Below are 57,671 nucleotides of genomic sequence, written 5' to 3'. Positions count from 1 at the left end.
CGCTGACCTCTTTGTCGAATTTTTATACATCGCTGTATTCAGTGATTGCACACAATGATGGCGAAGCTCAACGTAGCGATATACAAGCATTAATCGCTATGATGGCGTCAGAAAAACCACGCTGGGACGTAATCAATTTCCATCCTATGGATCCGCTAACTTCTGATTTTGACGCGCTAGAAGCTGCGCTGAAACGTGTCAACATGGCGATACAAACATATTTTTGTTTCGGCAATTGGTATCTCGATATCAGGGGACGCTCATATCAAGAATACTTTGAACAACTCCCGTCAAAATTAAAAAATACCATACTCAGAAAATCCAAGCAGTTGATTAAAGCCGAGCGCCTAGAGATGACTATTTTTCAGCAAGGCGAGTCGCTAGATAAGGCGCTTCAGGATTACCAAACTGTGTATGCGGCAAGTTGGAAAAATTCAGAAACTTATCCTGCATTTATCCCGCAATTGATCGCATTATCGGCGGACGAAGGCTGGCTGCGTCTGGGTATTGCCTACATTGACGGGCGGGCAGCGGCAGCGCAAATCTGGCTAGTTCATCACCAAGTCGCATCCATCTACAAACTCGCTTACGATGAGCAATATGTCAAATTATCAGTCGGCTCTATCTTGACTGCGCATGTGATGCGACATGTGATTGATATCGACAAAGTGACTGAGGTGGATTACCTGACCGGAGACGAACCGTACAAGCAGGAGTGGATGTCGCATAGACGAGAACGTTGGGGCATTACGGCCTTCAATCGCGGTACGCTTGTGGGAGTTGCTCTGGCTGGTCGGCATATCCTTGGGCGACGTATAAAAATTGGACTGCAATCTTTAGCTGGATTCCTGAATAAGTCCGTCTCAAAAAACGACATAAAGTAAAGAGTAGCTCGTCTTTATTACCTGAGAGCATATTTCGTTTTATCGCTGTGGGAATCAGTTTAAAAATAGTGTAATCTCGGCAAAATAACTTTAAATAAAAAACAGAATGGGAAGACAACATAAGATTGCGAAAAATAACGCTGCGTTCCGAGATTCATGTTGGCTGGCCCTACCAGGCAAGTCAACTGCAACGCCAAACGCGGGAGCAGCAAATGTCGGTCTATCCGCTCCGAGGTACATCCATCATTATAAAATATACTCTTAGCGAGTATATTTTCAGTGTCCATATAGTTACTGGACAACTGAGCATTAATTAATATTTTTATGGGGAGTATATAGAAATCGATCTAGAAATCGATCGGTTTTAGACTATCGCAATTGAGGTATATCGAAGTTGCGCCAAGATCCATCGGTTATTGCTACTCCATACATCACCAACCCGCATTCATTTGAGTTATAGGATAAACATATGTCACGCAATCGCAACAAACAAGCATCAGTCGCCATGCTGTCAGCAACCGTCGTACTCATAGCAAGTTTGGGTGCCTGCAGTAAGACACAAAGTTCAGAAAAACTGCTCGCCGAAGCTAAGCAATATCAACAAAAAGGCGACACCAAAGCAGCGATCATCCAGCTCAAAAATGTTCTCCAAAAAGATCCTGACAATAAAGACGCCCGCTTCTTACTCGGCGCTATTTATAATCAGACCGGTGATGCAGTATCCGCAGAAAAAGAAATTCGTAAAGCGATCAGTTTAGGTGCTGATCAAAACGCCTTAATGCCGGATTTAGCGAAAGCCTTACTAGCCCAGGGTCAGTTTCAAAAAGTCATAGACGAAACAGACAAAGATCCTAAATCAAAAACAGACCCCGATTTATTGACGCTACGCGGTAATGCGTTTTTGTCGCTCGACAAGTCACCAGAAGCAAAGGACGCGTTTGAGCAGGCATTAAAAGCCAAGCCAGATTTTCCAGATGCGTTAATCGGTATGGCTAAATATTCGTATGCCACCAAGAACATGGAAGAGACCGTTCGCTATACAGATCAGGCGGTCACAAAAAATCCTGCGAGTATCTCGTCATGGTTATTTAAAGGTGATTTGATGCGCGCTCAAGGCAAGTTGGACGAAGCCTTGGTTGCCTACACCGGAACACTGAAATTGCAGCCAGAAAACGCGTCAGCGCTGCTCGTCAGAGCTAATCTGGAAATTGGCATGAAAAAATTCGCCGAAGCCAAACTAGACATTGATGCTGCAAAAAAAGCGTCCAGCGGTAATTTGCTAGCGATGTACACACAGGCACTGCTGGACTTCAGCCAAGGCAAAAATTCTGCGGCAAAAGAATCGCTGCAACAAGTCTTGCGTGTTGCCCCTGAATATATGCCTGCCGTTTTGTTATCTGGCGCAGTGCAGTATGCGTTGGGTGCGACACAACAAGCTGAGCAAGATTTAAAAAAATATCTGGAAAAAGTACCAAGTAGTATCTACGCACAGAAATTACTGGCTGCCACAGTACTTAAAAATGGTGAGCCGCAAAAAGCGATTGCCTTAGTCGAAGCTGCACTCAAATCTAGTCCAGATGACGTTCAGTTGCTAGGCTTAGCCGGTGAAGCGTATATGCAGGCAAAAGACTATACCAAAGCAGCAGAGGTGTTTGACAAGGCAAGTACATTGGCACCCAAAACGGCGGAGTATCATACTGCGCTAGGTATGAGTAAGCTGGGACAAGGCGACAGTACTCAAGCGATTGCAGAATTAGAAAAAGCCGCCGCGATGGATGACAAGTCACCTAAAGCTGACGTCTTGTTAATCATGACTCATCTCAAACTAAAAGAATACGATAAGGCGCTTGCTGCAGCAAAAGCGGCAGAGAAAGAACAACCTGAGAATCCGGTAATACAAAATCTAAAAGGCGGCATTTATCTGAGCAAGAAAGATCCTGCCAATGCACGTGCCAGTTTTGAGCGTGCAGTGAGTTTGCAAGCAAACTTTTTCCCTGCGATCGCCAATTTAGCCAGACTCGATGTTGACGAGAAAAAACCTGACGCTGCAAAAAAACGCCTCGAAGCCGTCCTGGAAAAAGATAAAAAAAATCTTGCGGCAATGACTGCTTTAGCAGGACTCGCTTTATCTAAAGGTGATAATGAAACTGCAAAAACCTGGTTGGAACGTGCCAACGCAGATCACCCGGAGAATGCACAAATAACGCAATTGCTAGCAACGCAGTATCTGCGTATGAACGACAAACAAAAAGCGATTACGTTTGTGAAAAATGCGCAAGCGACTAATCCAAAGAGTCCCGACTTGATTGCCCTGCTCGGGCAAATTCAGACAGCAACGGGTGATAAAGCCGCTGCGCTGGATAGTTTTACCAAGCTTGCCGCTCTATTGCCAGAATCCGCGCCAGCACAATTCCAAGTCGCCGCCACGCAGATGTCTATGGGGAATGAGGCAGCAGCGATGGAGTCACTGAAAAAGACTTTGCGTCTGGATGCTAAATTTTTGCAAGGTCAACTCGCAATGGCTAGCCTGCAAATTAAGAATAATAATTTTGATGAAGCTCTCGCTATTGCTCGACAAATACAAAAGCAAGATCAAAAAGTACCAACAGGATTCCTGCTTGAAGGCGATACATTAACGCTGCAAAAAAAATCCGCTTTAGCGATCAAAGCCTACGAGCAGGCATTCAAAATCAATGCGAACGGGCAAACTGTCGTCAAATTGCACAATGTCATGATCCAGGATGGCAAAACTAAAGAAGCAGATGCCCGTGTAGTCCAATGGCTTAAAGATCACCCAGACGATAATGCAGTACACATGTATTGGGGCACGTACAACCTGACTGCCCCTAAAGGCAAACAGATAGCGATAGAACAATTCCAGATTATTTTAAAAAGCGATCCTAATAATATTGCCGCGCTAAATAATATTGCCTGGGCTTATTCTGAAGAAAAAGATAAACGTGCCGTTGAATATGCGGAACGGGCCAGCAAACTAGCACCCGATAATCCAGCGATTATGGATACGCTAGGATGGATATTGCTTGATCAGGGCAATACCGCACGCGCTTTGCAATTGCTGCAAAAAGCGAGTGAGTTACAGCCAGATGCCTTGGATATTCATTACCATTTCGCGGTTGCGTTAGCTAAATCCGGCGACAAAGTCAAAGCAAAAAAAGAGCTGGAAATGATTACCGCACCAGGTAAAAACTTTGCAAAAACAGATGAGGCAAAGACGTTACTAAAACAACTGTAAGCTGATCTGATTTGGTGATGTAAAGTGATCAAACTAAAAGCAGAGCTGAGGTAAAGCTCTGCTTTTTGATATGCAGCCTTAATGTCGGGCAATCATTACCAGTTCCCACATTGATGGCTTTTAGATTTTCCACTAGAGCAGCAACCAGTAGGCATATGGCGAACTAAGCCACCAGATGCGAGGACGATACAAACAATATTTTCTGTATCTTGCCCAGATAATTGTCGCTGTAACGCTTGCAGTCAAATGGGAAGTCTGGATGCGATATACTACCGGCAAGTATATTTTGATTGTCCAGAGAATCATTGGACAATGAAGCATAATTGAAAAAATATTGGGGGAGTATAAGCAATATGCTTTTACCCAATAAGAAAGCCACTTCTAAAAAATCAGAAGTGGCTTTCTTGTAAGGAAATTTGATTTTCTTAAGTTTGATCCACTTAAATCAAATGAAACCTTGATGTAATTTCTTTTCGAAGATTTCGCAACACTTAAAAAAAGCTTTGCGGAATTACCAGAATATCGCCAGGACGCACTGGTACGTTAGCAGAGATATCGCCATCTTTGATCAGGTCATTAAGACGTACATTCAAAGATTGTTGCTTTCCATCGATGGTGCGAATAATGTTTGCTTTATTGCCGGAAGCGAATTCTGTCATGCCACCTACGGCGATAATCACATCCATCACAGACATCCCTTTGCGGTAAGCCAGTGCTTGTGGTTTAGCTGCCTGGCCGATGACGCGAATCTGTTCTTCGTAAGGACCGGCAAAATTAGTCACGATCACTGTCACAACTGGCTGCTGAATAAATTTAGCGAGGGCCTTTTCAATATCTCGCGCTAGTTCGGTCGATGTTTTGCCGATAGCGACGACGTCCTCTACCAACGGCGTAGTAATTTTACCGTCCGGTCTGACTGACACAACCATTGATACCTCTGGATTGCGCCAGACAATGATGTTGACCGTATCGCCAGCACCGATCAAATAATCGTGAGTAGGCGCTTGCGATTCCGCCGTCGGCGCCGGGGTTAAGTTGCTCGCGCATCCGCTAATCGCCAGCATGAGCAATGATGCTGAGATAAATGAAAGCCATCTTAATGTTTTGGTATGTAGCTTTTTCACGCGAGTCCCCTATTCCTATTTACGATGATTGAGTGTCCTGCCGCATCAAGCCGCGTATATACGACTCAACAGAAGTTAACAACATGATGGTACCACCAACAGGCTTAAAAACAAGACAATAAATTGCTATTAAAGCATAACTTTATTGACATTTTTAGTCGGATTGTGGGAAAAAATAGACAGTAACTTTCTACAAAAACGAAAGCTTATGTCAAATATGTTATTCATAGAATGAACAGAATTCAGTTTAAAAATAGGACTTATTTCAAAAAGTATTGGCAGAGATGCAAAGTATGCACAACTCTCGAAAGAAAACTCGTTTTAAGGTCATACTTTCATTGTATTTAGCGCGCATCGCATCAAGAATATACTTGTTTTTTTTATATTTACATAATATTATGAGGCACAAAATAATCGTGCTTTTATATCCGCGCCGATAACTGATTGCAACTACAAATTGCTACTGAAAATAGCTCATATGGAGACTTTAAGAAGATGGAGGAACTGGTAACGCAGCTACAATCCCTGTTGAGGGGTGGGTGGAAATATCGCTGGTATGCAGTAACGATAGCCTGGCTCGTTTCTCTATTGGGTTTTGTGGTTGTTTACACGCTTCCAGATAATTACCAGTCCTCTGCACGTGTTTTTGTAGATACCCAAAGCATTTTAAAGCCGCTGCTATCAAGCATGACCAGCGTCCCCAATGTAGAACAACAAGTCTCTATCATGAGTCGTACCTTACTCAGTCGACCTAACGTTGAGAGAGTCATGCGTATGGTCGATTTGGATATCAAAGCCAACACTGGTAAAGATCGGGAACGTCTGATCGAAAACCTGATCGCTCAAATAAAAATTGGCGGCACGGTACAAAACGATATTTATACAATTACTTACAACGACGAAAATCCGAAATTAGCAAAAGATGTAGTTCAGGCGCTGTTGACGATTTTCGTTGAAGGAAGTTTCGGCGATAAAAAACAAGACTCTAGCAAAGCCGTCGTGTTTATTGACGGACAAATCAAAATATACGAAGAAAAATTAGTCACTGCAGAGAATGCTCTGAAAGATTTCAAACTAAAAAACATGAGCCTGCTGCCTGGGCCAGGTAGTGACTCTGGCACCAAGCTGTCGGCAATGACAGAAAGTTTGAACCAGGCTCGGTTAGAACTAGTAGAAGCTGAACAAGCTAGAGATGCAATTAAACGGCAAGTTTTAACCACTGAAAATACGCTTAAACCAGGTCAAACCTCCTCTGCGCCAAATCCAGAGATTGATACGCGCATTCAAACCCTTAACAAAAATCTGGATGCACTACGCTTACAGTTCACAGAAGAGCATCCAGATATTGTCTCCACAAAACGACTGATCGCACAACTTGAAGCGCGAAAAATTGAAGAGGCAAAAGTAAGGAAGCCTGACGCAGAAATCGTTTCAGCGAATCCTTTGTTGCAACAATTGAAGATTTCTTTGTCTGGAGCAGAAGCTCGGGTGGCGTCAATGCGAGCCCGCGTAGATGAGTATGCAAATCGTAGTACAAAACTAAAAGCGCTGAGTATTGCTGCGCCGGAAATAGAGTCTCAGTTATCGCAATTAAACCGCGACTACCAAATTAATAAAGAAAATTACGAAAAATTAGTGGCCAGCAGAGAATCGGCAAAATTGTCAGGTGATTTGAGTACCACGACAGAAATGATGACTTTCCGCGTTGTTGATCCACCTACAGCGCCGCTTACTCCGATAGGTCCAAACAGAATAAGACTGTTATCACTGGTGTTTCTCGCAGCGATTGCAATAGGTTTGGCGGGCGCTGTTTTGATGAGTAAAATCAGACCAACTTTTCTATCTCATACCGACTTACTGGAAGTTACAGGATTACCAATTCTTGGTACGGTATCAATGAATTGGACAGACAATGAAAAGAAACGCCAGAAACAAAGCCTGTATGGTTTTGCGGCATCTTCATTCGTTCTATTCGCTTTTTTTGCGGCAATCATGGGCATGGTTTATCTAAAATAATAATCAGCCCTTAAGTACCATTACAATGAGCCGATTCAAATCAGGATCCGGCCGTAAAAGAAGTAAATTTATTTGGAGTTAGCGTGAGCATTATTGAAAAAGCGGCGAGTAGATTAGAGCAAGGAAAAGCCATTGCTGCGCATCCAATCGAAGCGCCAGTAGAAGCTACGCCGCCACAAGCAGTCACAAATAAACCTGCCATTAATGACATCGTAATTAATCCACAGCAGGCTCCTGGTAAAAATAGCACCAGAAAAGTTGAAATAGACATCGCTCAATTGCATCGCTTAGGCATGGTAACGCCTGATGCAGAGCGCACTGCCATCGCTGAAGAGTTTAGATTAATTAAGCGTCCTCTTATCGAGAAAGCGTTTAATCAAAAAAATGGTCCGATTCACCATGGCAATTTAATTATGGTGACCAGCTCATTACCTGGAGAAGGTAAGACCTTTTGCGCTGTCAATCTAGCGATAAGTATCGCGATGGAATTGGATCACACAGTTTTATTGGTTGATGCGGATGTAGCCCGCCCGTCAGTTCCAAGATATTTAAATCTACAAACAACCGGTGACACCACAGAAATCGGACTATTGGATGTTTTACTCGATGACAAACTTGATCTGGCAGACGCAATGCTCAGAACTAATATCGATACTTTAAGTATTCTGAGAGCAGGGAATAGTCATAAACGATCAACAGAATTATTAGCCAGCCAAGGTATGAGTAATTTGCTCAATGAGATCGCAAGCCGGTATCCAGATCGTATTGTGATTTTTGATTCACCACCTTTATTGCTGACGACAGAAGCGAGAGTATTAGCAAATCAGATGGGGCAAATTGTCTTGGTGGTTGAAGCAGAGTCAACAACTCAACACGTAGTGAAAGAAGTATTAGGCCAATTAAAATCTCGCTCCAATGTGAACTTAATTTATAACAAAGCTAAAGCGTTCTCAAATGGGGATTACTATGGCCATTATTACGGTTAAGAAATTACCCGTTTCGGCGCTCATGGCGATTCCATCTCGCGTGGTGTCGAGCATACCTTTGATCGGCTTATTATTTGCGCAACCTGTTCTGGCAGCAGAATGGAAGTTTGTGCCAAGTGTCAATTTGAGTGAAACTTATACTGACAATGTGCGCCTGTTACCAAAAGGCAATGATGAGAGCTCTTTCATTACACAGGCATCTCCGGGATTCTCGCTGACAGCAACCGGTTCGCAATTAAAGTTGCATGCAGACTATGCCATGCAAAATCTTTATTACTCGTCAGATAGTGCTGGAGTAAGGACTAACCATATACTGAACGCTACGGCCAATAGCGAACTTATTCGCGGTCTTTTTTTTTTAGACGGTAGTTCAAATATTAGTCAGCAAAATTCATCGCCATTTCAAAGTGCTGCCGCTGACAATCTTAATTTATCAAATAATCGTGTCGAGGTAAGAACCTATAGCGTTTCTCCGTATTTCCGCAAAAATTTTGATAACGAATTTTCAAGCGAACTACGCTATACCAGAAGCAGTGTCGCTACCAGCGTGCAAAATGGCTTAGATAGTAAGGCTGACCAGTTACAGCTCAGCGCAAACAGCGGCTCCGCATTTAAAACAGTCACTTGGGGACTGCAATATAACGACCAAAAAATCCATTATCCTCAGCAAAGCGATGTCACTTTTCAAACGACAACGGCTAATGCCAGTTATTTCATCTCGCCTCTATTCGCTATTACCGCAACTGCTGGTTATGAGGATAATAACTATAAAACTACGGGTGAAAAACCATCTGGATATTTTTGGTCAGGCGGCTTTGCTTGGACGCCGACAGAGAGAACTAAACTGGCCGTCAGTGCGGGGAAAAGATTTTATGGCTCGACTTATTCGTTGACTGCAAATCAAAGAACACGAGGCAGCATCTGGAGCCTAGGATATAACGAAGACATTACGACAACACGTGGACAATATTTAGTCGCGGCAAGCGTGAATACATCCGATTTCCTTAATCAGCTATGGAAAGCAAGCGTTCCTGACAATGCAGCCAGACAGCAATTAATTGATAACTTCATTAAAGATACCAACCTGCCGGCTAGCCTCTCTCAACCAGTAAACACAATAACCAATCGCGTTTTTCTGCAAAAGAGTCTGCAGGGATCGGTAGCGCTCAACGGCGCAAGAAATACTGTTATTTTTAATGTGTTCAGAATCGGACGTGAAGCGCAATCGATCAGTGATGTTGATGTGGCTTTATTGGGCGCCAATGATCCAAGCCTGCTCGACAACACCAGACAGACTGGCGCTAATGTAGTCTGGAATTGGCAATTGTCTTCCAGAACAAATGCCAATGTCAGTGCGACTTTTACCAGAGTCAATTCGCTTGCTACCGATATTAAAGACAATAACAAATCGCTACGCGCCTCTATTTCCAGGCAATTACAAGCGAAACTCCGAGCCACGCTTGAAGTACGCCGAGTCGAAAAACAATCGACATTAAGCAGTAACAGCTTCACAGAAAATGCAGTCACACTATTTTTATTGCTAGGTTTCTAGCGGAGTCAGGTATCAGATGTATGAGTCACATTACGGTTTTAGCGCAAAACCTTTTCAATTAAAACCAGATCCACGCTTTTTCTTTGGTAGCAAAGGACATAAGCGTGCGATGGCATATCTGGAATATGGTATTTCACAAGGCGAGGGCTTTATTGTCATCACGGGTGAAGTTGGTGCGGGCAAAACAACCCTGATGCGCAATCTATTTTGCGAACTGGAATCTGAAAATATTCTTGCCGCACAAATTGTCAATACGCATGTGGGTTCCGATGACATTCTGCGCCTGGTTGCTTCAGCATTCGGCGTTGAATATGAAAACGCATCAAAAGCAACTCTGCTGACGCGTTTGGAGCAATTTCTTAAGCAATGTGATCAGCAAGGTAAACGTGCGCTATTGGTAGTTGATGAAGCGCAAAACCTGACACCAAGAGCTGTAGAAGAACTACGAATGCTATCCAACTTTCAGACAGCGGACAAATCATTGCTACAGACCTTTTTGCTTGGTCAGCCTGAGTTTAGGCGAACCCTACTGAGCGACGATATGCAGCAACTATTGCAGCGGGTGATTGCCAGCTATCACCTCGGGCCACTCGACTTAGCTGAAACGCAGTCTTATATCGAGCATCGCTTACACACCGTCGGCTGGAAAAATGATCCTAGTATTGATGCAGGAGCATTTGCGGCTATTTACAACTATAGCGGTGGCATCCCAAGAAAAATTAACTCTTTATGCGACCGTCTGTTCTTGATGGGTTATCTGGAAGAATTACATGCATTCGGAGAGGCTGAAGTCAATCAAGTGATTGCCGATATCAGACAAGAGTTTCAATTACCCGCTAAGGATGCCGATCAAGGTAATAACGTGTTGAATGCAAGAGATTCGTCAAATACCAGTTTGGAAAATATAGACGACAGAATGGCAAAAATGGAACGCTCTATCCTTTCAGTAATTGATGCCTTAAAAAAAATGCTTCCACCGACACGAATTAATCAATATTCTGAGAAGGACAATTAATGCAGGTTTTAAATCCAAGTTCAAGCGGCACGAGCAGCATTATCTGCGTCGTCGGTGCGCGCCCAAATTTTATGAAAATAGCGCCTATCATGGCCGCTCTGAATGCATTAAAACCTCATCTAAAAGTGACCTTATTACATACAGGTCAGCACTATGACGTCGCAATGAACGAACAGTACTTTGACGCGTTGGGCATCCCCTCCCCTGATATCAACTTAGAGGTAGGTTCTGGCAGCCATGCAGTACAAACGGCCGAAGTCATGTGTCGCTTTGAAACTGCGATGGGCGATGATTTGCCGTCCGCCGTTCTGGTTGTCGGTGATGTCAACTCAACTATTGCATGTGCCTTGGTCGCCAGTAAAAAAGGGATTCCTGTGATCCACGTGGAGGCAGGCTTACGTAGTTTTGACCGGGCAATGCCAGAAGAAATTAATCGCGTATTGACGGATCAAATCTCCGATTTATTGTTCACGACGGAGCCAAGTGCTAAAGATAATTTAGCGCGTGAGGGTATTGCAGCTGGTCGCATACACTTTGTCGGTAATGTCATGATCGATACGCTCAGAAATAATCTGAGCCGGACAATTGCTCCAAGCACGATCGCCGCAGATGCTGGACGTGCTGGTTTTCTAGAAGGACGAAAAGACTTTGTGGTTGTAACAATGCATCGTCCATCAAATGTCGATGATCAAGCGATTTTGACCGCTTTGATGGAAACCATCGTCAAAATCAGTACGGAAGTACCGGTCATTTTTCCAGTACATCCTCGTACGAAATCCATGTTGGAAAAATTTGGTCTGATGAAGTTATTGGACTCATCAAACATTTTATTACTGCCCCCGATGGGTTACCTTGAAATGCTAGGTTTGATGAAAGATGCGAAGTTGGTACTCACAGATTCCGGCGGCATACAAGAAGAAACAACGGCTCTTGGTGTGCCATGTATCACACTCAGAAATAACACTGAGAGACCAATTACGGTTGAAGAAGGTAGTAATACTATCGCCGGACAAGATCCCGAAAAAATTATGGCAATTTTTAAAGATGTGATGCAAACCGGCGGCAAAGCCGGGCGCATCCCAGAATATTGGGATGGTCATGCATCTGACAGAATTGCCGCCGTAATCGGTGCGCAGCTTGGTATCGCCATTAAACCCCAACAATAAGCATCGGTACGGATATCATCATGTCACTTTCAAGCAAATCTCCTTCTTCATCTGGCATACGTAATGCTATGACGATTGACGTAGAAGATTATTTCCAGGTGTCGGCGTTTGCTGGACACATATCACGCGATAGCTGGTCAGATTTGCCTTGCCGCGTGGAGAGAAATATGGATTGCATACTCGCGCTGCTCAGTCAGGCGCAAGTTAAGGCAACCTTCTTCACACTAGGCTGGCTCGCAGAGCGTTATCCTTCTATGGTAAAACGTATCGTTGAAGAAGGTCATGAACTGGCAAGCCATGGTTATGGCCATTTGAGGGCGTCGGATCAAAGTCAGGCGCAATTTCTGGAAGACATCAGTAGTAGCAAAAAGATTTTAGAAGATATCGGTGGCCAAGCGGTACTAGGCTATCGAGCTCCCAGCTTTTCTATCGGGACAAATAATTTATGGGCGCTCGATTTGCTGCTCCAGGCAGGATATCGATACAGCTCCAGCATCTATCCAATTCAGCACGATCACTATGGGATGCCGGATGCGCCTCGCTTCAGTTTTTACCCGAACGGCAAAGATGGTTTATTAGAACTGCCGATCACGACCGTACGTTTTTTCCAAAAAAACTTCCCCGCAGGCGGTGGTGGTTTTTTCCGTCTATTTCCCTACCAGCTTTCCCGCTGGCTACTGGAAAGAGTCAACCAACAAGATAAGCAATCCGGCATATTCTATTTCCATCCGTGGGAAATAGATCCAGGGCAACCACGTCAACATCAGATCAATTTAAAAACCCGCTTCCGTCATTACGTCAATCTTGATCGTACTGAAAATCGCCTCAAGGCGCTGACCCGCGATTTTCAATGGGGTCGTATGGACGAAATTTTTCTGGTGCCCAATTGAACGCTGTCGTCAATTCCTTGCCGACGCAACCGACATCCATCCAATCAACTCCTGTTATTCGCTTAATGCAGGCAAGTGATTTAGCCAGATGGGATGCGTTTGTACTATCCAACCCTGAAGCTAGTTTTTTTCATCGGGCTGGCTGGCAAACCGTTATTGAAAAAGCCTTTGGTCATAAAACCTGGTTTTTCTATGCAGAACTCAATGGAGAAATCATCGGCGTCTTGCCATTGGCTCAAATAAAAAGTTTTTTGTTCGGGCACTCTCTCATTGCTTTACCTTTTTGTGTTTATGGTGGCATAGCAACCAGTTCCGATATCGCAAGAGAAGCACTCAATCAAGAGGCACAAAAACTAGCTGCGTCTCTCAAAGTCGGTCACTTGGAATATCGCAATTATCGCGAGCAAGCATCACATCCTGATTGGGTCACCAAAGATTTATATGTCACTTTTCGGAAAGAGATTTTTGCCGACGAAGAGCAAAACATGTTGGCTATCCCGCGCAAGCAACGTGCGATGGTGCGCAAAGGTATTAAGGCTGGCCTACAAAGTGAAATTGATCAAGATATTGAACGATTCTTCTCGGCCTATGCTGATAGCGTACATCGCTTAGGTACGCCGGTATTTTCCAAAAAGTTTTTTACTTTGCTAAAGCAGACCTTTGGTACCGACTGTGAAGTATTAACCATCACCAAAGACGGTCGGACTGTGAGCAGCGTGATGAGTTTTTATTTCCGTGATGAAGTATTGCCATACTACGGCGGCGGCAAAAGCGAGGCTCGCGAAGTCGCGGGCAATGATTTCATGTATTGGGAATTAATGCGTCGCGCCTGTGAACGTGGACTTAAAATTTTTGACTTCGGTCGTAGCAAACTGGGAACTGGTGCGTTTGACTTCAAAAAAAATTGGGGCTTTGAAGCTCAGGCACTACATTACACTTATCAGCTGCATCAATCATTAGCAGTACCCGATACCAACCCATTAAATCCCAAATATCAGCTATTTATCAAAATGTGGCAACGGATGCCTTTGGCTTTGGCGAATGTAATAGGTCCACACCTTGTAAAAAATCTGGGATAACAGTGGAACATATACTGCTTTTGGTGCATCGCATCCCCTACCCTCCCAATAAGGGAGACAAGATACGCTCCTATCATCTGCTGAAGCATTTGACTAAGCGCTATCAAGTTCACTTGGGTACTTTTGTGGATGATCCCGATGATTGGCAGTATGTTGATATCGTCAAACAATGGTGTGGCGAAACCTATTTCGGCAAGTTAAATCCGGTCAAGGCTAAACTGCGCAGCCTGGGTGCACTGATCAGTAACCGTGCGCTCAGTCTCGACTATTATCGCGACGCTGATTTATCTGCATGGGTCGCTCAATTGATGGCAGAGAAATCGATAGGACGAGTACTAATATTTTCATCAGCGATGGCGCAATATGTTGAATATGCATCGGAGGCGCGTCGCGTGATTGACTTTGTCGATATTGATTCAGATAAGTGGCTGCAATATGCAGAGAAGAAATTGTGGCCTATGAACTGGATATACCGCCGAGAAGGTCGACAACTCTTACGATATGAAAAAAAAATCGCGCAAAATTTCGATGCCTCACTGTTCGTCTCCGCTGCGGAGGCAAGTTTATTCAAGCAATTAGCACCGGAGAGTAAACATAAAATCGGCTTCTTCAGTAACGGTGTCGATACTGAATATTTTTCGCCAGCACCAGACTATCTCAATCCCTATCCACAGGGTCAAGCGGTCATCGTATTTACCGGAGCCATGGATTATTGGCCGAATATCGACGCCGTGCAGTGGTTTGCCGAAGATATATTGCCATCAATCCGCGCAAAAAATCCTGCTGCCTGTTTTTATATCGTTGGCTCACGACCCAGCGACCAAGTACAACTCCTGGCCAGGCTTCCCGGTGTCTATGTCACGGGTACTGTTGCGGATGTACGCCCGTATATCGCGCATGCAGGTGTCTCTGTTGCCCCTTTGCGTATTGCACGTGGTATTCAAAATAAAGTGCTAGAGGCAATGGCAATGGCAAAAACCGTTGTCGTATCACCTCAAGCTTTAGAGGGTATTCATGCCATACCAAATCAAGAACTCATTGTTGCTGAAATAAGCGAGCAATTTATCTCTGCCATCTCGGCTTTATTAGCCAAGCCCGATGGATTACTTGGTCCTGCAGCCCGTCATAAAGTAGAACAAGAATATGGCTGGAGTAGCAATCTGGCGATGTTGGATACCTTACTTGACGCCACACCTTCCGTTTTATCGGAAATCGCCACAAAGGAAGCATCTTGAGTACCCTGTCCGTCAAGTCAAACGCAGGATTGTTTAATGCATCAATAGTGCTGATACTGATCGCTGCTTTACTTACACCATTCCTGATTTATTTTGGGACTGCACAATCTATTGTTGCGATCTGGAATAGTTCGGAAACGTTCGCTCATGGTTACATTATTTTGCCCATCAGTTTATGGCTGATATGGAAGCGACGCCAAGTATTAAGCACCCTTTCACCAGCGCCTTATTGGCCTGGATTACTACTTATAGCAGCTTGCGGATTTGGCTGGCTATTGGCGGATTTAGGTGATGTCCAGGTAGTACGGCAATATACCTTCGTAGCGATGTTGCCAGCAATTGTGATTTCAATGCTGGGGCTGCGCATTTCATGGAAAATGGCATTCCCATTATTCTTTTTATTGCTTGCTGTACCTTTTGGCGATGTCTTCATCGAACCGCTCATTAATTTCACGGCAGATTTTACAGTCGCTGCGCTGCAAGCCACCGGCATACCTGTATTACGTAACGGAGCTAGTTTTGAAATTCCATCAGGAAGCTGGTCGGTCGTTGAAGCCTGCAGTGGCGTACGTTATTTAATATCGTCGATCACGCTTGGTTTTTTATACGCATATCTCACTTATGTGTCACGTATCCGCCAATTAATGTTTGTACTGCTCTCCATCATCGTACCCATCATTGCCAATGGCATGCGGGCATATATGATCGTGATGATTGGTCATTTGAGTGGGATGCAATTGGCAGTTGGTGTTGATCATCTGATCTACGGTTGGTTATTTTTCGGTTTGGTCATGTTCTTGATGTTTTGGATTGGTAGTTTTTGGCATGAAAATAAAAAAGAAGTATTGCCAGTAACTACCGCAAATCAAGAGTCTGAGCAGGTAAAAGCCGTACCTGTATCACGATTGTTCATCGCACTCATTGGCGTAGTTATCAGCTTAGGTATTTGGCCGCTGTATGGAAATTATCTTGCGCGAACCAGCTTCAATCCTGCCACTCCGATCCTTAACAGTTTTCATCCAGATTGGCAGCCGACTACCGCATTCACCGATTGGAAACCGTATTTCGCTCCTGCTAAAACGGAGCTTTATCAATTCTTCTCGCAAGACAAGCAGGCTTTAGGTATATCTGTACTGTACTACCGCAACCAAAGTCGCGGCGCAGGATTGATCAGCTCTTCGAATAAATTAGTGCCAGAAAAAGATCCGGTCTGGTTCAACGTCGGCAGCTCTGTTCGTCAAGAGACCATCGGCAAGCAATCCCTGTCCCTTAGAGAAAGCAGACTGCAAAGCGCAGCCGGGCCGCTTCTCGTCTGGCATTGGTATTGGGTGGGCGGGCAATTTACCAGCAATGATTACTTAGGAAAAGTTTTACAAACAAAAGAAGAGATTCTGATGCGCGGAGATGATGGTGCGGCACTGGCTGTGTTTGCGCCTTACACTGCAAATCCTGATGAGGCTCGCGTGGTAATGCGTCATTTTCTGGACAGTAATATGACGACGCTTGAAAAAACGCTGGCGGCCAATAAGAAGCAATGACATTCATTAGCAAAATGACCCAAGAGCCCATTCCTCTCGTCGTGCATTTAATCTACCGCTTAGATTTCGGTGGATTAGAAACATTGTTAGTGGAGTGTGTGAACGGCATGCCAGCAGATCAATATCGCCATGCGATTGTCTGTCTTACTGGCTATACCGATTTTGCACAAAAAATTACACAAGCCAATGTTCAGCTTTTCTCTTTAGATAAAGCGCCGGGACTCGGCTTAGGTACACATCTTAAACTTTGGAAGTTATTACGGCAGTTGCGTCCAACAATTCTGCATACGTATAACCTATCTGCAATTGAGTACGCACTCACTGCAAGCTTGGCTGGGGTTCCTGTTCGCATTCATGCTGAACACGGACGTGACGCCGGTGATCCCGACGGTAAAAATAAAAAACATAACTTACTGCGCAAGTTGTTAGTCCCATTTGTGGATTGTTATGTGCCGGTTTCGGGCGACCTGCAACGCTGGCTCAAGAGCGTGGTTGGTATACCCGATGCTAAAAACCGACTCATCAACAATGGTGTTGACACTAACAAATTCAGCGCGCATCAAAGTTCTAACCCTCAGCCTGAGGTGGATAAAGCAACTTCATTAACGCCACTGAATTTACCGACGATATTCCCTCCTGACAGCTTTGTGATTGGCACGGTTGGACGAGTTCAGGATGTAAAAAATCATGCCACGCTGGTGGATGCTTTTATTCAATTGCAAGCGCAATTGCCAGCCGATAAATCCCGTATGCGTTTAGTCATCATCGGCGATGGTCCACTGCGACCTGCACTGATTAACAAAATCAACGAGGCCGGTATCTCTGATGTAGTCTGGCTACCCGGGGCACGTAGTGATATTGCAGAAATCATGCAGACATTTTCTGTGTTTGTATTACCCTCTATCGCCGAAGGCACTCCCGTCACGATGTTGGAGGCAATGTCCTGCGGATTACCCATCGTTGCCACCCGTGTTGGTGGTATTCCAGAATTAGTGGTGGATCATGTCACAGGGACGCTGGTTGCGCCCAATGACACTAATGCATTAACGAATGCCATCGCAGTCTATCTACAACAACCCGAATTGATTAGCTTACACGGCACTGCTGGTCGTAAGCGTATAAAGCAGTATTACAGTATCAATGCGATGTTGGCTGCGTACACCGATCTATACAATCACTTTTGCCATACAAAATTAAAGTCCATATAAAACTGAAATGACCTTGAAAGAAATAATCATAATATGTGCGGAATAGTCGGCATTTTTGACATGCGAGGAGAGCGCGCCATCGACAGAGATGTGCTGCACCGCATGAACGAAACTCAACATCATCGAGGCCCTGTCGAAGGTGGCTTACATATCGAGCATGGCCTGGGTTTTGGTCACCGTCGTCTTTCCATCATTGATCTGTCATCAGGCCAGCAACCGCTGTTCAACGAAGACCATAGCGTCGTTGTCGTGTTTAACGGAGAGATATATAACTTTCAAGCTTTAATGGCAGAGCTAATCACGCTTGGTCACAGCTTCCGCACGCATTGTGATACGGAAGTCATCGTGCACGCATGGGAACAGTGGGGTGAAGCTTGTGTAGATCGCTTGCGCGGCATGTTTGGATTTACGATCTGGGATAGAAATAAAAAAATATTATTTCTGGCGCGGGACAGGCTGGGAATCAAACCGATGCATTATGCTTTTCTGCCGGATGGCATGTTTGCATTCGGCTCAGAATTAAAATCCTTACTATCGTTACCGACTTTGGTGCGCGAGATTGATCCTTGTGCGGTAGAAGATTATTTTGCTTACGGCTATGTACCGGAACCAAGAACTATTTTCAAAGGTGCGCTCAAGCTGGCGCCGGGACACACGCTGACGCTGCATGCAGGCGCAATGAGCAGCGTAGTACAACCTAAAAAATATTGGGATGCACCATTCAAAGCGCATGCGCCCATGACCGAACCGGAGATGGAACAAGAGCTGATCGTCCGTCTGCGGGAGACCGTCCAAAGCCATATGATTGCCGACGTTCCACTGGGTGCTTTTTTATCCGGCGGTGTCGACTCCAGCGCAATCGTTGCCATGATGGCGGGGCTGACAAATGAGCCTGTTAATACCTGCTCTATCGCATTCAATGATCCGGCATTTGATGAGTCCGCCTACGCTACACAAGTCGCTAATCAATACCATACACGGCACCACACCGAGACCGTGGATAAAGACGACTATGGCCTGATTGATACGCTGGCGGCATTGTATGACGAGCCCTACGCCGATAGCTCTGCCATTCCCACTTATCGCGTTTGCCAATTAGCGCGTAAGCGTGTGACAGTCGCATTGTCGGGCGACGGCGGTGACGAAAATTTTGCAGGCTACCGTCGCTATCGTTATGCCATGGCCGAGCAAAGAGTACGTTCTGCATTGCCACTGGCGCTGCGCAAACCACTGTTTGGCTTTCTTGGGTCGTATTATCCTAAAGCCGATTGGGCACCTCGTATGTTCCGCGCTAAGACCACGTTTGAAGCCTTAGCTCGTGATCTGGTTGAGGGTTACTTTCACGGTGTTTCGATTCTGCCAGATCGGGTACGCGACCAATTATTTAGCGATAAATTCCGTCGTGAGCTACAAGGCTATCGGGCGATTGAAGTAATGCGTGGTCACGCCAATAACTCACCGACAGATGATCCTTTATCGATGGTGCAATATATTGACCTGAAAACGTATTTGCCTGGTGACATCCTGACCAAAGTCGATCGTGCCAGTATGGCGCACGCATTGGAAGTCCGTGTCCCTTTGCTGGATCATCAGTTTGTAGAATGGGTTTCAGGCTTGCCATCCTCGGTCAAACTCAAGGGCGGCGAAGGTAAACATATTTTTAAAGAATCTCTGAAGCCACATTTATCCGATGATATTTTGTACCGGAAGAAGATGGGTTTCTCTATTCCGCTCGGGACTTGGTTACGTGGTCCCTTGCGCGAAAAAGTGCGGGCGGCTGTACTCAATCCCGCCTTACTAGATACGGGCTTTTTTAATCAAAGTTATCTGGAACAAATGGTCGATCAGCACCAGTCTGGCTTAAAAGACCATAGTGTCTCTTTGTGGTCCGTCTTGATGTTTGATGCTTTTTTACGTACGAATGGCGTGTCCGCTGCCAGCACGTCGACGACTAACACTGCGGGGAAACATTAATCATGCGTGTTCTGCATATTCTGGATCATTCAATCCCCCTGCATAGTGGTTATACCTTCCGTACCCGTTCCATTCTGCGCGAGCAACAAGCACTCGGCTGGGACACCTTTCATGTCACTGGTTCCAAACAAGGCGTTTGTGCGGATCTGGAGGAAGATGTCGACGGCTTACATTTCTATCGGACGCCCGCAATCAACGGGCCACTCGCCAAATTACCCGTACTAAATCAAAAGGCCGTCATTGATGGATTGACGCGTCGCTTGTCCGAGATCATTCCGCTTATCAAGCCTGATGTCTTGCATGCACACTCCCCTTGCCTGAACGCGATTGCGGCACTCCGCGCCGGCAAAAAATTTGGTATTCCTGTGGTGTATGAAGTGCGTGCTTTTTGGGAAGATGCCGCAGTCGATCACGGCACGGCCAAAGAGTTCGGCTTGCGCTACCGTGTGACGCGTGGGCTGGAAACATATGCTTTAAAACGTGTGAACGCAATCACCACGATTTGTGAAGGCCTGCGTAAAGATATCGTACAACGCGGCATCGCTGCAGACAAAGTCACTGTGATTCCCAATGCAGTCGATATCGATAAATTCTCTGTCGGTGGGATTGCTGACCTCGCACTGAAAGCAAAATTAGGGTTGCAAGATAAACGCCTGATCGGATTTATCGGTTCGTTTTACGCCTACGAAGGCCTGGACGTCCTGCTGCGTGCATTTCCGTTGATGTTGACGCACGCACCAGATTTGCGGGTACTGCTGGTGGGTGGCGGGCCACAAGATGGCGCATTACGGCAACTGGCAAAAGAACTCCGGATTGACGACAAAGTGATCTTTACCGGACGGGTGCCACATGAGCAGGTTCAGCAATATTACGACTTGCTGGATGTACTGGTCTACCCGCGGCTGTCCATGCGCTTGACTGATTTGGTCACACCACTCAAACCTTTAGAGGCCATGGCGCAAGGACGCTTGTTAGCCGCGTCCGATGTCGGCGGGCATTTAGAATTGATTGAAGACGGTAAAACCGGCGTGCTGTTTAAAGCAGATGACCCGCAATCGCTGGCTCAAAAAGTCGGTACGCTGATGGATGCGCCACAACAATGGCCAGCCCTGCGTGAAGCTGGGCGTCGCTATGTAGAAACCGAGAGAAACTGGCCGATTAGCGTTGCACGTTATAAGCAGATATACAGCCGGCTGACTGGCTTACGCGGTTTATAAATTGACCGTCTGAGCTTACCCACCTAGAGAGAAATAAATACTCCCAATAGGTATATTTTAATTATCCATATAATCATTGGACAATCAAGCATATTTCTTAAATTTAATGGGGAGTATATTCAAATTCACTCTAATCTGACGCATGCTGACAGATGCAATCAGCACTAACCAGATACACCAATCTGGACACAAGCAAGAGTCAGTCTGAAATTTGATCAACCATTATGAACAAGCAATATTCCCTCTACCTCGACATTGTTCGTTTTCTGGCATCGCTATTTGTGGTGTTAGATCACTTCAGTTCGCAAAAAATTGTCGGCGGCAGTGCCCGGCAATTTATTCCAGAACTAGGTCGGGAAGCGGTGATTATTTTCTTCGTCTTATCAGGCTACGTGATTGCCTATACGACGCAGACCAAGCAGCAGTCCTTGCGTGAATATGCCGTTGCTCGCTGTGCCAGGATTTACTCGGTTGCATTGCCGCTTTTATTGCTGGCATTTTTATTGAACTACGTATGCAACACTTATTTCCCGAACGGCGATGGGGCTGCGCCTTACTACGAAGTTTCTAAAGCGTATTTTTATATTCCGTTTCATCTTCTGTTTTTGGGAGAGTTATGGAATTTTTCTGAGATCCCGCCGTGGCTCATCCCCTATTGGTCTTTGGGATATGAAGTCTGGTATTACGTATTTTTTGCAACCCTCTATTATTTTTCCTCATACAAACGCATCCTGTTGGGTGGCATCGTTTTTTTAATCCTGGGACACAAACTTTGGCTATTGTTACCCGTATGGATGAGTGGCGTATTTCTATACCATCACCAAAACAAAATCCCTCTCAGCGTCAACATGGCAAGACTCGGTTGGTGTATGAGTCTAATTGCGCTTGGCGTTTACGAATATTCTGACTTTGATCAATCCTTGCTAGCCTGGGGTGCGCAGATCTGGCCTTTCAAATCACTGACATTGGGCAGTGCCAGTCGTTATCTGGAGGACTACCTAGTCTGCCTGATGATTCTGATGAATTTTTATTGTGCGCGCTATGCAGAATTCTCCTTACTGGAAAAATGTAGTCATAGCATACGCGCCATCTCGTCTTACACTTTTACACTGTACCTGGCACACATGCTGGTGGTATCGATGTGGCTGCGCTTCTACCCGCACGATGCGACTAGCTTGATGGATATTCTCTGTATCTCAGTTTTGATCGCCTTATTTACTTATGTGATCGGGCAATTTACGGAACATAAGAAAAATTGGTTTGCCATGATATTTGATCGCAGCTTTGGTGCGATTGCGGATCAGATCCGCCGCATCTCTAAACCACATCAAGGTAAAGCCTGAGCCGGCTGCGGCCTTCAAAGTCACACCGCATTTTTTAGTGATCTAACAAGCTGATGCTGATAATTTTTACCTATTTTTAAGAATGATTCTAAGCGATGCTTTTTAATTCTTTCAGTTTTTTACTGCTGTTTTTGCCAGTCACTGCCATCGTATTTTTTGCGTTGGCGAAACGTAGCCATCAGTTAGCAGCAGGATGGCTAGGATTGGCTTCGCTGTTTTTTTATGGCTGGTGGGATTATCGCTATCTACCTTTGTTACTAGGCTCTATCGCATTCAATTATTGGGCTGGCTGGCGCATAGGCCATATGGATCGCAATCATCCCAATGATCACTCTAAGGCCAAGCCGTGGCTAATTTTTGCCGTCGTTACCAATCTCGCGCTGCTCGCTTATTTTAAATATGCGGATTTTTATATTTCCAGTGTCAATTATCTGACTGGATCTAAACTCGATGCGCTGCATATCATTTTACCGATCGGAATTTCGTTTTTTACTTTTACTCAAATAGCTTTTCTGGTCGATACCTATCAAGGCAAGGTCAAAGAATATCGCTTTGTACATTACCTTTTATTTGTCACTTACTTCCCTCATTTGATCGCTGGACCGGTGTTACACCATAAAGAAATGATGCCGCAGTTTGGTAATGCCGCAACCTATCAATGGTCCCCCAAAAACATGGCAGTTGGCTTATCGATTTTTGCTATGGGTCTCGCCAAAAAGGTATTGATCGCCGATAGTCTGGCGCCGCATGCCAGCTTCTTTTTCGATAAAACAGATACCCCATCGCTACTGATTGCCTGGGGCGGAGTGCTGGCGTATACCTTCCAGCTGTATTTTGATTTTTCTGGCTATTCCGATATGGCGATTGGACTATCGCGTATGTTCGGTATCAAGCTGCCGCTGAATTTTAATTCGCCTTATAAGTCGGTGAATATTATTGAATTTTGGCGTCGCTGGCACATGACCTTGTCGCGGTTTTTGCGCGACTATTTATATATCGCTTTAGGTGGCAATAAGAAAGGTTCCGTGCGACGTTATTGCAACTTGTTTATCACTATGGTGCTGGGTGGACTGTGGCATGGCGCAGGCTGGAATTTTGTAATTTGGGGCACGCTACATGGCGTCTATCTGATGTTAAATCATGCCTGGGTTGGTATCGCTAGTGCCTCACGTTTACCTCGTAATTCTTTGGTCTGGAAGTTGTTTAGCATTGCCTTAACTTTTGCCGCGGTCTGTATCGCTTGGGTTTTTTTCAGGGCATCCGATTTCAATCGCGCCAGCTCGATTATTCAAGGCATGTTCAACGTCTATGGTATCGGCTTGCCAGAAACCATCGGCTCCCATCTTGGCGGATTAAAAATAGTATTAGAAAAAATGGGAATCACGTTTTATCTCGGTGGCGGGACGCGCTTTGTACAAACCTATACCTGGGTTTTGATCGCGGCCGGCATCGCGTTCCTGCTGCCAAATACGCAGCAGATCATGGATAAATTCGATCCGGCGCTGGACTATCAAAGCGGCAAAGATAACGCACCGGCCTTCATCCAACGTTATATGAGCTGGACACCAGGCTGGAAATGGGCAGTGTGGGTGGGGATGATTATGGTCGCCAGTCTGCTACTCATCAATCGGCCTGCAGAATTTTTATATTTTCAGTTTTAAGGAAACGACATGTCTGATCAAACATCATTTGTCCGTTTTCTACGTTCGACCTGCATCGTCATATTATTGGGTATTGCTGCAGCGATTGCACTGGTAGTGGTAGTGGACCCTTATCGTCTGTATAGAGTCGTCGATGTGCCTGGGTTCAATGCGGTCAAACCACAACCAGATCGCTATCAGGAACAGATCAAACTGAGCAATGCGCGCCGCACTAACGCAAGCGCGCTGATCTTCGGCAATTCTCGTGCTGAGTATGGTCTCAATCCGGAATATCAAGGCTTTCATCAGGCCGGTCTGTCGGCTTACAACATGGCTTTATCTGGTACCAAAATTGGTGCCTCAAGGCGTGACTTAAGCTACTTCAAAACCTCGGGACAAAAGCCTGCATTTGTCTTGCTAGGCGTCGATTTTCTGGATTATCTGGTTGATGCCACCAAGCCTATACCGCCAGCCGTAATCACACCTGTCAGCCAATATGATGTGAACGGGATTAAATGGCAATTTGATGCACTGTTTTCATTGACCTCGGTCAACGATGCGCTCAAGACTTTAGAAATTCAAAAAAATCCAGAGGCAGAAACGATTAGTCCACGTGGTATGAATCCCCTGCTGGAATATAAAAAATTCGCACGGGAAGAAGGCTATTACGCCATATTCCAGCAACGAGCGCTGGAATATGCAAAAACCTTCAGTCAAAAACCACATGACTTGGTATTTCCGGCCAGCGGCAGCTCGCCAGAATTGGATGGCTTACGTGCGACTTTAAGCATGATCGCTGAAGATAAAACGGACGCCAATATCATCATCTATCCTTACCACGCGCAAATACTGGCGATGTTTGAAGAAACGGGTCTGTGGCCAGCGTTTGAGCAGTGGAAAGAACTGTTAATCAAAGAAATTGCAGCAACCAATGCCAAGTATCCAAATGTACATATCAAGCTATGGGATTTCAGCGGATATGGCACTCAGCAGTGTGAGCGGATTCCTGAAAAAAATGACCTAAAAACAGCGACCCAATGGTATTGGGAGGCTGGGCATTTTAAACAGAGTTTAGGCAACCTGATCTTGGCACGCATACTGTCCGATAAAATCGGACAGAGTCGTGCGATGATCTTTGGTACTGAGCTTGTGGCTAGTAACGCAGTAGAGAATCAGCGCCGGATTCAACAAGAAAAAGCCAGTTGTATAACGGATTATCCAGCTTTGTTTCAGCAGGTAGCATCATTGGTTGCAGCAGAAAAAAAGGAGAAATAGCTGTCGAATTGTTTTACACATCTATTAAAAAACCGATGCAATTTAACGATTTTTAACAAAACAAGCTTATTTTTCAATGGCCTGCGTAATAAGGTATGATTTTTGCTTGAAATACAAAATCGTTTCTTGTTGAGGGTTATTGTCATGAAAAATAAATTCATTCGCGCGGCGCTCGTATCTACCGCGTTAGCACTGTCCGTTGAGTCCCATGCAACCACGATCGGGTTTGATTCATTAACTACCGACGGTACAGGCTTCGTAAGTCCTAAGACATATACAGAAAGCGGTTTCCTGTTCCAGACACAAGATCCAAGCGGTGGCTTTGATTCTGCACGTACAGGCGATGTAAACTTCCTCTACAACGGCCAAATCATGACCTGGTATTACGGCTCCGCCAGCTTGTTTAATGACAATTTGGGCTCGGGTGTAACGGTATTGAGTAAAGTTGATGGCAACACTTTTGCACTGAATTCGATAGATTTAGCGGCATTGAATAACTATTACTCCTTTGACGGTGGTGAGAACATCACCTTCACAGGTAATGTCCATGGCGGCGGTACCGTTACCCAGTCATTCCAATTCACAGACCAATTCAGTTTCCATACATTTGACTTCGTTAACTTTAGCGACCTGGATTCAGTTACCTGGGGTCAAGGCTTCCCATACCATCAATTCGACAACTTAGTTCTGGATGCGAGCGTAGTGACGCCACCTCCGCCACCTCCAAACGGTGTTCCGGAACCAGCTTCGGTTGCTTTATTAGGTTTAGGGCTGGCGGGCTTGGGTATGGCACGTCGCAAACAAGCTAAGTAATTAATGCAAAGTAACGAGTTCAACTGAGCTCGTCAAGTATCAAAAAAGATTGCTCTGGCAATCTTTTTTACTTTCAGCGCGACCTGTCGCTAGAAGTGACGCAGCAGTCCGGGATCAGCAATCAGAATTTTTAATGTTACGGCTAAGATTTTTCGTGGCATTTTAAACATACTCTTGATTAGTATATTTTAATCATCCAATCAATCTATGGACAATCAGGCTATTTGTCATATTAAAATGGGGAGTATCTGATATTTGTCGAAATAAGCGTATTCCAACAACCGTATGACAACTCGCTATCTATGCGTGATGCTCATCTTAATCTGCCGTAACGCTAACCAGTCAAACCAAGTGTCGATTCCACGAAAACGTAATCGTAATTCGGCTGGATATTCGACATAAAGCTGATCGATATGCTGAGGCAAGCCCTGTAATCCTTTGGACTTCAGCGGATATTTGATCAATTTATTTTGGAAGTAGCGCAAGCTATAGCGGATTTTTCTACGGTAATACAAGCGCAGATCGCGCCAAGATAATAGTGACAAAGCTTCGTAGTAAAAACGCGCAGGTTCACAAATATAGATACGGCGCATATCCCAGCTCTGGGTGGGATTTAAATCCCAATAAGCCAGCGCACCGATCAAGGAATCATCACCGATCAAACCGATGGGAAGACGCACATTGCCAGCGCGAAGCTGCGTAACAAAAGTACCTGACAAAGCATATAGATTGCCGCACAAGCCACCGTCCCGCAGTAACAATTCTTTATCTGCTACACCGATACCTTCTGCGGGTAAGGCCGCCGCAACATGTGCCTCTGGGTGATCCGTCAAAGCTTGCTCTAACATGTCCAGGGAATCAGGCAACAATTCGCAATCACCATCCAAAAAATAGTAATGCGTTGCTTGTGCATCTAGCTCGTGGATGAAGACATTCCAGGCATTGGATTTATCACCGACGTGGATCTCCTGCAAAGAACAGAATGGATTGTCCAACATGAATGCGCGAACCAGATCGCCCGTGTTGTCACTACTACCGTTATTCAAGACGATGCATCGATCGTCATTAGAGATGGCGCGCTTAACACTCGCCAGACAGGCAAGAATTTTTTGTGACTCATTATGTGCAAAGATCGCAATCATCTTTGTCTTTTTATTGTGTTCAATGAACATGTTAGGCCTTTGTCAGATAGTAAGCAATGCACAAAGCCAGGTCGGCCTTTTGAATACATCCAACCATAAGATCATTCAGATTTGGTCCATCGCTTATTCAGAAAATGGCGCATAGGATTTTCAATCAAATAATATGAAGCGATACCGCAGAATATGGCCAGGCACACTGCAAGCCAAGTAGCTAAGCCATCTCTGTGATGTGCCAGATAAAAAACCTGTTGCCATAAATAGATTGAAAAAGACCACAAACCGATTTGCTTAAGTAAGGTCCATGACAGGATTTTTTTTACAATCGCCGGCGCAGTCGAAAGTGCGTTCAATGTGAATGCAAACAAGCCAACGCCGATAAAACCCCGGACAGGCAACGGTACTGACCACCAGTAACATGCCAAGCCAAGCAATATCAAAGCGGGATAGACAAACACGGGTAAGGTCGGGATACGGACTCTCTGCAAACACAGCAGCAGCAAACCAGAGAATAAAATACCGAAAGCAGAAATTTCAGAATGCGCCCAGAGCTCGTACTCCAATTGACCGGGAGGGAAATGCTGCCAGTAGAGCACACCTAAAACAACTGATAGCAAGCTAACGCTGCCAATAGCGTAACGTACATCAATATATTTCTGACGCACTGCCACAGCAATGAGCGTCAGCAGAATATAAGTATGCTCTTCTACACTCAATGACCAGATATGCCCGAAAGGCATGATGGCATGGCCGACCTCTCCTGGAAAGTAATTATTGATGAAGAGACTCGCCATCAGCGTCTCGCTCCAGTTGATATTTTTTCCAGTCAAGAAAAAGTACAGCAAGACCAGAGCAAGAAATGCAAAGTGCGCTGGAAATATCCTTGAAATACGACGCTGATAAAAGGTTTTGATCGGTACATTTTTGATAAACAAAAGACGACACATCAAAAAACCAGAGAGGACAAAAAAGAAGTCGACGCCAACACGACCAAAATTGATACCGGGGATAGGAAAAAAATGACCGATCAGAAGAAATATAATCGCAAGGCCACGCCAACCATCCAGGTAATCCACATGCTGATCTGCCATTTGTCTTACCTTAGGTTGAAAGAACTAGTATCTGCGACGCAGGACTTGTTCAGCTATGCGGTGCAAGGTTTTCCAACGTGGAGAATGCAAGGCCTGAGCAGATGACTCAGAAATCACTGGTGATAAGCCACGAAAACCACGCATATTGAAGCTGCTTTTATTATTGGCCATAAACTCGCAATAACGGCGAAAACGCTTAATCATGATAGGGTCGGCATTATCACGATTGGCGTTCAATAACTCAAAATTATGCGACAAGATGACGAAGCTTTTACGCTGATAGTCGTAAGCCTGTTGCAATAAACCCTCCAGTTCCAGATTAGAACAGGCACCGAGTTGTGCATGTCTTGGTGCGCCAGTACCGTCGTTAAAGATCGTCATCGGATATTCAATCACACCAGCACATTCGACTGGATCGTTAAGGGTTTGTCCTGGCAAAACACCACTTTCAAGACCCATCATGCTGGCGTTATAGCTGCTATCAAATGGGATTTGATTCGCGGCTAGCGCGTGCAAGGTGTTCAGATCAAAACCAAAACTTCCTGCGCGGAACGCATTCACTCGTCCGCCGCCAGCCTGCTGGATTAACTCTATCCCTTTAGCAATCAGGGTCGTCTGCTCCTCCAGCGAGAACTGACGCATGAACTGGCGTTTATGTTCACTATTAATGAGTAAGACTTGCTTGGCCTCATCGACCCATTCTGGATGCATATGCAATTGCACTTCTTGCCCATGCTCCTGAATCAGTCCGATGATCTCTGCTAGCGGCTCTAATCCAAAACGAGTAGCAAACAGAGGCTCTACAAAGAACACTCCATACAAACCGTGATCGCGCAACTGTTGCAGCTTATAGCGCAGACCGTACTCGCCTTTGGCAGTACGACCGTACACATATTGCTGAAAGGCATGTGGAAACTTGGCGTCGATATTCTTCCAACCACCGCACCAGATTTCTACATCAACAGTAAAAAAAACATCTAACATAAATTGATCAGAGTAAATACAACGCCTTGCTTCAAACATCCGTTAATAATAGTTAACAGCGGCTAATAGTGACTAGATAAAAATCTACCATCACCGGCATAAACCTAATGCGATACTACTGGTGACTGATTCACTAACTTGTAAGAAAGTGTTACCCGATGTTCTTCACCTTATCGAACAATTGCTCCAACATCAATCCATCCATAAAGAACTTGGTCGCCCAATTAGGGTAACGATACGTCATATATCCACCGTTAATCGGATGAGAGCCCTTCATCGCGCCGCGCACATGCAGATCGTCAGTAATCAAATTTTGTATGTTCATATTGAAGCGATTAGCTTTTTTTGCATGTGCGATCAACGATGTCTCACCTGTGAGTTGCGCCAGGCGCAGCCAATTGATCGCCATTTGTGAATTACCGGTGACGCAGCTCCAAGTAACTGCCGTTTTCCATTCGGGCGTATAAAACGCATTCAACGCGCCATCTTCACGCTGCTGTACGGCGACTGCTTTTGCCATCTTCAGCGCACGGTCAATATAGTCAGGTCGCTCTGCCGCAACACCAACTTCCAAAATGCCGCGAATAGAATACGCGATCGTGTGCGTCAGTGCAGTCAAATCCGCATTGTCGGACAAACAGTTATCTGGCAACCAGCCATTGGCCTGAGCGCGTGCCAGCGTCCATTCGACGTTCGCAATTGCAGCTTCTAGATATCGGGTATTTCCAACTGCCTCATACGCACGCACCAGACCGAAAGCAGAGCGTGTGTTATAGCTATTCAATTTGGAAGTAGTAAAAGGCGATGGAAAACGACGCCATGCACCGTCCTCATCTTGTGCTGCAACCAGCCAATCAGCAGCGCGGTTCAATGCAATTCTATAACGGTCGTCACGAGTTTCCAGATACGCTTTTGCCCAACCGAATAAGGCTTGCCCGGTATTAAAAATCGTTGGCGCCACAATCTCTGCATCCATAGTACCTGCGCGGACACCACCATCAGGTAGTTGAATATCGCATTCCCATTCCGTCATCCGCCTGGCGGCCTCGGCGTAAATCGGCGCATTATAATATTTTGCGTAATCGTACAAAGTAGGAATAACATAGCCAGTCGTCTCGGGATAAGAAGCTAGCCATTTTTGCGCACGGATATCAAAACTATGAGCAACACCGTCATCCGCCGTCCCCAGTTGTGCTTGCAATAGCCAGTCGGCAGCTGCTTTTAAATGGGTTTCTATCGATTGGGTTGGAAATACACTCATGCCCAATTTATCTTTAACTAATTGCTTAATGTGATTCATTTTTCTTGTTTCTCTCTTTATTTCTTTGACTGATCCTAGTGCTCAACAACCGGCTGTCTTATCGAATCTGGCTCCGCCTCTGCTAATCAACGTCGTAGTCGCTGCAGAACCCGATCCAACATAAAATCGATCCAGGGCAAAGGGTCATCCCAGCGCCAATACGCATCGTAAATAGCCGAAGTACTAGAGCGTTCATCCGCTAACTTGCCGCCCTCTTCAAATGCCCAGCGATCAGATTGGGGATCGCGCCAGACTATCGGTGATGGCGGCTTGTTGATCTGCTGCGCCGGCAATCCGTTTTCATATAAAAATGCTGCAAGCGGTAAATTCACTCCATTCAGGGTAGCGACCTCCTCCTGAAAATCAGTGCGGGCAACCGTCGGCTCTATCATGTAGAACTTACCGTCACGCTCATCGCGCTTATATTCCATACTACCCATGCCGGTAAAACTGACCTGATCAAAAAAAGCTTTGGTCATTGCGGTCAACTCTTGATCGTATTCCCAGGCTGCTGTACAACTTGCGGTGCCACCAATTTTGACAGGCCATGAGCGTATTTTCCGGCCAGTGAATGAGGCGACTAACTCGCCATCTTTTCCCAGATACTGCAGACAAAAATAGATTTCGGAATCCTGTCCCTCGATCCATTCCTGCACCACCATATCCGCCAGAACCGGATGTATTTCAAGATACTGTTTTTTTAGTTCGTCCATAGAAAGCATCTTGTATGCTTTCTTAAACCGTGCACCATATTCGTAATTTTTCTCACTTGGCTTTAACACGCAAGGAAATTGTAATTTTTCTACCTGGATTAAATCATCTGGTCCCTCCAGACGAACGGTCTTGGGAATAGGTGCGTGATACGCTTCAGCGAGATCCTGAAAACCCTGCTTGTGCATCAATTGCATCAGACAGTCGTGTTCCGGCAAGCGGATGCGATAAGCAGCATCAATCTGACTGCGTAATTCTGATACTGTTTTGACGGTTTTTTCTTCCGTCAAAAATAGGGTCAACGGACTAGAAAAATTAACTGCAAACGCTATTAGTTGATCAATAAAATCTTGCCCTTCCAATACCGGAACAACGATTTTTTTTGCATATTTGGAGCGCATTGCCGGTGCTTTGGCGTCGGTATCCATTACCACCACAGGAATACCAGCAGCACCCAGGCTGCGCACAATGCCCAGCGCATTGACGCCACCGCCGATCACCACTGCTGGCATATCTGATTTGTACTTTAGAGGCATATTAGGATGAGGTTGAATGGCGAATAAACGGCCAGCGGTTCAATCGGTTTTCTGCGATGCCCAGATCCAGCATGGTCTGACGGATTTGCTCCAGACCTTTCCGGTCCAGATACACAATCCAGAAAAAATAGGTCAGCATACCGACCATGACTTCTACCGCCAATAAAACCGGAATGGAATGGATCAACGGCAAGGCAATCGTTCTGGCTAATAAAACCGTTATACCCATCACCGTTGTTCCCAACAATACTGGCCATAAATTACGGTAATAAGACAGCATGGACATGCCAGTGATTTTGCTCACGTCGCTCAGCAGTTTGATGGACAGCAGCGGGTACAGCACGACCCAGACGATTGACACGCCACGTAATCCATCCAGCAATGCGCCGACGATTACACCCGACAACATCACCACGCTGCACATCGCGGTATAGGCAGAGAGTTTTTTCGCATGTCCGGTACTTGTCAGCACTTGTGATAACAAGGGATCGACCGATTTGATCAGTCCCATTAAACACAGGGCACTAAATGGGATAAGTACATCTATCCAATCTGGGCCTAGTAATACCAAGATTAATTCACGCGAACAAACCAACATGCCGATCAGAGCAGGGTAAGTAAGATAAGCAACCCCCCGTGTCAATTTGAGAACCACTGATGATAATTCTGATAAATTATTTTGAAGTTTAGAAAATAAAGGCGAAGCAACGTTAATAACTAGTGTCATGACTTGCGCAGTAGGCAAGGTTGCAATTGAAAAAGCAACATCGTAAATACCTAGTGCTTTTGCTCCCAGCATTTTTCCTATAATTGCTTTATCGGCGTTAGTATATAAATACCAAAATATACGTGTGCTAGTGACATGTAAGCCGTAAATAACTAAATTACTTGCTTCTCGTATCCCATACTTACCTTTCGGTCTCCATGATGAAAGTATAAAAAATCCTAAACTAGTAACGATGCTGGAAAAAACACTAGCCCAGACTAGTGACCAAGCGCCTTGTCCCAGAAACGCAAGCACCAGACTGACGATACTTTGTATTAGTGTCGCAAGAATATTCACGCCTGCGATTGCTTTAAATTGCATCTCTTTGCGCAAAAAAGCCATCGGTACTGTGCTAAATGCACCGAAGATAAAACTACTCGCCAGCACGGAGATCATGGCTTGTAATTCCGGATGTGCATAAAACTGTGCAATGGGTCCACTGGCAGCCAGTGTGATCAAAAATAAAACGATACTCACTAAGATCGCGATAACGAAACAGCCATTGACTTCTGTTGTAGACAGCTTGGTTTTTTGAACGATGGCAGAACCGATTCCAACTTCATTTAAAAATCCGATGAAGCTAACTACGATCATCGCAATTGCCATCAAGCCATAATCAGCCGGACTTAGGATGCGTGCCAGTATCAAGGTCGTACTTAGCGAAATAACTTTCCCCAAAGCGCTGCCAAGGCCAAGGTGACCCATCGCTCTGATTGTTTTTGATCGCATTTCACTACTCATACGCAGATTCTTTTACTTTCATTGGTAACTGATTTCTGTTGATAATCAGATTGATTTTATTGACCTGGATAGCAACGTACAGACTGGCTAATGGTGCTCGGAAATAATGAAAGCAGAGTTACCGCTAGGCTCACTCGCCTCTGCAAAAATTTGCGCCAATTGCCGCGCACGGTGCTTACGAGAAGACGCCTGCACCACGCTATCATCTGCAAGATGCGCTTGTCCCAAACGAAGTTTTTTGATGAACGCTCTAAGTGCAAGCGTAATCGCCTCAGCCGAATTCATCTCGGCTAAATCATGGAATCCTGCTACCTTGAGTGCACTAGCTGTATCGCCTGCGGGATCAAGTAATCCAAAAATCGGTTTGCGTGCTCGGAAGTATTCGTAAATTTTTGCGGGAATCTGTCGATTAAAGGGCGTTCCCTGAAACAGCAATAAACCCTGTACCTGCAACATTTCCGCCAACGCTTCACGATAAGGAACTGGTGCCGCGACATGGACAATTCCTTCCAGACCGTATTGTTGTATTAAGTCCTGAAAATACGCATCATCGCCAGGCGCACGCAGAATCACCTGAAAATGCTCTGGGTCTATCTCGCCCTGTGATTTTAAGCTAGAGATTGCCGCAAAGAATGCGCTAGGATCACGTCCCTCCGTGTATAAAACACCACTGTGCAACAGGGTAATTTTATTATCAGGTATTAAAGTGACGCTCTTTGCTGCCTGCTTTGCTGCCAGCTCTGCTGCAGCAAAACCATCCTCGTCATAACCATTCTCAATCACCACAAACTTCCCTTTGGCAACATCAGGAAATCGCTGTTGGTACGACTGCATTGCGCTGCGGGTAGTGAACATCGCTTTGGTGCAATGGCGTATGGTTTGACGTTCTATCCATTGGTACATTTTTCTTTGTAATTTACTCTTAGGATATTCTGGCTGTAACATCGGATCACGGAAATCGGCAATCCATGGCAAACCCGTTAATCTCTGCAAACAAAGACCAATTAAGTGCGCAGTAGAAATGGGAAACGTAGACCAGATCACTTCTGGCCGGTAGCGTCGGATCAGCATCAATCCCACCGGAACTGCGGAAAATAACCACGAGATCCAGCGATCAGGCAGTGCTATGATTTCGGGATAACGTCCGGCAATACCAAGGTGCCGTTTAGCGTCCAGGGCGTAAGACCGTTTCACAATCGTGCCGGCTGGAAGCTGATTCACCTGAGAGGAATTTTTTTGTTCGTAGGCCATGGGATGGGCGGACAACACCATCGGTTCCCAGCCCCACTCAGGTAAATTGCGGGTAAAACTCAAGGTACGTTGTATGCCACTACTGGCCGATTGCGGCGGAAAATGAAAAGCGATCAGCAAAGCGCGTTTTTTTAATTCTTCAATATTGGTGTTACCGTGAGATCCAAAGCCAGCGAGCCAGCGTAACAGGCGCAACTGAAACATAAAAGGCGTCGTGTCCCAAGGACGGCTACGCGGAATCTGAAAAAAATTGTCGGTCTTGACCGCGGCACCCATCGCGGTACTGAACGCGGCGACATAACCGGCCTCTCTTACCATAGTCATATGACGACCATCGAAGTCTTTACCGACTTTGCCGTTGGGATACGCAAACAAGCGTAATGGCTTACCGATGATCTCCTCCAAAACCTTTTTGTTTTGAACAATTTCGTATCGGGCTACGTCATCTTCTAATTTAGTCAGGATGGGATGCGTGATCGTGTGACCACCAATTTCTACTCCGGAGTTAGAAAGATTGACTAGCATCTCGCGTGTCAACATCAATCCGGCACCGAGGTTATCACCCGCTAATTTTTCTAGCTTGCGAATGACATTGAGGCGTCCATCGGCTGACAAATATTTGGAATCATCGTTAATCTTTTTAACCAGTTGATGCCTGTCCTGCATCGTATGTACTTGATGGACGCCCATCGCAATATCACGTAAATCCAGCTCACCGTTTGGCACCCGGCGGATCGCCTCAATGATTCTGTCGTTCCACATATTGCCCTCACCCAAATAGGCGGTGGTGACAAAGATGGTGGCGGGCAAATTGAATTCCTGCAAGATCGGCAATGCCAAATCATGTGTCGACCGATAACCATCGTCAAAGCTGATACAAACTGCGCGCGGTGGAACACGGCCTTCCTTCAACGCGGTGATTGCATCGAATAAAGGCAGTACATTGAAATTTCTCGCCAATGCTTTCATCTGCCAATAAAACGTGCTGACATCCGGCTCGGATTCCAGCAAGGGATCAGCGTGTTCCAGTATCCGGTGGTAAGTAATGATGCACACTCGTCCCTCTGAACTGAGTTGTGCAATACGATTGCCGATGCTGCGAATAAATTGCGATGAGAGTAGGGCGTTCTGTTTGTGTGCAGCCATATAATTGCAGCCCCGTTATTCGAGCATATCGAGCATGGATCGTATTCTTGAAGCGAAAAGCCACATGTCAAACTGATGCGGCGTTCTCATTTTTGGACGATGATATAAAACCGTAATGTTACAATAAATGCATGAAAATTAATATTCAAGATTGTGTTTTATTAGGGCTTAGCTGGGATAATTTGCTGTTTTTGTTGAAGTAAAAGTTCTTGCTCTCTTTTTTCCTGATCTTTAATGACGGAGGGCAATATTTTGTATTCAAGGACGATCACGATGGCAAACAAAGCGTAAATCATATCGAAGTACGCAAAACTCAAAGCAGCGCCACCGACAGCGTAAGCAAAAATAGAGAGCCTCACCATTGTCGCCAGATTGAATAGCCAATCAGGCCCATTCGCCTCGCGGGTTTTTTTAGCGACTTTGCCTGCGTTGACAAAAGACAGTCCCAGAATCGACACAAAAATCAGCAAGCCGACAAATCCATGATCGCCTAGTACCTGAAAATAAATACTGTGTGCGGCACGAGATAAGAAGGGATTCGGTACCGCTGTTCCGGTATAAAAGAAGGGATAAAGATTGAAATCCTGGCTGAGTGAATACCAGACAATACCGTTCTCCAACGCTTTAAATCCGCCGCCAAACAGAGGATGCTGAGTAGCAAGAATAAACGAGAGCTTCCAGGCAATCACCCGCCCCATAAACGAGCCGTCTTCACTCGCATTACTGATGGTATCCATACGAGAGAACCATTCGGCAGGAATCAAACCTATCATCGCACTACCGATGCAGACAAATAAAATTGCGAATAAGACTTTGCGCTTGCTCTTGATGAACAGATAGCCACCAACAGATGCCAGCGCCACCATGCCGCCGCGCGAGCTGGTGCCAATAATCGCAGTAACGACTAGTACGATCAAACCTAGCAGACCGAACTTCAATATCCAAGATTTCTTGCCGTACTCACCTAGCAAATAAAAACAAATGGGAAGCAACATCGCCATCGCTAGTGCCAGCTCATTGCGGTCACCAAGTACGTGTCCAGCCATACCTTCGATATTGTGCGCGCCGCCGCTAGAAATGTATTTGAGCCCTTCAATACCGGCATAGAAACCGACTGAAAAAATCAGGCACCACAGAAAAAAATCCAGGTGAAGTTTTTTCTCCATGACCAGTATCACGAACAAGAACAGCGCCAATACTTTAGTCAGGCGTCCCCAGAAATCCCAGGTCACATCAGCGATGCCAATGCCAAACAAACTACTCAGCGTGGTCCAGATAAAAAATAAAATGACTAGTACGCCGACATTACCTAGTTTTACTTTGGGTTTTCGTTTAGAGACTAAATACACGCCGATAGTAGCGGCAGCAAATAGGAGGTTATAACGTAGCGTCGCAGCCATGCCGTAGACCCAGCCGTTGGGATTGAACAAGGCAGTCCAGATCCACAGGCCAAGACCGATAAAAGGTCGCTGCAAGATGACGTAAATGAGCAGCGGTAATACTGCGAGCAAAACAATATCACGCATGCGGTTCTCTATTCCTTGATATCAGTGACGGCAGCCTGTTCGGCTTGTTCGCGCGCTTGTTCTTGCTTATCTTGTCGGATTGCCCAAAAGCACAGATAAACCACAGCCACTAAATTCATAGCCCAAAGTGCACTTTCCACGACGTCTCCTGATGAATGGATGTTTGCTTTAATTCCTTGGTGCTGAATCACTTAGCACCGGATGGACGGGCAAACAACCGTAATTTAGTTCGAGGGGATTATGCCGATAAACACATACTCCCCCTATTTTTTATAAAATAAGTCTAATTGTCCAAATAATCTCTGGACGATTAAAATATACTCATTATGAGTATATTATTTAACTACCTAAACTTGACTGCTTTCTAGCCTGCAGAAGCACGTTCTAAAATCTGCCTGAATAATGTCAGTTGTCCTTGGGTAGTCGCTTCCCAACTAAAATGCTCAGCATAACGACGCGTCGCTGCCCGATCTGGATAATCGGACCGCAAGCGCTGGACGGCTTGCACCAAAGCAGTGGGCGTCCGCTCAGCCATCAACACTCCAGCTTCTGGCGCGGCGACTACTTCCGGCGTACCCCACACTGTGCTGGCCACAACTGGCGTACCGCATGCCATGGATTCCAGCAATACATTCGCCCAACCTTCGCGTTCAGACGCTAAGATCATAGCATCGGCAGCACCGTAGTATGTCCTTAACTCGTCTTGTTTTAAGGCGCCTAAAAATGTCACCCGGTCGGCAACTTTTAAATCGATTGCCTGTTGCTCCAGTGCCTGCCTGAGCATGCCATGGCCGGCGATCAACAAGCGCATATCTGGCAACAAAGGCATCGCACGGAGGATCAGCTCATGTCCTTTAACAGGTACAAGATGCCCAACTGTAAGCAAAGTGAAATGGTCTAAGCCTAGCGCCTTACGCGCCACGATCCTGTCGACAGGGCGGAACAATTGCAAATCAACACCATTGCGCAGAGAGACGATCTTCTTAGCATTGACACCCAAACGTACCAGCTCGTCTTTTAATGCATTGCAAACGGTAATGATGCCACCGACCTCTGCTGCGGCCTGCAAAATCATGTTGCGCGGCTTGGTAAAGCTAGGTAATAAAGTGATGTCAGATCCGCGTGCGGTAATCACAACTGGCTTATTAAAGTATTGACCTAACTTGCTGGCGGCTACGCCATCAGGATAAAAATAATGTGCGTCTATCAAATCAAAATCGTAGCCTTCATCGATCATCTTTGCGATACAAGGTTTTGCCGCGCGCACCAACATCTGAGGTGCGATGTTCATACCGATTTTTGGTGGCAAAAAGTAGCGAGGATGATCTACCGACATACCAAAACGGTTCTCATGCAGCGGCACTTTGGCAAAACTCGCATAGTCACCAAAATAGGCATTGGTACTTGGAAACCAAGGTACAGGTGCGACTACCCTGGTACTGACTTGACCGCTGGCAATCAAATGACGCAAACGAGTCTCGACAAAAATGCCGTGACCAGGGCGCTGTGCATTGGGAAATAAGGTACTAAAAGTCAATAACTGCATGCGTTTTCTGTCTTGCTCAAGCGGAGGCAGCCGACGCCTGCTGGAAATTATTTTGAAATGGGAGCTGATCCTGCGTTACCAAATTTGCCTGTTGCGAGTGATAGATATAGCGCATTACTTGATCTATTACTTGATCTATTACTTGATCTATTACTTGATCTATTACTTGATCTATTTCTTCCCTCAGCCAGACGGTTTGCTAAGTTTGCTGCGTTTACTTAGCTTTAATTTTAGTAGCAAATTATAAAGATATTTTCCGGTTCAGGTGCAATTATCTTGAGCCCATTTTTGTATCCCGCATGGTGCGAGTACAAGATAATTACACCAGAACGAACATATTTTTAATTATCGAGGTACCACCGCAAATTGGGGATTGGTGGAGTAATCAGGTTTGACCGAGCGATTCATAAAAATTTGCCAGGCGTTAGCGCCGCCTGTCACGCCAGAATCTACGCTGTATGCCAGCGCCGGTTGCATATTTGATGGAAAACCTTCTGTTCCGTTGGAGTACCCAGTCATCTCACCGACCTTTAATCCCAGGTTAGCCGCCATCGCAGCACTGCCGCAGGCCAAGGAGGTCAAAGTGCTTGGGCTGCTGGCTAAATAAGCCTGCCCGATCGTCGTGTAGTAACTACTGGTCGCGGTATCTCTGACATTCATCGAATAAATCGCGCCTAAAATCCAGCAATAGCTAGGGTCAGCCATACGACTGATAGGGAATTTCGCCTTCCATTGCAGTAACGGCGCTGCTTGTGTAAAGCCTAGTTCAGTTGCATGCCCTGCTGCCGAGGTGAAGAAATCATCCATCCAAGGCGCAATACCACGGTTGGCAACGCCTTGCGCATCGGGATACGCGGTTGAATAAGCGTCGAAAATTGCGCCCAGTGTATTTTTGGGATCACGGTTGTTGCTGTAACTGGCGTTATACCAATCTAGATTATTAGATAAAAATTGTGCGAATTGCGCTTTGAACGCATCTTTATCAGGCGTGATGTAAGCAGCCTCGGCAAGGGTACGTAAAATCCATGCCTGTCCGCGGACTGGCGTGCGGTTAAACAAACCTTTGATATTGTCGCGGTAACCGGGATTACTCTGAAACAGATTCCACATCGTCCAGAATTGCAATTCTTCCAGATGATAAAAATCACCTGTCACCAGATATGGCAAGTAAGAAAAAGAAGGTTCGTGATTAGAATCAGCAACATTCGGATTGGTGCAAACCCCGCCACAGATAGGAAATGCCTCTAGCTTCTTGGTAACTGGATTCATGGTGTCGCCTGAATTTCCCAGTACCGTCATGTAGGGATAATCCATCAAACTGATCGGCCTGTCGGTATTTTTATCGCGGTAATGCATGGACCAGCTACCTGCCAGATCAGCCGTACCTAAGGTCACGTTTTTTGCATCTTTATCCATGCTCAACAAATAATTTGCAGCCCAGCCGGGCACCAAACCGATATCAGGTCGCCCTCCCGGTCCTGGCATATAAGGTTGCGCAATGCCACTGCCCATAGGCTCAGTGACCACCCCAACAAATCGGCTACGCAACGTTGCAAAAGAGGCCGTGGAAAACACGATACTCTGATCATAGTTAGGTATCGCTTTGGTTTTAATTAAATACGCGGTGTTATGCTGCAGATGCACTTGCGGCTCTGCGCCCCACCAAACGACTTTGCGCCAGCGGGCATGGTGGTAATGCGTCAACGCGGACTTGGAATACACTGTCTGACCAGACACAAGAATTTGCGCATCATAGGTCAAATTTTGTGGTGCTGGCTCATAAGCCCAATTGTTTTCAATAGTGATATCGACCTTCGCCTTGCTCAAGCCGGTAAATGATCTGATGGCAAAACGTGCTGTGAGGTGCGGATGTGCGACGCCTTGCGCCGTTGTTAAAGGTGCAGAGACCACCCATTCATTGGCGATAGGTCCGGCTAGCCAAGTGATGTATTTACCACCGCGTAATAGCGCGTCGGCCGAGGCGGTATAGGTTTGCCCAGCTAAATTGACACTCACACTAGAAGTAAAGCCAGCATTAACTAAGCCAATCGGGTTGACGGCTACCGGAGCAGTTACAGCACCGCTTGTTTTGACTAAGCTCAATGCTTGTAATTGAGTAGGATTTTGCGCAGGCAATTTGGGGATAAGGACCGAGATAATCGCATGACGCAAAGAACCATCGGGGTGCGTCGCTTTTGCATCAACTTGGATAGGAACAGCAGTACCGTCACTCAACTTACCGGCAAGGATAGATGACGAAGGTACGTCACCGGGAGCAAACACCTGACCAAAAGTGACTGGCGTATTCGTCTGGTCTGTGCTGCCAGTATTTTGGAATTTAATATCCGTAATTATTTGCGACGAGGTGGTTGCCGTTGAACCAGTTTGGGAACCACTAGTCGTGTTGGAGGGGGCCGTTGTTGAGGCTGCTGCGTTGGCGCTATCTGCGGATGTGGATGGAGCGGACGAGGAGCCACCACATGCGGACAATAGCAGGCTGAAAAATGTGCAATGAAAGAGATAAATCTTTGACGCGAAGTTCGGTGATTTCATGATAATTCCAATGCACATGTTGAATAGCCTCCACAAGCAAGACTATTTATTAACCCATGTTAATGTATTTTAAGACGGATGTTTGATGAAAAAATGTAAGCGCGAGAAGAATGTGTTTTAGTAAATTGACGCAATTACACTAATACTTCTATCGCTTTAGGATGTCCCAAAAAATCGTAAGGACTTGCAGACAGACCATAAGCACCCGACTGGAACACGACAATATAATCGCCGATTTGCGTTTGTGGCAACATCATCTCGTCAGCAATGAGATCTAAAGGAGTACAAAGCGGACCCACTACCGACACTGTCTCTACTATCGTTGATGGTGAAAAATTTACCGTCGTAACGGGATAATTTTTGCGAATGACCTGGCCGAAATTTCCTGATGCGGCTAAATGATGGTTAAGGCCGCCATCAATCACCAGAAATATCTTACCGCGTGACAATTTACGATCAATCACTTTAGCGACATAGATGCCCGCCTCACCAACCAGATAACGTCCGAATTCCAATGCCACTCGAATATCGGGGAAAACCGAGCGTATTCTTTCCATGCAGCTGACTAAATGAACACCAATCGGCGCTATATCGAGCGGCAACTCTCCAGGGAAATAGGGAATACCAAATCCGCCGCCAAGATTGAGATGTCTTAGTGGTTTGCTGGCATCCTGCGCCAGAGCGATCGCTAGTTCAATGCTCTTGGTCTGCGCCTCCATGATGGCATCCGCTTTTAAGCTTTGTGAACCACTAAAAATATGGAAGCCAAACCAGTCTACGCAGTCTATATTTAGCGCTGCTATCCGCTGTAAAACTTGTGGCACTTGCTCGGCATCAATCCCGAACTGCTTGGCGCCCCCGCCCATTCTCATGCCAGAGGATTTAAGCTCAAAATCAGGATTGACCCGTATCATTACTTTGGCTTGTATCGTCAGGCGTTGTGCGAGCTGATGCAAACGCTCCAGCTCCCCCTCTGATTCAAGAATAATCATTGCGCCGGAGGCCAAGGCTTGACTTAGTTCGGCATCGGTCTTACCAGGACCCGCAAAACTAATATTGCCTCGTGATGTGCTGGTATCGAGAGCGCATTTCAGCTCACCGGCAGAAGCGACATCCAGACCATCGACTAAACCTGCCATATGTTGCACAACTGCTGGCATAGGATTGGCCTTGATGGAGTAATGCAGATAAATGTCTTTGGGCAAGGACTGGCGCAAATGCTGCACTCTTGCCGTTAGCAAGTCTCTGTCATACGCAAAAAATGGCGAGCTACCGATCCGCTGCGCCAGTCTTGGCAATGCGATCCCGCCAATTTGAAGACAACCATCTTTGGTAGCAAATTGAGTTTGGGATGCGTGCACAGGTTTCTTCATTTTATACAAGGCTTAGCGAAATCTAATTGGGGGCACAGAAGTAACAGAGAAAACTCTTATGTTGAATCATCTTGAGACAGCAAATATCCATATACTCCCCCTACTTTTTAAAGAATATGCCGTATAGACTAGGTTTATTATGGACACTCTATATATACTCATAGAGAGTATTTTTAAACCATACTATAAGTCAGGGCTGAAACCGATCTGCGAATCGCAATTGCAATGCCTTACGATCAATTTTCCCATTGGGATTTCTTGGCAACGCGGACGACTGAATTTCTATATGCGCTGGCACCATGTAGGAAGGCAAACGTCGTTGACACTCTTTGCGCAACACATCAGGATGCAAATCTACTCCCTCAGTATGGCTGGCAACCAGAATAATCGCTTGCCCGGTGACTGGGTGCGGCACGGCAAATACGGCAATCTCTGCCACTCCCTCGACCACATGCACGATGTCCTCGACTTCGGTAGGACTAATCCGGTAGCCAGAGACTTTGATCATCTCGTCCTGACGCCCGATAAAATACAGATAACCCTCCTTATCACGCCGCACTGTATCACCGGACCAGACTGCAATCTCGGGGAGAGGCAAGCCCGTAAGCTGCGCACTACTATGTTTGCCAAGCGGCTTAAAACGTTCAGCCGTTTTTTCCGGATCATTCCAATACCCCAGCGATACTAAGGGACCACGGTGTACCAACTCGCCCTCCTCTTCGGGCTGGCAATGCTGTCCGTCTTTGTTAATCACTAAAATCTCAGCATTAGGAATTGCGCGGCCAATAGAGTCAGGCCGATGATCAACCTCGGACGGTGGTAAATAAGTAGAGCGAAATGCCTCCGTTAAACCGTACATCAGATAAATCTTGATATCTGGCAGATGCGTACGCAAAGCATTCAGCGTCATTTTCGGCATCGCTCCGCCAGAATTGGTGAGATACCGCAAGGAGGTTTTTGCTGGCCATTTTTGTTGGCTGAGCTGGATCCATAGCGGTGGAACACCCGCCAAACCAGTAATTTTTTCTTCCTCAATCATATTGATAATATCGCGAGGAAAAAGATAATTCATTAAAACTACAGTAGCGCCGACAGCAAAACCCGTCGTGAGTTGACTCAATCCATAATCGAAACTCAGCGGCAAAGCAGCCAAAATTCTATCTTGCGGATGATTCTCTAAATAGCTGGTAACGCTGTTAGCGCCAACCAAGAGATTGCGATGAGACAACACCACGCCTTTGGGCTTACCTGTGCTACCGGAGGTGTAAAGAATCGCTGCCATATCACTGTCGATACAGCGATGCGGTAACAATGGTTGATTAGGTAGTTTTTGCGACTGCGATTTTGTCGGTGGCGTTTTCTCTGTCTGCTGTTGTGCTTTGGCGTTTTCTAATCCGATGTCCCAAGAAGCGATTTTAACTTGCGCAACATTCAAGGTAGATTCGCTCGCGCCAACAAGAAAGATCGTATGCAAATCAGGACATTGCACCAAAACCTGAGCAAGCGTGCTTAAGCGCTCCGCCGAAGTCACCAGGATTTTGACATTGCAATCACCCAGGATATGAGCGACTTGGTCGGGTTTCAGTAAAGGATTGATTGGCACAAAGGTCGCGCCAGCTGCAGATGCGCCGAATAAAGCTGGCACGACTTCCAAGCGCTTTTCCAGATAGACCGCCACACGCTCGCTGCGCTGTAAATCTGCTGATAAATATAGCTGAGCCGCGAGTTTTGTATAGTCTTCCAAATCAGCATAAGTCCAGCGCTGACCTTGATAGCACAACGCCTCTGCCATCGGCAACCGATGAGCGCTATGTTCAATTAACTCGTGAACGAGATCGACCATTGATAAATCATCTGTATATGCATTGGCATGTAGGGGTTTAAATACGTCAGTTGTACATGCTACTGGCATCTATTTAATCGCATGGCGATTCATTAAGTCATACAGAGTAGGTCGACTGATCCCCAACAATTCTGATGCTTTTGCGATGTTGCCATCGACTCGGGCGAGTGCTTTAACAACTGCTTTATGCTCGGCTTCTTCACGTATTTGACGCAAATTAATCGGCGCTTCCTCTACCGGCTCTGAAGATAATCCTAAATCGTCTGCAGTAATTTGAGGACCATCCGCCATAATAATCGCGCGTTTGATGCAGTTCTCCATCTCACGCACATTACCAGGCCAGGTGTGCGCCTCTATCATCGCTAACGCATCCTGACTAAAACTCAGACCCGGACGACCTTCTTTAGCATTAAATTTATTCTTGAAGTGATGCGCCAATAATGCGGCGTCACCGGCACGTGCAGCCAGAGGCGGAATATTGATCACGATTTCACTCAGACGATAATACAAATCTTCCCTAAACCGCCCAGTTGTTGTGAGCTCTTTTAAGTTCTGATGGGTCGCACAGACAATGCGTACATCTACCGGAATTTCTTTGTGCCCGCCGATACGTTCAACTACTCTCTCTTGTAAAAACCGTAGCAGCTTCGCCTGCAATGCCATCGGTAAATCACCAACTTCATCCAGAAAAAAAGTGCCTTCATTCGCCAGCTCAATTTTGCCTAGATTCTGCTTCACGGCACCAGTAAACGCGCCTTTTTCGTAACCGAATAATTCACTCTCCAGCAAATTCTCTGGAATTGCGGCGCAGTTGATCGCCATAAAACGCTTGTCTTGACGCGGACTCAGTTGATGCAATGCGCGCGCCAATACTTCTTTCCCGGTACCGCTGTCACCCAACAACATGACGGAAGCCGAGGATGGTGCTACTTTTTCTATACTACGACAAACCTTCATCATGCCTGGGTCACGGCTAATCACGCCAGACATCGGTGAGCTTGACTGCATTTGCAACATGCGGCGGTTATCTTGCTGAAGCGCATGTAAGTAGAATGCACGCTCGATCACTAAGCCAAGCATTTCTGGATCAAATGGTTTTTGATGAAAATCATAGGCACCCATCGCAATCGCCTTAACAGCGTTATCACGCTCCTGATTACCGGATAAAACAATTACTTTGGTATCTGGTGCCATCGATAAAATTTGCTGCAAAATGGCAAGACCTTCTGTTGCTCCATCTGGGTCTGGTGGCAATCCGAGGTCCATCGTAACAACGGCAGGCTCGTGGCGCCGCACCTGCGCTAATGCGCTTTCTCTATCACCTGCAACTACCACCTCATACGCATCAAAACTCCAGCGTAATTGTTTTTGTAGCCCAAGGTCATCTTCAATAATGAGCAGTTTTCTTTTCTCTTGGCTCACATTATTACCTTTTGTGTTTTAACATTTTGCGAAGCATTCGCTTGATCTGAAAAATGGCAAGGTAAGATCACTTTGAAACTGCTGCCGACCGATACACGGCTACTAATTTCAACTCGTCCGCCGAGCTCATCAATATATTCTTTGGTCTCGAAAACACCGATACCCATACCAGCTACTTTAGTTGACACAAATGGGCTGAAGAGTTTTTCACGGATAAATTCTTCCGACATCCCGACCCCTGTATCTTTTATCTCAATTACGGCAAAGTTGTTCTGTTTGCTTAGTACGATTGTTACTTCGCCGTCATTAGGTGTAGCCTCAATCGCATTTTGGATCAGGTGACCAATGACTCTTTCTAAACGCTCCCAATTAGCAAACACTTTTATTGCGCCACTACGTATATCTAATTTCGGCTTGGGCTGATATGGTGATTTAGATTCCACAGCCTTTTGTAATAAGTCATCCAAAACAACTACCGTTGCCTGATCTGCCGACGCCCCTCGACTTAACTTTTGCAGCAAGACTTTCATCTTCTGGACTGAGTGATCTATCGTATCAATCATGTCTTTTTGAAATTCGGGATTGTCCTTATGTTTTTCCGCATTCGATAACAATAGCGACAATTGCGCTACCAGATTTTTCAAGTCATGCACCATGAAGGTAGACATACGATTAAAAGACTCGAACTGTCTTGCAATCATTAAACCATTGGCCGATTCTTGCTGCGCCAGATAACTGGCGGCCTGAATCCCCGCAATTTTTAATAAATCCAATACTTCCCAATTCAACTTGATCTTACTGCGGGATTGGGCAAGAACAATAAAACCAAATAATTTACTATTGAAGATCAGCGGTAAAACTAGCCAAGCTCTCGGGTATTCTCGCAACCAGGTTGGAATAACGGTATCGTCATACGGATTGATGTGTTCGTCCGTACTTTGTAAGTCAATTACCCACTGCTTCTCTTCTAATAAACGGCAAAAAGCACTATCCAAAGGTTCGATAGACTCTCTTAAAGGCATATTCCAATGGCTGACCGGCTCACAATTTCCCGACTCTCGCCTGACGTATAAGGCACCGGCAGGACTCTCCACTAATTCCGCCAAAGCGCGAATCACCCGCTCATCCAAGTCTGTGCCACCAACAGAAAGCGTGCGGGTAAAACGCATCCACTCTTCTCGATAGTCGTAATTATAGTTGTAAAAATGCTTACTTATAAAAACTTTAAGCCAAGAACGTACAGATCCGGAAAAAAGTAAGACGACCAGCAAAATGACGGCCCCAAAAAGAAAGGCCACTTGCATGACCGTCCCCCAATTGCCACCAAAAAATCGGAGGTAATATCCTGCAGCAGCCATCGCTAACAAATAAAATGCCGCACCGAATAGCGTTGCAGAGTGAAACAACATTTTCCTGGATACTAATATTCCGAGTGACCATTTTGGATTGCGGGCAACAGAAATTGCAATCAAAGGAACACTAAGCGAGTTGACGATACCTCTGGCAGCCCAAATTTCTGGATTAACCGCGCGAAACAACATCGCATCGCTGTACAGATAAAAATCATAGGCAAACAAGCCGCCTATACCAAGGCAGGCAAATTTAATTCCCCATCGCCCTTGATCAGACATATTTCTAAAAAATTGCTCGACTAACAAAAGACCAATCACGGCCATGGCAACTCGGCCAAAAGTATCACTAGCGAGACGAATCTGTTCACGAAATACGCTCTCCGAGCTAGCGTGCACATAAATAGTGGCAACAAATAGCGTCACCAAAAATACCAAAATAAAACGTGAATAAGTTGTGGCTCGCGACCAGGAAAATACTTTAGGAGGAGCCTGTGGATTGAGTAATACGAGTAAAAATAAGATCCAGCTCGCTCCTCTAGCAACTTCTAAAGACTGCGAGAAAAGTGATAAAGGAATACCCGTTAAAGCATGATAAGCAAGAATGGCAGACGACCACGCAGTCAGCATGCAGGCAATTGTCAAGGACAGCCAATGAAGCCGGCCTCGCCATAAAGTCATCAAAACAATGGATAACAGTAAAAACGCTGATGCAGCGATGGTGTAACTAAGCGAAGCGACACTAATCAGCATCTAATCTACTTTCTTGAAGCGGGCGTGTTACCTAGCACCTTTGCCTAGCAAAACGACCTGTACTGTTTCCAACAAAATCAAAACATCTAAAAAAAGACTATTGTTTTTGACGTAATACAAATCATATTGCAGCTTTTGCAAAGAATCTTCTACCGAGGCTCCGTAGGCATATCTCACCTGAGCCATACCGGTAATACCTGGCTTAATGCTGTGCCGCAAATTATAAAAAGGAACATCTTTGCATAGCTGATCTACAAAGAAAGGCCTTTCAGGGCGAGGGCCAACAAAACTCATTTCGCCTTTCAAGACATTCAGTATTTGAGGTAATTCGTCAATGCGCAACTTGCGGATGATCTTACCGACTCTAGTAACACGTGGATCATTCGTTGTTGCCCATTGCGGATTACCAGCTCGCTCAGCATTCGTACCCATACTACGAAACTTCAAAACCATATAGGTTCTGCCGTCTTTCCCGACTCGCTCTTGCTTATAAAGGATGGGGCCACGATCTTCCAAATAAATAAGACAAGTAGTAATTAACATGACAGGCGACGCCAACAAGAAAATAATCGCACTGACGAATAAATCAAAAATCTGTTTAATAATTCGCCGCAAAAAATTCTGATTAAATCCATCACCAAAGACGAGCCAGCCAGGCTGTAAAGACTCAACGCGAATTTGACATGCCTCGCGCTCAAAAAAGGCCGCAGCATCAATCACTCTCACGCCACTTAATTTGCACTCAAGCAAATCATCAATCGGAAATTGTGAGCCACGTCGATTTTGTACTGCAACCACAATTTCATCTGCATTATATTTTTCAGCAAGGGTACTTAAGCGAGTGTTCGCGGGGAAAAAATTGACATTAACAACCTGGCAATCTTCATCACTAACTGGCATAAAGCCTAATATTTCATATTCATGATGGGCTGAATTACTCAAAGCAAGTTCACAACACTCCTTTGCAATAGCGCCACTTCCAAGAAAGATAATCCTTGACCGTAAAACGCCAGATTGCGATGTCTTAAATATTAAAACTCGCGCCACCAAAATGCCGATAGCGGCAATAACCAACACAATACCCAGCATACCTCTGCCAATATACAAAGTCGGCAGCACATAAAATACTAAGGTAATGAGGATTAATGCCATGGCAAACGAAGGCATCAGACGAAGAAATGTATTACGAATACCCTCTCTAAAATTGATCTGATACATGCCCAATGCACTCATGCTAAATACGACTGCAAAGGCAAATACACAGGCAGTTTGAAAAAAACTATTAGACGAGGATGAAAACGGAAGTTCATGATCAACATCACGAATCATTGCTCCAAAATAAACTGATACCAGCGAAATGCTGAATTCAATCAAGAGCAAAATCGAAGTGATACGTGATACGTGGTGGTTGGCGATTCTAAACATCTATGCTCCACAGCCCAGCAACAAATTAATTGCAAAAAAAACATTATTCATATAGAGATTACTATATTTTTTGCAATTTTTACAGTGATTAATAAAAATGAAATATATTCTGCGCAGAATGCAACAGCCCAGAATATTTTTACCATTACTTAAGTAAAGACTGGTAAATGCAAAAAAGCTGCCTGATTACTATCAGGCAGCTTCCAACAAAAAAACTTGTTTTATATTATTTTGCTTTACGGCGCAGACTAGCCAGACCTGCCAAACCCAATCCCAACAAAGCGATAGATGCTGGCTCTGGAATTTTATTGGATCTGATTGGATCATTGATCAAACCGGTGAAGCATTGACCTGCGCTGATCTGTGCGCTTGTGCAAACACCCGAACCAGCATCAGCACCGTTGTCACTCAAAGTATATTTACCGTCAAAATCGTGTCCGAATTGAGCGTTTGTATTCCATGAGCTGTAAGCAGTTCCGCCAACAACATCACCGAAAAACGAACCCTTGCCGTCAGCTGGCAAGTTTGTAGAAGTCGCTTGCTGTACCAACGTTGATTGAGTTTCATCAGCTGTTGGATCAAATCCGCCAGCAACATTAACCAATTGCTTTCCTGCACCAAACACTACTTGCAAATAAGCTGGGCCGAGACCTGCAAACGCTGAATAGCTATTGAATCCTGTACGATCGTTTGGATTTGCGTTGAAATCGGAATCCAAAGCATTAATCTTTGTTGCAGAGCGATATACATCCAAATGGATCAATCCATCTGAAGTGCCGCCAGTCGCACCAATGTTGTAGATATTAAAACCGGATGCAGTTGAGACGATATTCAAATCTGCAATGCCGTAAATCATGTAATACAAATAACTACCATCAGACAAACCAGCAGCCCAGGATTTGCCGCCTGTACCCAAGATCTGAGTAATTGAGCCTACACCCCAAGTTGTTTCGTTGCTGCCAGCTGTTGTATTTGTTTCAGTTGTTAAACCGACCAATTTGATATTCAAATTGCCAGTAAGATCATCCAAAGTTGTTGCACCGGCTGACAATGATGCCAAGCCCAAGGATGTTGCTGCTATCCATTTTTTCATGTTCATATTAGTTCTCCACATTTGTTTAGGGCGCGGTTAATTGAGCGTCGACGTCATATAAGCAAATGCTGTGCCACTATTTACCGTTAATATATTCTCATAGGAGAACCCAGTACAAATATCGGTTTTAATGAAAAAAATCATCCTATATTTAGATCTGCTGTAAGAAAAATCGACAGCTTTAAAATGTAAATAAACAGGCTATTTGTCTATGGAGATGCCGCATGGAAATAGCTGTTATCTCTATTAATTACCTACCGGAACGTTAACTAAATTTCACCACTTATGCTTTGACATGTTATATGCTTGTGTGAGCTTAAAACAGTCAATTTTGCAAACATATTCGAGGACATTATTATGACTACCAGTTTTAATTATGATTATTTTGTAACTCGGAATAATGGCTATGTGGATCTGACGACCCAAAAAAAAATCAGCGAAACCACGATCTTGATTGCAGGTTGCGGCATTGGCAGTAGCGTCGCCGTTTGTGCCACGCGGATGGGGTTTTGCAACTTCGTCTTAGTCGATGGCGACGTCGTCGATGCGCATAATCTAAACCGACAATTTTATGATTTTGACGATATCGGCAAACCCAAAGTTGAGGCCTTGAAACGTCAAATTTTACGCATCAACCCTGAGGCTAAGGTTGAGGCGATTTATGCCTACTTAAATAAAGATAACACTGCAGATATCGTCAAAAAAGCTAATATCGTTTTTGATACTGTCGATTTTCTTGATCTCGAAGCAATCCTGAGTCTACATACGGCAGCCAAAGCATTTCACACAGAATTGTTCACGGCCCTGTCTATCGGATATGGCGCTGGAGTTCTTTATTTCCCCTCAGATTCTGGTATTTCATTGACCGATTTAATTGCGAATGACATTCAAGACAGTCAGGGTGAAGGGGATGCGAGTTATGCCAATGTTTTTGCGAAAATAATGAATCGAATTGGCGCTCATTTAGACAAACAAGTCGTGGAGCAGGTGGCAAAAGCGTTAACCATTATGGAAGATGGCAGACCTTGCCCGGCATCACAAATAGCGGTTGGTAGTTTTACGATTGCGGCGATGGCGGTATCGATGATGCATGACGTTATTGCTGGATTAAAAGTGCCAAGCGCACCGCAAATGGTGGTACACAGCTTTAGAAATAATCAAACTAAACTCATCAACATTACCGAGTAATTATTTTCGATTCTGGTCTATCGATAAGCTTAAAAATTAATCTGATTACTAAAATTAATCCGACTCAGATCACCTTCCTTGCTAGGTGCGACGCTTAGTTAGGCGCTGCCAGAAACTACCTAAAAAGGTAAAAAAAACGATCTTAAATGGAATAGGCTGGTCGTTAAACCATGCTGCTAAAAATTTATTTTCTCTTTGCAGACGCTCTTCCAATTCATTTAAATCAACGATAAATGGGGTAACAGGTCCGTAATAATCAGTTTGCGGTCCAATGGGTACAAACCTGAATCCCATCTTATCTAATGAACGTGCGAGTGACCTCTCCATTGCTGCATACCAAAAACGAATTCCATTTTGGCGGCTATACCGATACATTTCCCTATACAGGCCTAACAATAGTAATGGGCTATTGCCTCTGCGAGTCTTCCCGCCTTGGTTAGGTTTAATAGTTGCAGAGCTACCTTTTTCTAAAAAGTCTTTGGACACACCTTCCATTGAATCACCTCGACGTCGACGATGCGTCTTACGAACGACCAGGCGAGATATTTCTCCCGCGATCGCACGATCTGGCATTTCAAAAGTATCAAAAATACTGCAATGACTTTCAAACGGGTAATCTAGCGACGTGAGTGGCTGAACCAGTCTCACAGTCCCTACGATCTCATCTTCCATTGTGTAGGCTGCAAAATGGGTCGCACAATCATCATATTCATCGCTTTCAAGTCCATTTTGAAACTCCTCGGTTGGAAGAAATTGACACTCCAGGCAATAGACCTCGTATCGCAATTGAAAAATTTCTTTTAGCAATACTGATTCAATATTGCCTCGTAATTCCTTACGAAACTTAAAGTAAGGAACCAAAATATCTCGCTTGCCGAATATTCTCTCGATCAACATATTGCCTTCCGCTCTAAAGCTGATTTTTGCTTGCTCGATGCATCACGATGGGTGAAGAGGTTACTAAATTCCTTTGATATGGATGAGTCGTCTTTTGATAAAGACGATTTATTTTTTGAACATAATCATGTGTTTCTAAGTAAGGCGGTACGCCATGATATTTTTCTACCGCACCCTCGCCGGCGTTATAGGCCGCAGCAACGAGGGAAACATTACCTCTAAAATAGGCGAGCAACCAACGTAAATACGATAGCCCACCTTTAATATTGTCTTCTGCATCAAAAGCGTTTTTTACACTAAAACGTTGTGCGGTGTCGGGTGTAAGTTGCATCAAGCCTTGCGCATTTTTTTGCGATAGCGCCTTCTCGTTAAAACCGGATTCGACATAAATAATGGCAAGCGCAAAATTAGCATCAACCGAATAACGTGGTGCCAGCTTTTGTACTAATTGGGCGATCTTTCCTTTGGGATAAACCGGGATAAACGTTTCTGCATTTTTAACGCTAGGGACTTCGACAACGACGTCAAAGCAAGGCGGCAACGAAGTCATTTCTGTAACGACGATCGTACCGAGCATTTGCTTCGCTTGCGGATGTCCTTGCTCAGCAGCGATCTGAAAAAGTTGCTGGGCAATTGCATCATTTCTAGGCACACCTCGACCATTTACATACATCCAACCCATCGCATATTGAGCTTCTGCATAACCCGCTTTGGCGGCTACGCAGTAAAGTTCTAAGGCATGTGGATAATCACGAGGAACCCCTTCGGCGTGTTCAAATTGTGCAGCCAAACGTGTCAGCTCAATTAATTTCGCTTTATCTACATCACTGACTGACGCAGCAATATCAATGCTCTGGTCTGCTAATACGGGAGTATTAATCGCACTTAAAGCCAGCGCGGCAATTAGCAAACGAAGGGGTCTGAACATAGATTGTGTTTATCGCGTTCTCTGTCGCACGCTCTGAACGGGCAGACTCTGTTTCGCTCATGGAATAGCGATTAAACAGCTTGAGAATGTCGATACCTTTTGTGATTATTTTAATTTAGATAGTACAGAGAATTGACGGCGAATAAGTATCAAAGATGCAACTAATGTGGTTTTATTGTTTACTCTTATTTAGGAATAATTTGGAATTGATCAGAGCTCTATATTGCCAGCCAGAGATTAAAGAGATAATGGTTTGCGTTGAGAGAAATTTGATATAAAACCTGTACTAACCCATTGATATTAGAGCGTTAATCCATCGATCTTTAAATAATCAATGCCAATGAATTTACTATACTCCCCTAGTATTTTTTAAAAATACCTCTAATGACCAGGCTTTATATGGACGATATAAAAATACTCGCTGGTAGTATAATTTAAGAACAATTCCTAGGTGGCAACTGCGAGGCATTCATAGGTAAAAAACTTACGCGGATCTCGCTTGCTCTTCTTCTATCTGAGCAACTGATAAAGCAAATGATATATCTTCAAAATCACGCACCTCTATCCTTTTTAGGAGAGATGAATGCCTTATGCAATAAGTGCCGGATAAGCAACAGTGGCGGCATTCGCAACCAGTTGGCACGAATATAAAGTAGTGATCTTGCCAAGCTAGTGAAACCATCATCACAACTACGATGCAGAGGCAATAAAGCGCGACAAAAAAGACTGTCCATCAATGCCAACATCCACTTATTTGGCGCACCAACGTTAGCACTCTCATACACGCCAGCCGGTATGTCTGTATGCAAAAATATACGTGCATATCTGAGGGCGTAAAAAAGTGGCCTGGTTAACTCCAATTCCACCGCACGAGGCACCAGCGCATTCCAGAACTCAGCAGAGCGACCGAAATGTGCCATCAGCTTATGAATATCCAGCAAGTCTCTTAAGCCGTGATGAAATTCACCCTCATAGAACAAATGCACCATGCTGTGCAACACCATGTCAACTGGTGCCAAGGTAAAGACCTGATCGTTTCCGCGAACGGGAATTGTGGCTCGTAGCAGTTTTTTTGAATCCGGGTGCACCGCAGCAGTCTCCGGCAAAATCGCGTGATGCAAGTCCACCACGGTCATGCGTTTAACATGTTGCATCGGAGGCAATTCATGCATCCAATTACGGTAATAGCGCTGATCATATTCATCATGATGAGCCGACTCCCAGCCGTGCATCATCATTGCCGCCTCCACCGCACCCAACTTTTCTTTTGGCACAATCAGATCAATATCGGAGAACAGCCGCCCCTTTGAAGAAGGTAAATCGGCTAGCACATAGGCAGCGCCTTTTAACAATACAACTGGCGTACCAGTGTCTTCAAAAGCCTTAACAATCAGGTACACCTCCCAACGCACCGCTTGTTGATGTTTGTCAGCGATCCGATCTGCCCAGATCAGATGCTGAAGTGCTGGTGGCGGGACAACATCTAAAGCGTGAGCGTCGCGCAGCTGGACGTACAAACTGCCTAGCATATTGGCTGCACGCGCTTGGCGAATCAACAAATCCCAATCCTGAAGTTGGTACGTACTGACGATCATTGGCTGTTGCAGCGCGGCCACTAATAGCTGTCGTCTGTTCGCAAATTGTTGGCTTGAGTAGCTTTGCGTACTCATATTTTTGCGAGCGCCAAAGAGGAGAAAAAGTCCATCGCCTCATCTAAAGAGCTATATGTCAGCTCACAAGAATCTGCACTGTCAATTACATTCGCCAGCGAATGAAAACCGGCACTCCCTAATAGACTGTAGTTAAAAGCGTTATCAGCAACCCGCATAAATGCACGAGCTTTGGAGATATTTTCTACCTTGAGTTTTGTATCTGCTTGGTATTTAGGGAAAATAATCCAGGCCGGCTTCGCGGTCTCCTTATCCCGCTGGACGCTATCTTTTGACGGTTTTAAGTGTGCAACCGTGCCCTTAATCGTATCGTGGACAGGAATACTAAAAACAGCCTCGGGGATATATTTTCTGATCACATCAATCGACTGATTTTTCAAGCTCACTGGGCGTGGTAAAGGTGCGATCAAACCATCGCTCAGCCGTATCAGAGTCAACTCATCCGACAGCAAACGCCAACCGCGATGAATTAAAGCAGCGCACAAAGTACTTTTGCCCGATCCCGGCGGTGCGGGAAGAATCGCGGCATAGCCGTTACGCTCCACCACTGCAGCATGAATAATCAAGTAACTTTGTGCATGGCTGGAAACGCACCAGTTCAACCCCCATTCCAGCATGGGGAAAGCTTGCTGGTATGGCAAAGGCTTGAAGGGTAAATTACCATCACACTCAAACAAAACTTGGGGGCGAATCCAGCGTCTAAGACCGGACGGAGCCGAGAGGCGGACATGAAAATCCGCAAAACGATCGTCAGCGATCATATAGTCTGCATACATCTTCGCAATACCCTTGATCGCGGCAGGAATAGTCGTTTGGATATTCACCACAAAAGAACCTGTCTGCAAATACAGGCCTTGCTTAAGGTGATGAGAGAGTACGGTGGGAGTGAAATCAGACAGCTTCAAATTAGACACGCTCTATTAAAGAAAGAGCATGCAAACTGATGAGAACATCTCGTACATACCGAACCAAGTCATCATCAATTTCAACATTCCATACATCAGCCAGGATTGCCGCAAGAGACTTTGCATCTCCTGGGGACTGTTGCAGTTTTTCCAATATTTGTCCGGCAGCGTGATCTAATAAATGAGTAGCACCTGATAAGGCATTAAAAACGACAACCTCGTCACCCCAATTGTGAGAATTACTAGCGGTGCTTGCAAGCACTCTCCATTCCATATTGCTTAATTACTCCAGAGCATCGCGTGTTTTCAAAAACCACTAAAAAGCTTAAACCCACGTAGCTTTTAAGTACGTGACGATTTGTGCTGCATTCCAATATACGCCAGGCGAAGGAGAGAAACGTCCCTGGCTTTGCCATTGCGTGAACATCTGGCGAATCTTATCGGTCGTCAAAAATGGCGTCCAATGGCTCGCTGAGTTCAGATATGCGGCCATTAAATACATGCCGATATAGTAATTTGCATTATCAAAAGAGAGTCCCGCGACCAAATCGGAACAGGTCACACCATAATATTTGGATGATTTTGAGCAGTCAGTAAATACTTGCTGGAACTTTGTGCCGTTGTTCTTTTTGTCAGGATTATCATGCTTTAAGTTTGCTGGCCAGTTTGTTGTACCCGCCCAGTAACAAGGAGAACATGCATAATTTGATTGAGGAACGCCGCGGTGGCTTTGATTACCTGATTGAAAGCCAGAAGGTGACTGCGTAGTACAGGCGAGCACAGGGCGACTGGCCATTGTCATCAGCACGCCAGTGGTCGCCAGACCCGCTTTGGTGAACCTTCGGCGAGATTCGCCTGAAAACTCAGTCGGAGATACAGAATGGCGATCCTTGCCATCTGCCAAAGATCGTCCGTCTTTCCCTGAGCCGTGATTTTCTTCTATATTCATGACGCTCTCCGTCCTGCATTATGATTTACGTTAAGCAGCATCTAATTTAATTTGATTTTTAATAATGCGCAGCAATTGCTTCACTAAAGCAAAATACATTCCATATTGGAATTAAAATAATTTCTTACTTAGAATCAAATACTTAAAATAATTTAATTAAATAAAAAAACAAGTAATTCTTTTTGCAAACCAAACCGTAAAAATTCTCGACAAGGATATAACTTAAATAAAGTTCAACACTTGAATTAGCGATTCCGAATTTTTATTGTGCAAAAAATATGTATTGAGACCTTTGCATGACAGCCTTAATCAGAGCCGTTTCAGCAAAGGTTGAATTTTTAAAAAATAAAATGATGCTTTTTTAGTGATTTTGTCTTC

Annotated in this window: 43 protein-coding genes (1 of these 43 running past the window's edge); 19 read left to right on the top strand and 24 right to left on the bottom strand. The window is 45.2% G+C overall.

Features of this window, described 5'->3' with window-relative positions:
- On the top strand, positions 1-884 hold the 3' portion of the coding sequence (locus tag AAKU64_RS12890) for a GNAT family N-acetyltransferase (protein WP_354330202.1). The gene continues 253 nt to the left of window position 1, outside the view; the window shows 884 of its 1,137 coding nt (coding positions 254-1,137); the start codon falls outside the window, past its left edge; the stop codon is at positions 882-884.
- Positions 885-1,353: 469 nt separating this feature from the next.
- The gene (gene prsT, locus AAKU64_RS12885; RefSeq protein WP_354330200.1) at positions 1,354-4,137 is read left to right on the top strand and encodes an XrtA/PEP-CTERM system TPR-repeat protein PrsT; all 2,784 of its coding nucleotides are present in this window, start codon (positions 1,354-1,356) and stop codon (positions 4,135-4,137) included.
- A 491-nt stretch (positions 4,138-4,628) separates the two neighbouring features.
- On the opposite strand, the gene AAKU64_RS12880 is transcribed toward prsT, so the two are convergent.
- A complete protein-coding gene (locus AAKU64_RS12880; protein ID WP_354330281.1) occupies positions 4,629-5,201 on the bottom strand; it encodes an XrtA/PEP-CTERM system exopolysaccharide export protein in 573 nt (190 codons plus the stop codon).
- A gap of 555 nt (positions 5,202-5,756) precedes the next feature.
- Here AAKU64_RS12880 and AAKU64_RS12875 point away from each other — a divergent pair.
- The 16 genes from AAKU64_RS12875 to AAKU64_RS12800 all read left to right on the top strand — a co-directional run bounded on the left by AAKU64_RS12875 (position 5,757) and on the right by AAKU64_RS12800 (position 26,208).
- Positions 5,757-7,277 carry an XrtA system polysaccharide chain length determinant gene (locus tag AAKU64_RS12875; RefSeq protein WP_354330198.1) on the top strand — a complete coding sequence of 507 codons (1,521 nt, stop codon included), beginning with the start codon at positions 5,757-5,759 and terminating at the stop codon, positions 7,275-7,277.
- A gap of 83 nt (positions 7,278-7,360) precedes the next feature.
- On the top strand, positions 7,361-8,263 hold the full coding sequence (locus AAKU64_RS12870) for an XrtA-associated tyrosine autokinase (protein WP_354330196.1): 903 nt from the start codon (positions 7,361-7,363) through the stop codon (positions 8,261-8,263).
- Positions 8,244-9,815 carry a TIGR03016 family PEP-CTERM system-associated outer membrane protein gene (locus AAKU64_RS12865; protein WP_354330194.1) on the top strand — a complete coding sequence of 524 codons (1,572 nt, stop codon included), beginning with the start codon at positions 8,244-8,246 and terminating at the stop codon, positions 9,813-9,815. Before AAKU64_RS12870 ends, AAKU64_RS12865 begins: the two co-directional genes overlap by 20 nt.
- 16 nt (positions 9,816-9,831) lie before the next feature.
- Positions 9,832-10,830 carry an XrtA/PEP-CTERM system-associated ATPase gene (locus AAKU64_RS12860; RefSeq protein ID WP_354362220.1) on the top strand — a complete coding sequence of 333 codons (999 nt, stop codon included), beginning with the start codon at positions 9,832-9,834 and terminating at the stop codon, positions 10,828-10,830.
- A complete protein-coding gene (wecB, locus tag AAKU64_RS12855; protein ID WP_354330190.1) occupies positions 10,830-11,996 on the top strand; it encodes a non-hydrolyzing UDP-N-acetylglucosamine 2-epimerase in 1,167 nt (388 codons plus the stop codon). Before AAKU64_RS12860 ends, wecB begins: the two co-directional genes overlap by 1 nt.
- A gap of 20 nt (positions 11,997-12,016) precedes the next feature.
- A complete protein-coding gene (locus AAKU64_RS12850) occupies positions 12,017-12,886 on the top strand; it encodes an XrtA system polysaccharide deacetylase (RefSeq protein WP_354330189.1) in 870 nt (289 codons plus the stop codon).
- The gene (locus AAKU64_RS12845; protein WP_503012581.1) at positions 12,883-13,965 is read left to right on the top strand and encodes a FemAB family XrtA/PEP-CTERM system-associated protein; all 1,083 of its coding nucleotides are present in this window, start codon (positions 12,883-12,885) and stop codon (positions 13,963-13,965) included. Before AAKU64_RS12850 ends, AAKU64_RS12845 begins: the two co-directional genes overlap by 4 nt.
- Before the next feature lie 2 nt (positions 13,966-13,967).
- Positions 13,968-15,200, top strand: coding sequence for a TIGR03087 family PEP-CTERM/XrtA system glycosyltransferase (locus AAKU64_RS12840; RefSeq protein ID WP_354330187.1), 1,233 nt, complete (start codon positions 13,968-13,970; stop codon positions 15,198-15,200).
- Entirely contained in the window at positions 15,197-16,738 is a 1,542-nt protein-coding gene (gene xrtA, locus AAKU64_RS12835) for an exosortase A (protein ID WP_354362219.1), read from the top strand. The genes AAKU64_RS12840 and xrtA overlap by 4 nt, the downstream gene beginning before the upstream one ends.
- Positions 16,735-17,946: a TIGR03088 family PEP-CTERM/XrtA system glycosyltransferase gene (locus AAKU64_RS12830; protein WP_354330183.1), complete on the top strand. Its 1,212-nt coding sequence runs from the start codon at positions 16,735-16,737 to the stop codon at positions 17,944-17,946. Before xrtA ends, AAKU64_RS12830 begins: the two co-directional genes overlap by 4 nt.
- A gap of 33 nt (positions 17,947-17,979) precedes the next feature.
- Complete coding sequence (locus AAKU64_RS12825; protein ID WP_354330181.1) at positions 17,980-19,920, top strand: XrtA/PEP-CTERM system amidotransferase; 1,941 nt, start codon at positions 17,980-17,982, stop codon at positions 19,918-19,920.
- Between the two features lie 2 nt (positions 19,921-19,922).
- Positions 19,923-21,137: a TIGR04063 family PEP-CTERM/XrtA system glycosyltransferase gene (locus tag AAKU64_RS12820; RefSeq protein WP_354362218.1), complete on the top strand. Its 1,215-nt coding sequence runs from the start codon at positions 19,923-19,925 to the stop codon at positions 21,135-21,137.
- A 224-nt stretch (positions 21,138-21,361) separates the two neighbouring features.
- Complete coding sequence (locus AAKU64_RS12815) at positions 21,362-22,480, top strand: acyltransferase family protein (protein ID WP_354362217.1); 1,119 nt, start codon at positions 21,362-21,364, stop codon at positions 22,478-22,480.
- Between the two features lie 95 nt (positions 22,481-22,575).
- Entirely contained in the window at positions 22,576-24,141 is a 1,566-nt protein-coding gene (locus AAKU64_RS12810; RefSeq protein WP_354330175.1) for an MBOAT family O-acyltransferase, read from the top strand.
- A gap of 9 nt (positions 24,142-24,150) precedes the next feature.
- Positions 24,151-25,395 carry a hypothetical protein gene (locus AAKU64_RS12805; protein WP_354330173.1) on the top strand — a complete coding sequence of 415 codons (1,245 nt, stop codon included), beginning with the start codon at positions 24,151-24,153 and terminating at the stop codon, positions 25,393-25,395.
- A 129-nt stretch (positions 25,396-25,524) separates the two neighbouring features.
- Positions 25,525-26,208: a PEP-CTERM sorting domain-containing protein gene (locus AAKU64_RS12800; protein WP_354362216.1), complete on the top strand. Its 684-nt coding sequence runs from the start codon at positions 25,525-25,527 to the stop codon at positions 26,206-26,208.
- Positions 26,209-26,504: 296 nt separating this feature from the next.
- Here AAKU64_RS12800 and AAKU64_RS12795 read toward each other — a convergent pair whose 3' ends face one another.
- The 17 genes from AAKU64_RS12795 to AAKU64_RS12715 form a co-directional block, all read right to left on the bottom strand.
- Positions 26,505-27,380: a glycosyltransferase family A protein gene (locus AAKU64_RS12795; protein ID WP_354330169.1), complete on the bottom strand. Its 876-nt coding sequence runs from the start codon at positions 27,378-27,380 to the stop codon at positions 26,505-26,507.
- A 71-nt stretch (positions 27,381-27,451) separates the two neighbouring features.
- Entirely contained in the window at positions 27,452-28,438 is a 987-nt protein-coding gene (locus tag AAKU64_RS12790) for an acyltransferase family protein (protein WP_354362215.1), read from the bottom strand.
- Between the two features lie 24 nt (positions 28,439-28,462).
- Complete coding sequence (locus AAKU64_RS12785; RefSeq protein WP_354330165.1) at positions 28,463-29,422, bottom strand: polysaccharide deacetylase family protein; 960 nt, start codon at positions 29,420-29,422, stop codon at positions 28,463-28,465.
- 151 nt (positions 29,423-29,573) lie between these two features.
- The gene (locus AAKU64_RS12780; protein WP_354362214.1) at positions 29,574-30,722 is read right to left on the bottom strand and encodes an ulvan lysase-like protein; all 1,149 of its coding nucleotides are present in this window, start codon (positions 30,720-30,722) and stop codon (positions 29,574-29,576) included.
- Positions 30,723-30,808: 86 nt separating this feature from the next.
- Complete coding sequence (locus AAKU64_RS12775; protein ID WP_354330161.1) at positions 30,809-31,969, bottom strand: carboxylate--amine ligase; 1,161 nt, start codon at positions 31,967-31,969, stop codon at positions 30,809-30,811.
- Between the two features lies 1 nt (position 31,970).
- Positions 31,971-33,464, bottom strand: coding sequence for a lipopolysaccharide biosynthesis protein (locus AAKU64_RS12770; protein WP_354330159.1), 1,494 nt, complete (start codon positions 33,462-33,464; stop codon positions 31,971-31,973).
- Between the two features lie 99 nt (positions 33,465-33,563).
- A complete protein-coding gene (locus tag AAKU64_RS12765; protein ID WP_354362213.1) occupies positions 33,564-35,873 on the bottom strand; it encodes a polysaccharide deacetylase family protein in 2,310 nt (769 codons plus the stop codon).
- 161 nt (positions 35,874-36,034) lie between these two features.
- Positions 36,035-37,399: a putative O-glycosylation ligase, exosortase A system-associated gene (locus AAKU64_RS12760; protein WP_354362212.1), complete on the bottom strand. Its 1,365-nt coding sequence runs from the start codon at positions 37,397-37,399 to the stop codon at positions 36,035-36,037.
- An 8-nt stretch (positions 37,400-37,407) separates the two neighbouring features.
- Complete coding sequence (locus AAKU64_RS12755) at positions 37,408-37,539, bottom strand: hypothetical protein (RefSeq protein WP_354330153.1); 132 nt, start codon at positions 37,537-37,539, stop codon at positions 37,408-37,410.
- Positions 37,540-37,763: 224 nt separating this feature from the next.
- Positions 37,764-38,945, bottom strand: coding sequence for a glycosyltransferase family 4 protein (locus AAKU64_RS12750; RefSeq protein ID WP_354330151.1), 1,182 nt, complete (start codon positions 38,943-38,945; stop codon positions 37,764-37,766).
- A 345-nt stretch (positions 38,946-39,290) separates the two neighbouring features.
- Positions 39,291-41,498, bottom strand: coding sequence for an RIFT barrel domain-containing protein (locus AAKU64_RS12745; protein WP_354330149.1), 2,208 nt, complete (start codon positions 41,496-41,498; stop codon positions 39,291-39,293).
- A gap of 134 nt (positions 41,499-41,632) precedes the next feature.
- Positions 41,633-42,871 carry a pyridoxal-dependent decarboxylase, exosortase A system-associated gene (locus AAKU64_RS12740; protein ID WP_354362211.1) on the bottom strand — a complete coding sequence of 413 codons (1,239 nt, stop codon included), beginning with the start codon at positions 42,869-42,871 and terminating at the stop codon, positions 41,633-41,635.
- A 190-nt stretch (positions 42,872-43,061) separates the two neighbouring features.
- Complete coding sequence (locus AAKU64_RS12735; protein WP_354330145.1) at positions 43,062-44,714, bottom strand: acyl-CoA ligase (AMP-forming), exosortase A system-associated; 1,653 nt, start codon at positions 44,712-44,714, stop codon at positions 43,062-43,064.
- A gap of 69 nt (positions 44,715-44,783) precedes the next feature.
- Positions 44,784-46,136, bottom strand: a complete 1,353-nt coding sequence (gene prsR, locus AAKU64_RS12730; RefSeq protein WP_354330143.1) for a PEP-CTERM-box response regulator transcription factor — start codon at positions 46,134-46,136, stop codon at positions 44,784-44,786.
- On the bottom strand, positions 46,133-48,238 hold the full coding sequence (gene prsK, locus AAKU64_RS12725; protein WP_354330142.1) for an XrtA/PEP-CTERM system histidine kinase PrsK: 2,106 nt from the start codon (positions 48,236-48,238) through the stop codon (positions 46,133-46,135). The genes prsR and prsK overlap by 4 nt, the downstream gene beginning before the upstream one ends.
- A 27-nt stretch (positions 48,239-48,265) precedes the next feature.
- Positions 48,266-49,663, bottom strand: a complete 1,398-nt coding sequence (locus tag AAKU64_RS12720) for a TIGR03013 family XrtA/PEP-CTERM system glycosyltransferase (RefSeq protein ID WP_354362210.1) — start codon at positions 49,661-49,663, stop codon at positions 48,266-48,268.
- A gap of 226 nt (positions 49,664-49,889) precedes the next feature.
- The gene (locus AAKU64_RS12715; RefSeq protein WP_354330138.1) at positions 49,890-50,762 is read right to left on the bottom strand and encodes a PEP-CTERM sorting domain-containing protein; all 873 of its coding nucleotides are present in this window, start codon (positions 50,760-50,762) and stop codon (positions 49,890-49,892) included.
- A 351-nt stretch (positions 50,763-51,113) separates the two neighbouring features.
- Here AAKU64_RS12715 and AAKU64_RS12710 point away from each other — a divergent pair, with 351 nt between their 5' ends.
- Positions 51,114-51,944 (top strand): ThiF family adenylyltransferase, encoded by an 831-nt coding sequence (locus AAKU64_RS12710; RefSeq protein WP_354330136.1) that lies wholly within the window; start codon positions 51,114-51,116, stop codon positions 51,942-51,944.
- Between the two features lie 81 nt (positions 51,945-52,025).
- Here the strand turns inward: AAKU64_RS12710 and AAKU64_RS12705 are convergent, their stop codons facing one another.
- The 6 genes from AAKU64_RS12705 to AAKU64_RS12680 form a co-directional block, all read right to left on the bottom strand.
- Positions 52,026-52,841 carry a PEP-CTERM/exosortase system-associated acyltransferase gene (locus tag AAKU64_RS12705; protein ID WP_354362209.1) on the bottom strand — a complete coding sequence of 272 codons (816 nt, stop codon included), beginning with the start codon at positions 52,839-52,841 and terminating at the stop codon, positions 52,026-52,028.
- A gap of 13 nt (positions 52,842-52,854) precedes the next feature.
- On the bottom strand, positions 52,855-53,769 hold the full coding sequence (locus AAKU64_RS12700) for a transglycosylase SLT domain-containing protein (RefSeq protein ID WP_354330132.1): 915 nt from the start codon (positions 53,767-53,769) through the stop codon (positions 52,855-52,857).
- A gap of 551 nt (positions 53,770-54,320) precedes the next feature.
- Positions 54,321-55,439, bottom strand: a complete 1,119-nt coding sequence (locus AAKU64_RS12695) for a nucleotidyltransferase domain-containing protein (protein WP_354330130.1) — start codon at positions 55,437-55,439, stop codon at positions 54,321-54,323.
- Positions 55,436-56,353: an HprK-related kinase A gene (locus tag AAKU64_RS12690; RefSeq protein WP_354330128.1), complete on the bottom strand. Its 918-nt coding sequence runs from the start codon at positions 56,351-56,353 to the stop codon at positions 55,436-55,438. Before AAKU64_RS12690 ends, AAKU64_RS12695 begins: the two co-directional genes overlap by 4 nt.
- Complete coding sequence (locus AAKU64_RS12685) at positions 56,346-56,606, bottom strand: HPr-rel-A system PqqD family peptide chaperone (RefSeq protein ID WP_354362208.1); 261 nt, start codon at positions 56,604-56,606, stop codon at positions 56,346-56,348. The genes AAKU64_RS12690 and AAKU64_RS12685 overlap by 8 nt, the downstream gene beginning before the upstream one ends.
- 63 nt (positions 56,607-56,669) lie before the next feature.
- The gene (locus AAKU64_RS12680; RefSeq protein WP_354330125.1) at positions 56,670-57,293 is read right to left on the bottom strand and encodes a hypothetical protein; all 624 of its coding nucleotides are present in this window, start codon (positions 57,291-57,293) and stop codon (positions 56,670-56,672) included.
- Positions 57,294-57,671: the final 378 nt, after the last annotated feature.

The sequence above is a fragment of the Undibacterium sp. GrIS 1.8 genome (assembly GCF_040544445.1).
Classification (GTDB): domain Bacteria; phylum Pseudomonadota; class Gammaproteobacteria; order Burkholderiales; family Burkholderiaceae_D; genus Undibacterium.
This window is presented reverse-complemented; position numbering and strand designations above follow the sequence as displayed.

Coding starts and splice junctions, on each gene's coding strand:
- prsT (WP_354330200.1), top strand. CDS start 1,354: ATGTCACGCAATCGCAACAAACAAGCATCAGTCGCCATGCTGTCAGCA.
- AAKU64_RS12880 (WP_354330281.1), bottom strand. CDS start 5,201: ATGCTGGCGATTAGCGGATGCGCGAGCAACTTAACCCCGGCGCCGACG.
- AAKU64_RS12875 (WP_354330198.1), top strand. CDS start 5,757: ATGGAGGAACTGGTAACGCAGCTACAATCCCTGTTGAGGGGTGGGTGG.
- AAKU64_RS12865 (WP_354330194.1), top strand. CDS start 8,244: ATGGCCATTATTACGGTTAAGAAATTACCCGTTTCGGCGCTCATGGCG.
- AAKU64_RS12860 (WP_354362220.1), top strand. CDS start 9,832: ATGTATGAGTCACATTACGGTTTTAGCGCAAAACCTTTTCAATTAAAA.
- wecB (WP_354330190.1), top strand. CDS start 10,830: ATGCAGGTTTTAAATCCAAGTTCAAGCGGCACGAGCAGCATTATCTGC.
- AAKU64_RS12850 (WP_354330189.1), top strand. CDS start 12,017: ATGTCACTTTCAAGCAAATCTCCTTCTTCATCTGGCATACGTAATGCT.
- AAKU64_RS12830 (WP_354330183.1), top strand. CDS start 16,735: ATGACATTCATTAGCAAAATGACCCAAGAGCCCATTCCTCTCGTCGTG.
- AAKU64_RS12825 (WP_354330181.1), top strand. CDS start 17,980: ATGTGCGGAATAGTCGGCATTTTTGACATGCGAGGAGAGCGCGCCATC.
- AAKU64_RS12820 (WP_354362218.1), top strand. CDS start 19,923: ATGCGTGTTCTGCATATTCTGGATCATTCAATCCCCCTGCATAGTGGT.
- AAKU64_RS12815 (WP_354362217.1), top strand. CDS start 21,362: ATGAACAAGCAATATTCCCTCTACCTCGACATTGTTCGTTTTCTGGCA.
- AAKU64_RS12810 (WP_354330175.1), top strand. CDS start 22,576: ATGCTTTTTAATTCTTTCAGTTTTTTACTGCTGTTTTTGCCAGTCACT.
- AAKU64_RS12805 (WP_354330173.1), top strand. CDS start 24,151: ATGTCTGATCAAACATCATTTGTCCGTTTTCTACGTTCGACCTGCATC.
- AAKU64_RS12795 (WP_354330169.1), bottom strand. CDS start 27,380: ATGTTCATTGAACACAATAAAAAGACAAAGATGATTGCGATCTTTGCA.
- AAKU64_RS12790 (WP_354362215.1), bottom strand. CDS start 28,438: ATGGCAGATCAGCATGTGGATTACCTGGATGGTTGGCGTGGCCTTGCG.
- AAKU64_RS12785 (WP_354330165.1), bottom strand. CDS start 29,422: ATGTTAGATGTTTTTTTTACTGTTGATGTAGAAATCTGGTGCGGTGGT.
- AAKU64_RS12780 (WP_354362214.1), bottom strand. CDS start 30,722: ATGAATCACATTAAGCAATTAGTTAAAGATAAATTGGGCATGAGTGTA.
- AAKU64_RS12775 (WP_354330161.1), bottom strand. CDS start 31,969: ATGCCTCTAAAGTACAAATCAGATATGCCAGCAGTGGTGATCGGCGGT.
- AAKU64_RS12770 (WP_354330159.1), bottom strand. CDS start 33,464: ATGCGATCAAAAACAATCAGAGCGATGGGTCACCTTGGCCTTGGCAGC.
- AAKU64_RS12765 (WP_354362213.1), bottom strand. CDS start 35,873: ATGGCTGCACACAAACAGAACGCCCTACTCTCATCGCAATTTATTCGC.
- AAKU64_RS12760 (WP_354362212.1), bottom strand. CDS start 37,399: ATGCGTGATATTGTTTTGCTCGCAGTATTACCGCTGCTCATTTACGTC.
- AAKU64_RS12750 (WP_354330151.1), bottom strand. CDS start 38,945: ATGCAGTTATTGACTTTTAGTACCTTATTTCCCAATGCACAGCGCCCT.
- AAKU64_RS12745 (WP_354330149.1), bottom strand. CDS start 41,498: ATGAAATCACCGAACTTCGCGTCAAAGATTTATCTCTTTCATTGCACA.
- AAKU64_RS12740 (WP_354362211.1), bottom strand. CDS start 42,871: ATGAAGAAACCTGTGCACGCATCCCAAACTCAATTTGCTACCAAAGAT.
- AAKU64_RS12735 (WP_354330145.1), bottom strand. CDS start 44,714: ATGGTCGATCTCGTTCACGAGTTAATTGAACATAGCGCTCATCGGTTG.
- prsK (WP_354330142.1), bottom strand. CDS start 48,238: ATGCTGATTAGTGTCGCTTCGCTTAGTTACACCATCGCTGCATCAGCG.
- AAKU64_RS12720 (WP_354362210.1), bottom strand. CDS start 49,663: ATGTTTAGAATCGCCAACCACCACGTATCACGTATCACTTCGATTTTG.
- AAKU64_RS12715 (WP_354330138.1), bottom strand. CDS start 50,762: ATGAACATGAAAAAATGGATAGCAGCAACATCCTTGGGCTTGGCATCA.
- AAKU64_RS12710 (WP_354330136.1), top strand. CDS start 51,114: ATGACTACCAGTTTTAATTATGATTATTTTGTAACTCGGAATAATGGC.
- AAKU64_RS12705 (WP_354362209.1), bottom strand. CDS start 52,841: ATGTTGATCGAGAGAATATTCGGCAAGCGAGATATTTTGGTTCCTTAC.
- AAKU64_RS12700 (WP_354330132.1), bottom strand. CDS start 53,769: ATGTTCAGACCCCTTCGTTTGCTAATTGCCGCGCTGGCTTTAAGTGCG.
- AAKU64_RS12695 (WP_354330130.1), bottom strand. CDS start 55,439: ATGAGTACGCAAAGCTACTCAAGCCAACAATTTGCGAACAGACGACAG.
- AAKU64_RS12680 (WP_354330125.1), bottom strand. CDS start 57,293: ATGAATATAGAAGAAAATCACGGCTCAGGGAAAGACGGACGATCTTTG.